51 protein-coding genes, 1 tRNA gene and 2 rRNA genes (2 of these 54 cut by a window edge) are annotated in these 55843 nt (G+C 63.1%); 29 read left to right on the top strand and 25 right to left on the bottom strand.

The window, feature by feature from the left end; translation table 11 throughout:
* The 3 genes from AC1Z3V_RS15460 to AC1Z3V_RS15450 form a co-directional block, all read left to right on the top strand.
* A 23S ribosomal RNA gene (locus tag AC1Z3V_RS15460) occupies nucleotides 1-727 on the top strand (it extends 2070 nt beyond the left edge of the window).
* 230 nt (nucleotides 728-957) lie between these two features.
* A 5S ribosomal RNA gene (gene rrf / locus AC1Z3V_RS15455) occupies nucleotides 958-1072 on the top strand.
* Between the two features lie 297 nt (nucleotides 1073-1369).
* A tRNA-Met gene (locus AC1Z3V_RS15450) sits at nucleotides 1370-1446 on the top strand.
* On the opposite strand, the gene AC1Z3V_RS15445 is transcribed toward AC1Z3V_RS15450, so the two are convergent.
* The 4 genes from AC1Z3V_RS15445 to AC1Z3V_RS15430 form a co-directional block, all read right to left on the bottom strand.
* The gene (locus tag AC1Z3V_RS15445) at nucleotides 1425-1742 is read right to left on the bottom strand and encodes a hypothetical protein (RefSeq protein WP_483500200.1); all 318 of its coding nucleotides are present in this window, start codon (nucleotides 1740-1742) and stop codon (nucleotides 1425-1427) included. The two genes, AC1Z3V_RS15450 and AC1Z3V_RS15445, sit on opposite strands and share 22 nt — an antisense overlap.
* Before the next feature lie 55 nt (nucleotides 1743-1797).
* Nucleotides 1798-1941 carry a hypothetical protein gene (locus tag AC1Z3V_RS15440; RefSeq protein ID WP_483500198.1) on the bottom strand — a complete coding sequence of 48 codons (144 nt, stop codon included), beginning with the start codon at nucleotides 1939-1941 and terminating at the stop codon, nucleotides 1798-1800.
* 232 nt (nucleotides 1942-2173) lie between these two features.
* Nucleotides 2174-3148: a DUF2950 domain-containing protein gene (locus AC1Z3V_RS15435; RefSeq protein WP_483500196.1), complete on the bottom strand. Its 975-nt coding sequence runs from the start codon at nucleotides 3146-3148 to the stop codon at nucleotides 2174-2176.
* A gap of 21 nt (nucleotides 3149-3169) precedes the next feature.
* Nucleotides 3170-4483, bottom strand: a complete 1314-nt coding sequence (locus AC1Z3V_RS15430) for a DUF3300 domain-containing protein (protein ID WP_483504092.1) — start codon at nucleotides 4481-4483, stop codon at nucleotides 3170-3172.
* A 426-nt stretch (nucleotides 4484-4909) separates the two neighbouring features.
* On the opposite strand from AC1Z3V_RS15430, the gene AC1Z3V_RS15425 reads away from it, so the two are divergent.
* A complete protein-coding gene (locus tag AC1Z3V_RS15425; protein ID WP_483500194.1) occupies nucleotides 4910-6046 on the top strand; it encodes an AI-2E family transporter in 1137 nt (378 codons plus the stop codon).
* 11 nt (nucleotides 6047-6057) lie between these two features.
* Here AC1Z3V_RS15425 and AC1Z3V_RS15420 read toward each other — a convergent pair whose 3' ends face one another.
* A complete protein-coding gene (locus AC1Z3V_RS15420) occupies nucleotides 6058-7821 on the bottom strand; it encodes a hypothetical protein (protein ID WP_483500193.1) in 1764 nt (587 codons plus the stop codon).
* Nucleotides 7822-7979: 158 nt separating this feature from the next.
* Complete coding sequence (locus tag AC1Z3V_RS15415; protein WP_483500192.1) at nucleotides 7980-9977, bottom strand: putative bifunctional diguanylate cyclase/phosphodiesterase; 1998 nt, start codon at nucleotides 9975-9977, stop codon at nucleotides 7980-7982.
* A gap of 312 nt (nucleotides 9978-10289) precedes the next feature.
* On the opposite strand from AC1Z3V_RS15415, the gene AC1Z3V_RS15410 reads away from it, so the two are divergent.
* Entirely contained in the window at nucleotides 10290-11333 is a 1044-nt protein-coding gene (locus tag AC1Z3V_RS15410; protein ID WP_483500190.1) for a class I SAM-dependent methyltransferase, read from the top strand.
* A 101-nt stretch (nucleotides 11334-11434) separates the two neighbouring features.
* Here AC1Z3V_RS15410 and AC1Z3V_RS15405 read toward each other — a convergent pair whose 3' ends face one another.
* Nucleotides 11435-12034, bottom strand: coding sequence for a TetR/AcrR family transcriptional regulator (locus tag AC1Z3V_RS15405; protein ID WP_483500188.1), 600 nt, complete (start codon nucleotides 12032-12034; stop codon nucleotides 11435-11437).
* A gap of 277 nt (nucleotides 12035-12311) precedes the next feature.
* On the opposite strand from AC1Z3V_RS15405, the gene AC1Z3V_RS15400 reads away from it, so the two are divergent.
* The 9 genes from AC1Z3V_RS15400 (at nucleotide 12312) to AC1Z3V_RS15360 (ending at nucleotide 24726) form a co-directional block, all read left to right on the top strand.
* Nucleotides 12312-13475 (top strand): efflux RND transporter periplasmic adaptor subunit, encoded by a 1164-nt coding sequence (locus tag AC1Z3V_RS15400; RefSeq protein WP_483500186.1) that lies wholly within the window; start codon nucleotides 12312-12314, stop codon nucleotides 13473-13475.
* Nucleotides 13472-16570 carry an efflux RND transporter permease subunit gene (locus AC1Z3V_RS15395; protein WP_483500184.1) on the top strand — a complete coding sequence of 1033 codons (3099 nt, stop codon included), beginning with the start codon at nucleotides 13472-13474 and terminating at the stop codon, nucleotides 16568-16570. The genes AC1Z3V_RS15400 and AC1Z3V_RS15395 overlap by 4 nt, the downstream gene beginning before the upstream one ends.
* Nucleotides 16548-16769 carry a hypothetical protein gene (locus tag AC1Z3V_RS15390; RefSeq protein ID WP_483500182.1) on the top strand — a complete coding sequence of 74 codons (222 nt, stop codon included), beginning with the start codon at nucleotides 16548-16550 and terminating at the stop codon, nucleotides 16767-16769. Before AC1Z3V_RS15395 ends, AC1Z3V_RS15390 begins: the two co-directional genes overlap by 23 nt.
* A gap of 1049 nt (nucleotides 16770-17818) precedes the next feature.
* Complete coding sequence (locus tag AC1Z3V_RS15385) at nucleotides 17819-18613, top strand: helix-turn-helix transcriptional regulator (protein WP_483500181.1); 795 nt, start codon at nucleotides 17819-17821, stop codon at nucleotides 18611-18613.
* 547 nt (nucleotides 18614-19160) lie between these two features.
* On the top strand, nucleotides 19161-20201 hold the full coding sequence (locus AC1Z3V_RS15380) for a UDP-glucuronic acid decarboxylase family protein (RefSeq protein WP_483500179.1): 1041 nt from the start codon (nucleotides 19161-19163) through the stop codon (nucleotides 20199-20201).
* Between the two features lies 1 nt (nucleotide 20202).
* The gene (galE, locus tag AC1Z3V_RS15375; protein ID WP_483500177.1) at nucleotides 20203-21183 is read left to right on the top strand and encodes a UDP-glucose 4-epimerase GalE; all 981 of its coding nucleotides are present in this window, start codon (nucleotides 20203-20205) and stop codon (nucleotides 21181-21183) included.
* Nucleotides 21183-23183, top strand: a complete 2001-nt coding sequence (locus AC1Z3V_RS15370; RefSeq protein ID WP_483500175.1) for a glycosyltransferase — start codon at nucleotides 21183-21185, stop codon at nucleotides 23181-23183. The genes galE and AC1Z3V_RS15370 overlap by 1 nt, the downstream gene beginning before the upstream one ends.
* 49 nt (nucleotides 23184-23232) lie before the next feature.
* Nucleotides 23233-23748, top strand: a complete 516-nt coding sequence (locus AC1Z3V_RS15365) for a DUF995 domain-containing protein (RefSeq protein ID WP_483500173.1) — start codon at nucleotides 23233-23235, stop codon at nucleotides 23746-23748.
* An 18-nt stretch (nucleotides 23749-23766) separates the two neighbouring features.
* Nucleotides 23767-24726, top strand: coding sequence for a glycoside hydrolase family 26 protein (locus tag AC1Z3V_RS15360; RefSeq protein WP_483500171.1), 960 nt, complete (start codon nucleotides 23767-23769; stop codon nucleotides 24724-24726).
* Nucleotides 24727-24883: 157 nt separating this feature from the next.
* Here AC1Z3V_RS15360 and hppD read toward each other — a convergent pair whose 3' ends face one another.
* Nucleotides 24884-25996 carry a 4-hydroxyphenylpyruvate dioxygenase gene (hppD, locus tag AC1Z3V_RS15355; protein WP_483500169.1) on the bottom strand — a complete coding sequence of 371 codons (1113 nt, stop codon included), beginning with the start codon at nucleotides 25994-25996 and terminating at the stop codon, nucleotides 24884-24886.
* 131 nt (nucleotides 25997-26127) lie between these two features.
* Between hppD and AC1Z3V_RS15350 the strand changes: the two genes are divergently transcribed.
* The gene (locus AC1Z3V_RS15350; protein WP_065375464.1) at nucleotides 26128-26607 is read left to right on the top strand and encodes an Lrp/AsnC family transcriptional regulator; all 480 of its coding nucleotides are present in this window, start codon (nucleotides 26128-26130) and stop codon (nucleotides 26605-26607) included.
* A gap of 2 nt (nucleotides 26608-26609) precedes the next feature.
* Here AC1Z3V_RS15350 and AC1Z3V_RS15345 read toward each other — a convergent pair whose 3' ends face one another.
* The gene (locus tag AC1Z3V_RS15345) at nucleotides 26610-27080 is read right to left on the bottom strand and encodes a MarR family winged helix-turn-helix transcriptional regulator (RefSeq protein ID WP_483500167.1); all 471 of its coding nucleotides are present in this window, start codon (nucleotides 27078-27080) and stop codon (nucleotides 26610-26612) included.
* 174 nt (nucleotides 27081-27254) lie between these two features.
* Here AC1Z3V_RS15345 and hmgA point away from each other — a divergent pair, with 174 nt between their 5' ends.
* From hmgA to purU, 5 genes are all read left to right on the top strand, one after another.
* The gene (gene hmgA, locus AC1Z3V_RS15340) at nucleotides 27255-28622 is read left to right on the top strand and encodes a homogentisate 1,2-dioxygenase (RefSeq protein ID WP_483500165.1); all 1368 of its coding nucleotides are present in this window, start codon (nucleotides 27255-27257) and stop codon (nucleotides 28620-28622) included.
* Nucleotides 28619-29506, top strand: a complete 888-nt coding sequence (locus AC1Z3V_RS15335) for an MBL fold metallo-hydrolase (RefSeq protein WP_483500163.1) — start codon at nucleotides 28619-28621, stop codon at nucleotides 29504-29506. Before hmgA ends, AC1Z3V_RS15335 begins: the two co-directional genes overlap by 4 nt.
* A 112-nt stretch (nucleotides 29507-29618) precedes the next feature.
* Nucleotides 29619-30635 (top strand): fumarylacetoacetate hydrolase family protein, encoded by a 1017-nt coding sequence (locus AC1Z3V_RS15330; RefSeq protein WP_483500161.1) that lies wholly within the window; start codon nucleotides 29619-29621, stop codon nucleotides 30633-30635.
* A 29-nt stretch (nucleotides 30636-30664) separates the two neighbouring features.
* Nucleotides 30665-31303, top strand: coding sequence for a maleylacetoacetate isomerase (gene maiA / locus AC1Z3V_RS15325; protein WP_483500159.1), 639 nt, complete (start codon nucleotides 30665-30667; stop codon nucleotides 31301-31303).
* A gap of 198 nt (nucleotides 31304-31501) precedes the next feature.
* On the top strand, nucleotides 31502-32386 hold the full coding sequence (gene purU, locus AC1Z3V_RS15320) for a formyltetrahydrofolate deformylase (protein ID WP_429812977.1): 885 nt from the start codon (nucleotides 31502-31504) through the stop codon (nucleotides 32384-32386).
* Nucleotides 32387-32644: 258 nt separating this feature from the next.
* On the opposite strand, the gene AC1Z3V_RS15315 is transcribed toward purU, so the two are convergent.
* The 6 genes from AC1Z3V_RS15315 to AC1Z3V_RS15290 form a co-directional block, all read right to left on the bottom strand.
* Entirely contained in the window at nucleotides 32645-33826 is a 1182-nt protein-coding gene (locus tag AC1Z3V_RS15315; protein ID WP_483500157.1) for an acetyl-CoA C-acyltransferase, read from the bottom strand.
* Nucleotides 33827-33951: 125 nt separating this feature from the next.
* Complete coding sequence (gene lpdA, locus AC1Z3V_RS15310; protein ID WP_483500155.1) at nucleotides 33952-35346, bottom strand: dihydrolipoyl dehydrogenase; 1395 nt, start codon at nucleotides 35344-35346, stop codon at nucleotides 33952-33954.
* Nucleotides 35347-35353: 7 nt separating this feature from the next.
* Entirely contained in the window at nucleotides 35354-36637 is a 1284-nt protein-coding gene (locus AC1Z3V_RS15305; RefSeq protein WP_483500153.1) for a dihydrolipoamide acetyltransferase family protein, read from the bottom strand.
* Between the two features lies 1 nt (nucleotide 36638).
* Nucleotides 36639-37652, bottom strand: a complete 1014-nt coding sequence (locus AC1Z3V_RS15300) for an alpha-ketoacid dehydrogenase subunit beta (protein ID WP_429812986.1) — start codon at nucleotides 37650-37652, stop codon at nucleotides 36639-36641.
* Nucleotide 37653: 1 nt separating this feature from the next.
* On the bottom strand, nucleotides 37654-38886 hold the full coding sequence (locus AC1Z3V_RS15295; RefSeq protein ID WP_483500152.1) for a thiamine pyrophosphate-dependent enzyme: 1233 nt from the start codon (nucleotides 38884-38886) through the stop codon (nucleotides 37654-37656).
* Nucleotides 38887-39308: 422 nt separating this feature from the next.
* On the bottom strand, nucleotides 39309-40640 hold the full coding sequence (locus tag AC1Z3V_RS15290) for an NAD(P)/FAD-dependent oxidoreductase (RefSeq protein ID WP_483500151.1): 1332 nt from the start codon (nucleotides 40638-40640) through the stop codon (nucleotides 39309-39311).
* Nucleotides 40641-40827: 187 nt separating this feature from the next.
* Here AC1Z3V_RS15290 and AC1Z3V_RS15285 point away from each other — a divergent pair, with 187 nt between their 5' ends.
* The gene (locus AC1Z3V_RS15285; protein WP_429812991.1) at nucleotides 40828-41226 is read left to right on the top strand and encodes a winged helix-turn-helix domain-containing protein; all 399 of its coding nucleotides are present in this window, start codon (nucleotides 40828-40830) and stop codon (nucleotides 41224-41226) included.
* Here the strand turns inward: AC1Z3V_RS15285 and modC are convergent.
* From modC to modA, 3 genes are all read right to left on the bottom strand, one after another.
* The gene (gene modC / locus AC1Z3V_RS15280) at nucleotides 41223-42293 is read right to left on the bottom strand and encodes a molybdenum ABC transporter ATP-binding protein (protein ID WP_483500149.1); all 1071 of its coding nucleotides are present in this window, start codon (nucleotides 42291-42293) and stop codon (nucleotides 41223-41225) included. The genes AC1Z3V_RS15285 and modC overlap by 4 nt on opposite strands.
* Nucleotides 42290-42991, bottom strand: a complete 702-nt coding sequence (modB, locus tag AC1Z3V_RS15275) for a molybdate ABC transporter permease subunit (RefSeq protein ID WP_483500147.1) — start codon at nucleotides 42989-42991, stop codon at nucleotides 42290-42292. The genes modC and modB overlap by 4 nt, the downstream gene beginning before the upstream one ends.
* A 166-nt stretch (nucleotides 42992-43157) precedes the next feature.
* On the bottom strand, nucleotides 43158-43949 hold the full coding sequence (modA, locus tag AC1Z3V_RS15270) for a molybdate ABC transporter substrate-binding protein (protein WP_483500145.1): 792 nt from the start codon (nucleotides 43947-43949) through the stop codon (nucleotides 43158-43160).
* A 234-nt stretch (nucleotides 43950-44183) separates the two neighbouring features.
* On the opposite strand from modA, the gene ung reads away from it, so the two are divergent.
* From ung to AC1Z3V_RS15240, 6 genes are all read left to right on the top strand, one after another.
* Nucleotides 44184-44891, top strand: coding sequence for a uracil-DNA glycosylase (ung, locus tag AC1Z3V_RS15265; RefSeq protein WP_483500143.1), 708 nt, complete (start codon nucleotides 44184-44186; stop codon nucleotides 44889-44891).
* Nucleotides 44892-44998: 107 nt separating this feature from the next.
* The gene (gene cobF / locus AC1Z3V_RS15260; RefSeq protein WP_483500141.1) at nucleotides 44999-45769 is read left to right on the top strand and encodes a precorrin-6A synthase (deacetylating); all 771 of its coding nucleotides are present in this window, start codon (nucleotides 44999-45001) and stop codon (nucleotides 45767-45769) included.
* A 171-nt stretch (nucleotides 45770-45940) separates the two neighbouring features.
* The gene (gene cobG / locus AC1Z3V_RS15255; protein WP_483504091.1) at nucleotides 45941-47308 is read left to right on the top strand and encodes a precorrin-3B synthase; all 1368 of its coding nucleotides are present in this window, start codon (nucleotides 45941-45943) and stop codon (nucleotides 47306-47308) included.
* Between the two features lie 2 nt (nucleotides 47309-47310).
* Nucleotides 47311-47943, top strand: coding sequence for a precorrin-8X methylmutase (locus AC1Z3V_RS15250; RefSeq protein WP_173520268.1), 633 nt, complete (start codon nucleotides 47311-47313; stop codon nucleotides 47941-47943).
* Entirely contained in the window at nucleotides 47940-48677 is a 738-nt protein-coding gene (locus AC1Z3V_RS15245) for a precorrin-2 C(20)-methyltransferase (protein WP_483500139.1), read from the top strand. The genes AC1Z3V_RS15250 and AC1Z3V_RS15245 overlap by 4 nt, the downstream gene beginning before the upstream one ends.
* A complete protein-coding gene (locus AC1Z3V_RS15240) occupies nucleotides 48674-49438 on the top strand; it encodes a precorrin-3B C(17)-methyltransferase (protein ID WP_483500137.1) in 765 nt (254 codons plus the stop codon). Before AC1Z3V_RS15245 ends, AC1Z3V_RS15240 begins: the two co-directional genes overlap by 4 nt.
* Here the strand turns inward: AC1Z3V_RS15240 and AC1Z3V_RS15235 are convergent.
* The gene (locus AC1Z3V_RS15235; RefSeq protein ID WP_483504090.1) at nucleotides 49417-50172 is read right to left on the bottom strand and encodes a cobalt-precorrin-6A reductase; all 756 of its coding nucleotides are present in this window, start codon (nucleotides 50170-50172) and stop codon (nucleotides 49417-49419) included. The two genes, AC1Z3V_RS15240 and AC1Z3V_RS15235, sit on opposite strands and share 22 nt — an antisense overlap.
* Here AC1Z3V_RS15235 and cbiE point away from each other — a divergent pair.
* Nucleotides 50171-51412 (top strand): precorrin-6y C5,15-methyltransferase (decarboxylating) subunit CbiE, encoded by a 1242-nt coding sequence (cbiE, locus tag AC1Z3V_RS15230; protein ID WP_483500135.1) that lies wholly within the window; start codon nucleotides 50171-50173, stop codon nucleotides 51410-51412. The genes AC1Z3V_RS15235 and cbiE overlap by 2 nt on opposite strands.
* 126 nt (nucleotides 51413-51538) lie before the next feature.
* On the top strand, nucleotides 51539-52300 hold the full coding sequence (gene cobM, locus AC1Z3V_RS15225) for a precorrin-4 C(11)-methyltransferase (protein ID WP_483500133.1): 762 nt from the start codon (nucleotides 51539-51541) through the stop codon (nucleotides 52298-52300).
* Nucleotides 52301-52354: 54 nt separating this feature from the next.
* On the opposite strand, the gene mnhG is transcribed toward cobM, so the two are convergent.
* The 6 genes in view from mnhG to AC1Z3V_RS15195 are tightly spaced (at most 3 nt apart) and all read right to left on the bottom strand, a layout consistent with a single transcriptional unit that may run on beyond the window.
* On the bottom strand, nucleotides 52355-52729 hold the full coding sequence (gene mnhG, locus AC1Z3V_RS15220; protein ID WP_429813012.1) for a monovalent cation/H(+) antiporter subunit G: 375 nt from the start codon (nucleotides 52727-52729) through the stop codon (nucleotides 52355-52357).
* Nucleotides 52726-53007, bottom strand: coding sequence for a K+/H+ antiporter subunit F (locus AC1Z3V_RS15215; RefSeq protein WP_429813015.1), 282 nt, complete (start codon nucleotides 53005-53007; stop codon nucleotides 52726-52728). Before AC1Z3V_RS15215 ends, mnhG begins: the two co-directional genes overlap by 4 nt.
* Complete coding sequence (locus AC1Z3V_RS15210) at nucleotides 53004-53489, bottom strand: Na+/H+ antiporter subunit E (protein ID WP_483500130.1); 486 nt, start codon at nucleotides 53487-53489, stop codon at nucleotides 53004-53006. The genes AC1Z3V_RS15215 and AC1Z3V_RS15210 overlap by 4 nt, the downstream gene beginning before the upstream one ends.
* Before the next feature lie 3 nt (nucleotides 53490-53492).
* Nucleotides 53493-55109, bottom strand: a complete 1617-nt coding sequence (locus AC1Z3V_RS15205) for a monovalent cation/H+ antiporter subunit D (RefSeq protein ID WP_483500129.1) — start codon at nucleotides 55107-55109, stop codon at nucleotides 53493-53495.
* Nucleotides 55102-55449: a Na+/H+ antiporter subunit C gene (locus tag AC1Z3V_RS15200; RefSeq protein ID WP_034787081.1), complete on the bottom strand. Its 348-nt coding sequence runs from the start codon at nucleotides 55447-55449 to the stop codon at nucleotides 55102-55104. Before AC1Z3V_RS15200 ends, AC1Z3V_RS15205 begins: the two co-directional genes overlap by 8 nt.
* On the bottom strand, nucleotides 55449-55843 hold the 3' end of the coding sequence (locus AC1Z3V_RS15195) for a monovalent cation/H+ antiporter subunit A (RefSeq protein WP_483500127.1). It continues 2512 nt past the right edge of the window; 395 of the gene's 2907 nt are visible here — the last part of the coding sequence; its start codon lies off the right edge, out of view — the gene reads right to left on this strand; its stop codon occupies nucleotides 55449-55451. The genes AC1Z3V_RS15200 and AC1Z3V_RS15195 overlap by 1 nt, the downstream gene beginning before the upstream one ends.

Raw genomic sequence — 55843 nt, 5'->3', positions numbered from 1 at the left:
CATCCTTGAAATACCACCCTTATCGTCATGGATGTCTAACCGCGGTCCGTCATCCGGATCCGGGACAGTGTATGGTGGGTAGTTTGACTGGGGCGGTCGCCTCCGAAAGAGTAACGGAGGCGCGCGATGGTGGGCTCAGACCGGTCGGAAATCGGTCGTCGAGTGCAATGGCATAAGCCCGCCTGACTGCGAGACTGACAAGTCGAGCAGAGACGAAAGTCGGTCATAGTGATCCGGTGGTCCCGCGTGGAAGGGCCATCGCTCAACGGATAAAAGGTACGCCGGGGATAACAGGCTGATGACCCCCAAGAGTCCATATCGACGGGGTTGTTTGGCACCTCGATGTCGGCTCATCGCATCCTGGGGCTGGAGCAGGTCCCAAGGGTTTGGCTGTTCGCCAATTAAAGCGGTACGTGAGCTGGGTTCAGAACGTCGTGAGACAGTTCGGTCCCTATCTGCCGTGGGTGTAGGAATATTGACAGGATCTGTCCCTAGTACGAGAGGACCGGGATGGACATATCTCTGGTGGACCTGTTGTCCTGCCAAGGGCATAGCAGGGTAGCTATATATGGAATGGATAACCGCTGAAGGCATCTAAGCGGGAAACCAACCTGAAAACGAGTATTCCCTTGAGAACCGTGGAAGACGACCACGTTGATAGGCTGGGTGTGGAAGTGCGGCAACGCATGAAGCTTACCAGTACTAATCGTTCGATCGGCTTGATCGTTCCCATTGCTTGTGTTCATCAAACAAGTTTGATGATGCTATAGACGTCCTCACGCTGTCGGCCTTCGGCCTTCGCTGCGGACGGCGCGCCAGACGACTGGCGGCTCGGCTTTGCCGGCTGCTGGAGTTGTCCGGATAAGACGCAAAGACGTGTTCAAAACAAATGAAGTGAAAACTTCAACCAGCTTCTCATTCCGGTTTGCCCGCAAGGCAAATCTTGCGCTTTGCCGACCTGGTGGTTCTGGCGGGGTGGCTGCACCCGTTCCCATTCCGAACACGGCCGTGAAACGCCCCAGCGCCGATGGTACTTCGTCTTAAGACGCGGGAGAGTAGGTCGCTGCCAGGTCTGCAAAACGCAAGATAAAAACCGGAAACGCCGCTCCCCTTCGAGGCAAAGCCGAGAAGGACAAGGCAGCGGCAAAACAAAGATCTCCTTCTCGACACTCACTTCGGCCCCGCCGAAACCAAGGGCCGCCAACAAGCGGCCTTTTTGATTCGATACGATCAGAAAACAAACGGGATTTTGCTGCGCAAAACCCGGACCGGACAAAAGCATAAACCGCAAAGCGGTTTACGCTACCGCGACAAATCCCATAGGGATTTGCGCTGATCGGATAAACCGCAAAGCGGTTTACCTGGATGACGCGGGGTGGAGCAGCCCGGTAGCTCGTCAGGCTCATAACCTGAAGGCCGCAGGTTCAAATCCTGCCCCCGCAACCAAATCTCCTAAAGACACCCGCCGTCATGGCGGGTTTTTTGTTGCCAACAAAGCAAAACAGAAACAAGGCCCGCAAGGTGAAAACCTGCGGGCTTTTCCGCGTTTTAGGGATCAAACGCCAGCGGATATCATCCACGCGAAATTCTTCGAGGTTCAGCTCGATCCGATGCGCGAATTGCGGCTCGCCGACGAAATGGCTTTGCAGAAAGAGTACCTCGACATCGAGAAAGAACGGTTTTCGGATCGAATGATCGTTCGTATCGATATTCCTCCCGAACTCGAGGGGCCATGGTCCCAAGTCTGATCCTGTGCAGCCCTTGGTCGAGAACGCGGTGAAGCAGGGCGTCGGCCGTTCAGCCGGTGAGGTTGAAATTCACATCCATGCGGCCCGGGTCGGAGAGACGCTCAATCTGTCGGTTGAAAACGATGTTGCCGCGTCGACCGCCTCCGGCAGGACAGGCCAGGGCCTCGGCATCGGCCTTGCCAATGTCGCCCATCGGGTGAGGACGCATTTTCCGGAGGGGGCATCCTTGACGGCCGGCCATGTCCAGCCGACGCGCTATCGCGCGTCCCTGCAGATGCCTCTGAGAATCGGACAAGCCGCGGCCTAAGCAGCCGAAACGTCCTGTGCAACAGCCGGCACCGGACACCCCTGCGATCGCCGCGGCGCTCGCCCCGCAGCGCGGCGGCAAATCCGGCCTCGGAAGTCAGCGTCAGCGGAACCGCCGCTCAATCGGGTACGACGTCCCATTTGTCGTCGGGATTGAAACGATCGATGAAGGGCACGATCTCTTCGGTGCTGGGCCCGAGATCGCGTTCGTAGACGATGCCCTGCTGGTTGACGACGAAGGTCTTGACGCCGGTTTCGGCATAGCTGACCGGCCAGGCGATCAACGCGAAACCGCCGATCATGTTGCCGTTGATGACATAGTCATAGCGGCCGCCGGCAATGTTGTCGCCCTGCGATGTCAGAATGCGGAAACGGTAGCCGAAATAGCCCTGGCCGGCCTTCGCCTTTTCCAACGCCGCTTCGCTGATCGCGTCGCCGACCGGGCTTTCGCCGTCGCCCTGATCGGCCGGCCAGTAGAGCCCGTCGGTCTGGCCCGGCGTGCTGATCAGTTTCTGCGCATATTCGAGGACGCCGTCGGCGTCGCGATCCCGCGAGGCATATTCCTGCTGGGCGTCGACATAGGCCTGTACCGTATCGATCGCCTCGAGCTCGTTCTCGCCGACGCGGCGATTGAGGATCTCCTCGAGCCCGACATAGGTGTCGAAGGCCCATTTGCCGTCCTCGCCCTTGGTGAGCGGGAAGGGCAAGGGCCACAGCCGGTCGCCGATCTGGATGATCTTGCGTCCCTCGAGGTCGCGTACGACGACGTTGCGGGCGGCACCTTCGCGAATGAGCGCGAAGGTATCCATCGCCCCTTCACCGGCCTTCAGCTTCTCGGCATTGAGCCCCAGTAGTTTTGCCAGACCGGCGAAGTCATTGGCGGCGAGCTTCGCCTTGAATTCGTCGACCGCCTTGGCGGGATCATCGAAGACCGGTGGATCCTCGTCGGCCGCATAGGCATCGAGGCCGGCCGCCATCTGATCGGTTGGTGCCTGCTCCGCTGGCGCCTTTGTCTGCGCCAAGGAAGCGTTGAACGGCACGGTGGCCAACGCCAGAACCGATGCCAGGAGAAGCGGATTGAAGAGCTTGGTCATGGTCGTTCTCCTGTGATCCGGTCAACGCCTGCGGCCGCCGCCGCGCCCGCCGCCACCGCCACGGTGCATCGGCGGCCTGCCGCCGCCGCGGCTCATCTGCGGCCTCCCGCCGCCGCGCTGGCCGCCGCCCATGCTCTGGCCACCGCGGCGTGACGAGTTGATTTCCCTCCGCCCGGGATTGACGTTGCCGAGGCCGGACGGCTTGTTCGGCCGGTTCTGCGCCTTGGCGGCCATCTTCTTCTTGCCGCCCTGACGGCTCACCTGAGAAGGCTTGTTACCGGGACGGTTGAGGCTCGGCTGACCGCCGCCGGGCCGCGCTTTCGCCGCTGCCTGTCCGCCTCCCGGCCGCGCCGCCGGCCTCTGCTGCGCCTTCAGCCCTTCGAGCGTGCTCTTGCGCACGTCCTTGATCTGGCCGCCGCCACCGCCGCCCGGACGCGCGTTCGGTCGATCGCGATTGATCTCGTTGGCGCGGTTGCGCAGGTTGTTGTTGCCGTCGGCCTTGATGTTGTTCTTGATGCTGTTTCGGTCGAAATGCTGAAGCTGGTCGCGGTCGAACTTGATCTTGCTGCGATCGACATTTTTCCAGTCGACGTCGTTCCACTTCACCTTGCCGTTGATATTGTTGAAGCAATTGTTGCAGTCGATGTCGACGTCGCCGCCGTTCCAGCGCCCGCCCCAGACACCCCAATCGTCCCAGTCGACGATCGCCGCGAAGGCGGCACCCGTCACTGCACCGGCGAAGAAGGCTGCTCCCGGGTACCAATAGGCGGGATAGGGTTCGTCGTAGTAGCTGATCGGCGCCGGCGCGTAGTTGGGTTCATACAGCATCTCCGGCGGATACTGCGGCACGTAGATCGTTTCCGGGTTGGCTGCCTGGATGACGACGTTGTCGCCTTCCTGGACCACCTTCACCTTGTCGTCGCTCTTGATGATATTCTTGGCGACGGCCTCGTCGCGCAGTTGCTGTATGGCGATCAGCACGTCTTTCTGCTGATTGGCAATCGCCTCGCCGAAAGACTGCGTCCACTCGAGGTCTTCGCTCATCATCTTGACGATCTGGGGGTAGTTGAGCAGCGAAATGACGCTGCCGTCCCAATCGTCCTTCGGCTTCATGTCGGGCTTCTTCTGGCGTGCCTCCAGGAACCGCTCCGCCTCGACGATCTGCAGCGGATAGAGCGCGGCAGCGGAAATGAGCGCCACCAGCTCGTCCGGATAGAGCGCGATGCGGGCGACCAAAATCTCGAGCTCGTCGTCGCTGAGTGGTTCCGGCGCTGTCTGCTGTTCAGCGGCCGGCGCGCTCGCCGTCTGCTGCGCCATGACAGACGTAATGGGCATTGAAACCAGTATCGTCACTGCGCTACCGAGCGCGATGATCGTTTTCCGGATCATCTATCCAGCCTCCCTTTGTTGGCTGAGGCGCGCGAGCGCTTGAACATGCGCGCGTGACAGCCCCTGTCGACGCTGTTTCTGCTGCAACCAGAACTTGATCGTGTCGCAGCTTCCGTTCTTGCTGCCGTCTTTCACTGGTATCTCTAGAGGAGGCTTGCAGATGAGGAAGCCCGAATGACGTATGCTACTGTATGTTACTGCCGATCGGTGCTCGCCGGCCTAGGATCCGCATGACTGTTGCACGAGGGGAGCTATGCTGGCGATCTGGGTTGCAGGGGCAGCGCCCAGTTCTATTGGTTTCCGCAGGACGCGGGGCCGTCGAGAAGCTGCAGCGAAGCGGTGAATAGCCGCATGAAGCGGTGAGGGGTAAGAATGGCTGATGATTCCTCCCGAACGGGCGTGGTTCGCGATGGGCCAACCGGTCCCCGGTCCTTCGAGGCGAAAATTACGGATATCGCCAGGATCGGCATTGTCGGCCTTTTTGCCTATTGGTCCCTGACGCTGATCGCGCCATTCGCGATCATTCTCATATGGGCGGCAATCCTCGCCGTCGCGCTCTATCCTGCTTATGCCCGGCTTGGCCGCCTTCTCGGTTCGCGGCGGCTGGCATCATTTCTCATTACGCTGGCCTGTCTGGCCGTCATCGTCGCGCCATTGGCCGCGATTGCGGTCAGCTTTGCCGAAGGGCTCCAGGCGCTGCTTGCAAAACTTGCCGACGGTTCTCTGACCGTACCGATACCGCCGGAATATGTTCGCGACTGGCCGATCGTCGGCGAACGGGTTCATGCGGTCTGGAGCATGGCATCGGACAATCTCGAAGCCCTCTTGCGCAAGCTCGAACCTTCGCTGATGCAGGCGGGCAGCAAGGCGCTTGGCAAGATTGCGAGCATCGGCGCCGAGGTGCTGAGCTTCGTGGTGTCCGTCCTCGTGGCTGGCTTTCTCTTCGGCTCCGGGGAACGGCTGGCGGAGATGGCACAACGCTTCTCCGGCAGGATCGGTGGCGACAGGGGTATCGGCTTCCTGCGTCTGGCGGCTGCGACGATCCGAAACGTCGCACGGGGCGTCATCGGCGTCGCGTTGTTGCAGGCGTTTCTCTGTGCCTTGGTGCTCGGGCTGTTTCAGGTTCCGGCGCCCGGTGCGATCGCCTTCGTCGTGCTTGTTCTCTGCATCATCCAGATCGGCCCTGCGCTGGTTCTGCTGCCAGTGATCATCTGGGCCTGGGTGACGATGGATTTCGGTCCGGCGCTGCTCATGACAATTCTACTGGTCCCGCTCTTCGTCATCGACAATGTGATGAAGCCGATCCTGGTGGCCCGCGGGCTTTCGACGCCGACGCTGGTCATTCTGCTGGGGGTACTTGGCGGGACGCTTTCCTACGGGTTGATCGGCCTCTTCCTGGGGCCGATCGTTCTCAGTGTCGTCCACGATCTGCTGATGGTCTGGATGCAGGGGGAGACGGTGCGGGAAAAACCGCAACCCGACGCATCGCAATCGCCGCGGCCGGTCTGATCGCAGGTCGGTCAGTGGATCGAGCTGTCGGTGCGCGCCTGCTCGAATTCGGATTCGGGAATCGGTACGCCCGCCTTGCGCAAACCGTCAAGAAGCTGTTGCCGGTCCTGCGGACGGCGCAGCCTCAGAGCAGCCTCCTGGGGGACAACCTCAAGCAGGCCCGGCAGGTTGGTTTCGATCCATTTCCGTTCTTCCTGGGCCTCAGCGCCTTTGCCAAGCTTGCCCAGGGTGGCCAGAAGCGTGATGCGGGAGAATGGATGGGTGCGAAGATCCGCCATACGTGCCCATCGCTCGGCAGCGACATAGTCGCCCCCGAAGTAGGAGCAGGCCGAGAGCGCCGCTTCGAAATAGCCGGCGGGGCCAGAGTTGCGGGCGACGGTTTCCGACAGAAGCTTGCAGCCGGAATCCCATTGGCCCGACAGCGCCAGCCGGAACCCGTATTCGCCGGCGAGTTCAGCGTCGTTGGGATTGATCGCAAGCGCGCGCGCGCCAACGGCCAAGGCAGCATCGACGTTACCACGGAAGAACAGGGTAAGCATCCGCGCCTCAAGGGCCCGCACGTCCTGGGGATCCAAGTCCACGGCGCGGACTGCCGTTTCGGTTGCCCGCTCCAGCGTCGCCGATGAGGAACCATCGAAGCGCACCTGGAAGGCGTCGATATAGGTCATCGACAGCAGCGCCCAGGCCGTCGCGTAGGTCGGGACCTGCCGGGTCGCCTGTTGCAGGCACCCCTGAACGGTGGCCAGGCTTTGCGCACTGACGTCGCCGCGGTGGTCGTAGTAGCTCAAGGTGCAGGCATAGGCTTGCCAACCATCGGGAACCGACTGCTTGAATGCGCTGGCACTCGCCTGGAAAATGGCGCCATAGGGTTGTGCCACCGCACCGGCTACAGCCGCTGCGGTCCTTGCCTGCAGGTCGATGGCTTTGCCGGCTTCCATCCGTTCGTCGTAGGTATTCGCCCACACCACCGATCCATCGGATCGATGGACGAGTCTCGCCACAAGCCGAAGTCTTTCGCCGTCGAACCGGACCCCGCCCACCAGGGCAAAGGCCGGCCCCGCCTGCGGCGAGGCGCCGGCCTCATCACGGGTCGCGACGGTGATTTCCTTGAACTTGGCCAAGTTGCCGACGACCTCGTCCGTGAGCCCGCGCGTCATCATCGCCGACTGAGAGGTGCCTGAGAGATCATCGAAGGGCATGACGACGAGCCTCGGGATCGCCGGCCGCATGCCGATAACGGCATCGTCTTCCTTCTGAAGGAGGAATGCACCGGCTGTCAGGCCGCCGCCGATGCAGACAATGGCCGCTGCGAGCCAGGTTCCTCGCCTGGAGGATAGTGCGGAAGGATCCTGTCCAACGCTTTCGTCGGCGCTCCTACGGGACGGGAGCCACGCATCGAGGCGTCGTTCGAAGGTCGGGACGTAGGCGCCCTTGGGAATGCTGATGATGATCGGGTCGGTTCGCCCGGCGACGAGGTAGTAGCGTTCCAGCGCCCGGCGAATGCGGCCTGCTTCGATCCGCACCGCCGGATCCGTCTGCGGGTCGAAAGAGGAATCTCGGCCGAAGACCTCGGTTGCAATCGAATAGGCCTTGATGCGATCTCCCCGGCCCGCGAGCGTTTCCTCGATGACATAGGTCAGGAATTTGCGGTCACGCTCCGGGGCGTCGAACTCGGCGCTGCGGCGAATTCGATCAAGTTGCGCCAGAATTTCCGCATCGGTGGCTGGGGCAGTTGCCGGCTCGACCCGGCCGTCCTGCCGATTTTCCATGGCCATGTGCGCCCCCATGGTCAATGTGAGATTGTATCCGGCGGTAAGGTAAGTTTCTGTATCCTACGTCTCCACCCGGCCAAAGCGCAACATGTATTGGCGGGCTGTATTAAAGTTGTGCCTCGATTGTATCCAGCGCGCGCACCGTGGTGCAGCCGCCTACTCTAGGATCGCGCGCCGTTTCGGAGCGGTATGCGCGGCTTGTCCGGCGGCGTGCGGAAGGTCTCTGCCGGTGCGGGGCGACCGACGTGAAAACCTTGGACCTGGTCGATCCGGAAGCGCCGCATCAGCGCCAGTTGCTCGTCGGTCTCGACGCCTTCGATCAGGATCTTGTGGCCGCGGTTTCTTACCAGGCCGATGATGTCCTGCAGCATGGCGCGACCCTTCGGCGCGTTGCAATCATGCAGGAACGACCGGTCGATCTTCACGGTATCGAAATCGATCAGGCGCAGCCAGGAAAGGCCGGCAAAGCCCGTGCCGAAGTCATCCAGCCATATCCGGATGCCGAGGGTCTCGAGGTCGCTGATGCAGCGCAGGATGCCCGAGTGCATCTCCATCTCCAGCCCTTCGGTGATTTCGAAGGCAAGGCGGCTGCCGGCCACGCCGGTCTCGCCGAGGATCGCGGCGACCGAAGTTGCAAAGCCCGGGGTCTTCAGCTGGATCGGCGAGACGTTGACGCTGACCAGTGGAACGTGGTTGTCGACGAGGAGCTCGCGGCAGACGGTCTTGATCGCCCAGCGGCCGAGGTCGAGAATGGCGCCGGTCCGCTCGGCAACCGGAATGAAAAGGCTCGGCGGAACCGACGTGCCGTCCAGCATCGTCAGGCGCATCAGCGCCTCGACGGCCTCGACTTCACCGGTCATCACGTTCCTGATCGGCTGGTAAACGAGCGATACCAGATTCTGATCGACCGCGATCTTCAGAAGCGCGGCAATGTTCTCGCTTTCGTCGCTGCTTTGCGGATCGTTCGGGTCGAACAGCTTGGCGCAGTTTCGGCCGCTCGCCTTGGCGGCATAAAGCGCACGGTCGGCCTCGTGGATGATCTTCTCAAGCTTGGCGCCGGTCTGGTTGCGAGTGAAGGCAGCGCCGACGCTGACGGTCACGATCGAGACCCCGTCGCGCCGCTGCTCATGCACCAGCCGCATGTTCTCGACGGTGCGGCAGATAACCTCGGCCAGCTCGGCTGCCTGTTCCAGGGTGTCCAGGCGGGCAAGGACGATGAATTCTTCGCCGCCGTAGCGGCCGATCGAACCGTTATAGTCCTTGATCGCCTCGCCGAGCGCATTGGCCACCAGAACCAGGCAGCGATCGCCCTCCTGATGACCGTAGCAGTCATTGTATTTCTTGAAGAAATCCACGTCGATCAGCATGGCGGCGAAGCTCTTTCCGAGCTTCTGCCAATCGTTCCAATAATCGCGCAGTTGCTGGTCGATGGCGCGGCGGTTATCCAGGCCGGTCAGGGGGTCGGTGTTGGATAGCCGTAGGAGCGCCATGCCGCGTTCCGACGCCTCGTTCTGCTGGATCTTCGCCTCGAAGGCGTTCAGGAAAACCTTGTAGCGCTCGCGGTTGAGCTTCCAGTTTACGTAGGAGGTGAAGACGAAACAGGAAACATAGAAGGTCCCGAACGCGATCAGATAGGCAGGATCGTGTTCGGAGAAGAACGACAGGGCGACGAAGAACGTCGTGAGCACGATTCCGGAGGCGACGACCGAGAGGCGGAATCGGAAGCTGAAGAAGAGATTGGCGCCCATCATGAAGATCGCGCCGAAGATCATGTAGTAGGACATGCTGGCCGTGTCCGCCGTCGTCATCGCGGGGACGAGCCAGCCGATATAACCGAAAACTAGGGCCGCGGCGCAGGTGCCGTCGAGCCACTTGGTTCGCGCCTTGATGCGATAGAGGATCTCGAAACACAGGAGCGCGCTGATGCCGACGACGAGGCGTGCGAGGATCGTATAGAACGCGACATCGGGGACCAGCAGGATGTCGATCGCGAAAAACAACAGGTAGACGGCAACCGCGACCCACAGGCCCTGCCTGGTTGCCGCGCGCCGGCCAGCCTCGCCCTCCATTCGATAGAGTGTCTGAAGCTCAGCCAATTGCGGCCTGTGCGGCTGCTTGTGCAGGTCGATGTCAACTACGTCGGCCAACGTGTGCTTCATGCACTGATCCATCGAGTTGCGTCACGGTCAACGGAAACGGTCGTCGCTTTTCCATCAATGGACGTTGTTTCGGACACTCCATGCTTGCCACCTGCTTCAGGCCTGCAACAGAAGCGGGTGGTGCGGGGTGGGATGATAGGAGGTGTCCATTAAGTTTTGTTAAATTAAGGGGCCGGAACACCCAGGATTAGGCGCGACCCAAAGGGAGGAAACACGAGAATTTACCTTATTATATACAAAAACTTGCAAACCGAGCCGTAATGCGCGCATCTTCGCGACCATTGTTAACAAAGCATTAACGGATGGTCTTGCGTGCGCCAATTTCAAACGGTTTTCGACGGTCAAAGCCTGATTACTCCCAAGGCGATGGCCGATGAGTTCGTTTCGCCCAGGAGCGAGCGGCACGACGAACAGCTCTCGCTCGGTAGGGCCGAGCTCGCAGTGATTCTCAGGATTGCGCAGGAGCAGTTCCTGCAGGGAACGGAGCCGGCGAAGATTATCGACCGGCTTGCCGCCGCTCTTCATGAAACCCGGGCCAAGTTCCACCCGAACGTTTGGCAGGAACTGATCCCAATCGCCCAGGCGCACCCGGTATCGGAGTACTTCCTCCAGGACCCGTTCACCCGGTGGTCCTTCGAAAAGCCCCGGGGCTACTCGGGCGACGCACAATTGCTCGACTTCATCTATGGCCATGCGAGTGTCGCCAACGAGATCGAGCGGGCATCACCCATCGGACGAGCGCTCTATGATTACACCAAGGACGCGTCTTCTTCGGTCGCGGTGCGCGAGCGTCGCGACCTGCTGACCCGTCACGTCGACGAGATCGCGGCCAGCCGCGGTACCCAGGCGGAAATTCTGACGATTGCCGCCGGACATCTGCGCGAAGCCAATCGCTCAGTGGCGCTTGAGGAGCGCCGGATCAAGCGCTGGGTGGCGCTCGACCAGGATCCGCTCAGCGTCGGTTCGATCAGCCGCGACTTCGGCGGCACCTGCATCGAAGCCGTGGATGGCTCCGTTCGCAGCCTGCTCGGCCGCGATCAGAAGCTCGGCAAGTTCGACTTCATCTATGCTGCCGGACTCTACGATTACCTTGCCGACAAGGTGGCCATCAAGCTTACCCATCGCTGCCTGCAGATGCTGAAGCCGAACGGTGTCTTCCTGTTTGCCAATTTCGCCCAGGATATTGGCGTCGACGGCTACATGGAGACCTTCATGAACTGGGCGCTGTTGCTGCGTTCGGAGGCGGACATGTGGAACATCATCCGTAAGAGTGCGGGCAAGGCGGCCGTCGACGCGCGCGTCCAGTTCGGCGCCAACCGGAACATCGTCTACGGCCTCATCCAGAAGCATTCCTGACTTGCTTCCGTCTTGACGGGCCCTCCGGCGAAAGCCGGCGGGCCTGAATCAAATGACTAGGGCAAGCGAATGCTTGCTTCGCCCATTCCGTTCGCAAGCCATCAGCCCTGCGGGCGGAGAAACCGGGTCAGGAGAAGCCGCAGCATCGCGCCTTCGTCCTTCGGCTTGAAGCCGGGATCGACAGCGACCCGGCTGAAGATGCCGTCGATGATCGCGGCGATCCATCGGGCGGCGCCGGCGGCGTCCACAGTCCGATCGATCTGATTTCTGCTGGCCGCGCCGCGAAGCAGCGCCGCAAGGGCTCCCTGAAACTCGGCGTCATTGGCGGCCGCGAGCACACCGATCCGCTCGTCGCGCATCGCTTCAGCGGCGATTTCGAGCGCCAGGCTCGAGTAGGTTGGGTCGCCCGCGAGCTCGAGAACGGTGTCCATGAAACCGAGCAGCGCGGCGAACAGGTCTTCGGCTTCGCCCAATTTACGGAAGATCTCCGCCGTTTCTTGACGTTCCTCCTCCACGATCGCCGCGATAATGGTGTGCTTGGTCGGAAAATAATGGAAAAGATTGCCCGGGCTCATGCCTGCCTCGGCACAGATTTCGGCGGTCGACGTGCCGTGAAAACCCTTTCGCGCAAAACAGGCGATTGCTGCATCGAGGATCAGTCGACGTTTGGCGGCGTGTTTCTCGGGGTCGACCTTGCGCATCGCCAATTCTCCTTGCTTGCCGGTCTCTTTATTAGACCGAACACTCTAATTTCGTGGGGTGGCGTGCCGCTGTCAAGGTCGCTCGCTGACAGCAATTCCGCCATCTTCCCGCAATGCTAGTGTGTGATCTGCCTTACAATTGTCGCGTTTGATGGATCAGATAATTAGATCGATTGATCTAATTATTATACGACGCACTTTGCCCGATCTCGAGGCCGAGAACTCGGACCGCCCGTGTTTCCGATCCAACCGGCCTTGCCAATAGAAAGCCAATGAAATGAGACGCACAGTTGAGTTGAACGTCGTCCTTGCTGCGCTCCTCGCGCTCGCCATGACGCATGGTGCGGCGCACGCCTCCGGGGAGGCCGCGGCCTCCGTTCCCGTCGACAGTGCCGCAATTGCCCGCACGGTATCGACATTCGTCGCCGACAGCCGTCCCCAGGAATGGACACGCTCCTTCGCCGGCATCTTCGTCGCTCGCGAGGAGATTGCCGTCGGCACGACCTTGACCGATCAGCGTATCGCCAAAGTCGAAGTCGAGATCGGCGACCGGGTGGCAGTCGGGCAGGTGATTGCCCGATTGGAGACCGACATGCTGGAAAACCTCCTGCGCGAGGCGGAGGGCCGGGTGGCACGTGCCGGCGCAACGATGGCGCGGGAGGCGGAAACGGTCACGCAGGAGCAGAGGAAGATCGCCCGTGCCCGGCAATTGCGCCACCTTCAGGCCGAGACCATTCTCGAGGAACGAGTCTCGGCGCTCGCGATCGCCGAGCAGGCGGTAAAGGTGGCGCGGGCCGACTACGAGCAGGCGGAAGCGCTCGCGGCCGAGGCACGCCGCAAGCTCGAACGCGCCGTGATCCTGGCGCCAGCCGCGGGCGTTGTCTCCGAGCGGCTCGCCCGCGCCGGTGCGCTTGCGGGCTCGGATCCGCTGGTCAAGCTGATCCGCGACGGCGAGATCGAGTTCGCCGCAGAAGTCCCCGAAACCGAACTGCCGCTGCTCGCCGTCGGCCAGATCGTCAGGGTCAGGCTCTCCGGTCGCAGTGACTGGATCGAAGGGACGGTACGGGTGATCAATCCGAAGATCGATCGCGAAACCCGGCTCGGCACCGCTCAGGTCACGCTGAATACGAGCAAGCCGCCCTTTGCCGGCACCTTCGGCCGGGCGGAGATCGTCGTGGCCGAGCGCAAGGCGATCATGGTCGACGATTCCGCGCTGCTTTACGGGGCACCCGACGGCACGGTTTCGGTCTTTGTCGTCGATGCCGGCAAGGTGACCCGCAAGACGGTTCAGCCGGGCATGCGCCAGGGTGGCAAGGTCGAAATCGTCTCCGGGCTCGCGACCGGCGACCGGGTTGTTCTCAAGGCCGGGGTTTCGCTGCGCGAGGGTGAGGCGGTCCTGGCGAGAGATGTCCAGCCGGCACAGGCGGGCGAGCCGCAATGACCGGCAACATCTCTGCCTGGGCAATCCGGAAGCCCGTTCCGACGATCGTTCTCTTCGTCGTCCTCACATTGATGGGCATCGCCTCGTTCCTGCGGTTGCCTGTCAACGCCAATCCGAGCGTGTCGTTCCCGGTTGTGACGGTTGTGATCACGCAGCCGAGCGCCCAGCCGGCCGAAATGGAAACGCAGGTGACGCGCCGCGTCGAAGGCGTGGCCGCCGGCCTTGTCGGGGTCAGCCATATGCGCTCGACCATCACCAATGGCGTGTCGACGACCACGGTCGAGTTCAAGATCGGCACCGATCCGGACCGCGCCGCCAACGACGTGCGCGAGGCCGTGGCGCAGATCCGCTCCGACCTGCCGCAGTCGATCCAGGAACCCATCGTCTCGCGCGTCGATGTCGATGGCAGCGCCATCGTCTATTACGCGGTGCGCGCGCCAGACATGTCGCCGGTGGAACTCTCCTGGTTCGTGGACGATACGATCAACAGCGAACTGCTGACGCTGCCCGGCGTGCAGAAGGTACAGCGTCTCGGCGGCGTCAATCGCGAGGTCCGCGTGTCGCTCAACCCCGAGCGTCTGCTGGCGGTTGGGGTGACCGCCGACCAGGTGAATACGGCACTGCGCGAGATCAACACCAACATCCCCAGCGGACGCGGTGAGATCGGTGGCCGCGAGCAGTCGATCCGCACGGTCGGCAGCGCCGGCTCGGTCGAGGAATTGTCGCGGCTGTCAATCCCGCTATCGGGCGGCCGCTGGGTGCAGCTTTCCGATATCGCGACGGTCGAGGACACCTCCTCCGAACCGCGCAACTTCGCAGGTGTCGACGGCGAGCCGGTCGTCAGCTTCTCGGTTTCGCGCAGCAAGGGGTCAAGCGATACCGTCGTTGCCGACGCCGTTGCCGCGCGACTGAAGGAAATCCGCCAGCGTATGCCGGGCGTCGAATTCACGGAGCTGATCTCGCTTGTCGAATACACGCAGGAAAGCTACGACGCGGCCGTCACGGCCCTGATCGAAGGCGCGATCCTGACCGTCGTCGTCGTTTTCGCCTTCCTGCGCAACTGGCGGGCGACGCTGATCTCCGCGCTTGCCATGCCGCTCTCCATCCTGCCGACCTTCGCGGTGATGGACCTGCTCGGCTTCACGCTCAACGGCATCAGCCTGCTGGCGCTGACGCTCGTCATCGGCATTCTCGTCGACGATGCGATCGTCGAGATCGAGAACATCGAACGCCATGTCGACATGGGCAAGCGCCCATTCATCGCAGCGATCGACGCGGCCGACGCGATCGGTCTTGCCATCGTCGCCACGACCTTGACGATCGTCGCGGTCTTTGCGCCGGTCAGCTTCATCGGCGGCGCAGTGGGCCAGTATTTCAAGCAGTTCGGCCTGACGGTTGCGATCGCCGTGCTGTTTTCGCTGGCGGTGGCACGCCTGCTGACACCGCTGATGGCGGCCTACCTGCTGCGGCCAAGGGGCGGCCATGGCCATTCCGGCAAGCCATCGCGCATTGCCGACGGCTATCGCCGCTTGCTCGGGTGGACGCTCGCTCATCGCAAGACGGCCTTGTCGCTGGTCGCCCTGATCTTCATCGGCTCGATCGGGCTGCTGACGATGCTGCCGACCGGTTTCCTGCCGACAAGCGACAGCAACGTGTCGCAGCTCAAGATCACCCTGCCGCCGGGCACGCGTCTTGAAGAAACGGCCCGCATCTCCGACGATCTGGTCGGTCAGATCAAGGCAAAGCCTGAGGTCGAAAGCGTTCTGGCGACGGCGGAAAACCTCAACGAGGTGTCTCTCCGCATCAAGCTCAAGCCACGCGAGGAACGCGGGCTCGATCGCAAGTCCTTCGAGTTGTCGCTGCGCCCGCTGTTGGCGGCAACGCCTGATATCCAGGCCACGTTCTCGTCCGTCGAGGGGGCCAAGGATCTCTCGATCTATCTGACGAGCGACGATCCGGCGGCGCTGACGGCTTCGGTGCGCCGTCTCGAAAAGGAGATGCGTGCGCTTCCCGGACTGGTCAACGTCCAGTCCACCGAGCCGCTCCTTTCGCCGGAGCTGCTGGTCAAGCCGCGCTTCGACGAGGCGGCAAGGCTAGGCGTCTCGGTGACTTCGATCGGTACCGTCGCGCGCATCGCCACGATGGGGGACAGCGAAAGCAATTCGGCACGTTTCAACCTCGGCAACCGCCAGGTGCCCATCCGCGTCATGCTCGACCAGTCGGCCAGGGGGGACGTCGATACGCTCCGCAATCTAAGGGTCGGCACGAATGCCGGAACAGTGGTGCCGTTGACATCGGTCGCCGATATCTCCTTCGGCGCGGAGGAAAGCAGCGTCGAACGCCTGGATCGCAAACGCCTGATCGCCGTCGAGGCCAACCTCAACGGCATCACGCTTGGGACCGCGTTCGAGGCGATCTCGGCGCTGCCGGCCATGACCGAACTGCCCTTGGGCGTGTCGCAGGCCAACTACGGCGAAGCAGAGTACATGTCGGAGATGTTCCGCAACTTCGCGCTGGCGTTGCTTGCGGGGATCCTGATGGTCGCGGCGGTTCTGGTGCTCTTGTTCAAGGATTTCCTGCAGCCGATCACCATCCTGGTGGCCTTGCCGCTGTCGATCGGCGGGGCGGCGCTCGCCTTGCTGCTCTTCGGCGCTTCGCTCGATCTCTCGTCGACGATCGGCATCCTCATGCTGATGGGCATCGTCTGCAAGAACTCGATCCTGCTCGTCGACCATGCGATCGAGTGCCGCAACGGGGGTGCCGATCGGCGGACGGCCTTGCTGATGGCGGGCGTCACCCGCGCGCGGCCGATCATCATGACGACCATCGCCATGGTGGCGGGCATGGTTCCCGCCGCGATCGGCATCGGCGCCGATGCCGCTTTCCGGGCACCGATGGCAATCGCCGTGATCGGGGGCCTGATCACCTCGACGATGCTCAGCCTCGTCTTCGTCCCCGTCATGTTCACCGTGATGGACGACATCAATGCGAAGCTCGGTCGCAGGCTGAAGCGGTTCTCTTCGGTGACGGACGAGGACAGGGCAACGGATGCGGCCCGGATCGGCAAGCAGGGTGCGCGCGGCGTCGCTGGGTAGCGAGAGCGCGCAAGCGCAGGCTCCATCGATCGAGGCGCGTTGCACGGGATTTGCGTGCGGCGCGCTTAGAGCATCCGCCTGTTCGAAGGATGGCCATGTCGTCTATCTTTACTTCGCCAAGCTCTATCTGACCGCCTCCGGCCTGAAGTCGCAGCAGGATATCGTCGACCAGCTGACGCAGGCGCTCGAGAAGAAGTAGGTTCGCGGGGACTCATTGTCTGCCTCGTCTTTCGAGAAGGCGCTCGACCGGAGCGAGCGCAAAGACCGAGGGGTTACTCCCTGGTCGAGAGCGACGAAGCGGCGTTTGGGTTAAAAAGGAGCCAACACCAAATACCCTTAAATCTTACGGTATTTTTGCTGGGGTTGGCTCCGTTTTGAGGAAGAAACAATATTCCAATCCGATTTGTATTGCTTTATTAAAATACAATTCTATTTTTATGCTTTTTTTAAATGACATAGCGGATCGAGATCCGCAATCGATCAATGTATACTTTACACTTACTCGGGATTTACGCTTACGCCACACGCTGGGTTGATGGAAATGAGCGGAATAGCGTTCCGCCGAAACCCAAGCTGCATACTCAAAAACGAAATGCCAATGTGACTCCAAATGCGGGCGCGCGGAAGATACCTATTCTAGTTAGTGGGTTGTAATTATTGGCTCTTTTTGGCGTAATCCGCAGCCTGCAAGCCGTTGTTATAGCATTTGAATTTGCTCACGCCAGTGTGGCTGTCGGCGCCAACCATGCGGTTGTGCTCCCGCTTCTTCGCGCGATCGGTCGATCCGCTTCGCCCAGGCCGCCAGCACACTAGCTCCAAGGAAGTATTTTTAGGTATATCGGCCCGAGGGATGGGTAGGCGGCGCGGCGAATACCTGGGCAGCTAATCCTTCTTTTCGTCTCGGAATGGGCTGCCTTTCGCGGAAATGGGTGGGGCGCCGTGTCCGGTGGAAGAGCGGTCGCTGCCATCGGGATGGCATTTTTCGAGCGTCAATGCGTGAGGCAGTCGCCGTGTAACCCAAAGATGGTTCGATTTATAACGATTTAAGGACACTTTCGGGGCGCCAATAATCCTTTTGGGTTGTTTCGTAATGAAGATCTTTACGTTACATTAGCTATCGCGAATTTTCCCCGGGGTGGGAAGTCGCCGTGACGCATAGTGGTTCCGAATAAATTTTCTGAAAGTGTGGTGCGCTGCGGGAAAAACGTGCACCCATAAAAATAAATGGAAAAATCCTAGGAGGGCGTAATGTATCCGGGAAGCTCCAGCGTTGATGATTTTGAAGAAAACAACAAGGCTTTGTCGCAGAAGAAAAAGATCGTCATGCTCGCCAAGATTGATCTGTTTGCCGAGTGCCTGATGCAGGCGGTCGGTTCGCGGTTTCAGGGGCACGACATCGTCTGCTTTTCCGATCCGGACAATCTGTTGGACGGCAGTCTCGTCGACGTGACGCTGATCATGCTCTACCGCATGCCGGCCAAGTCCTTTCCAGCGATCTTGCGGACCATACACGAGTTTCACCCCAAGACCTCGATCGGTCTGGTGGTGGAGAATGCCGAGGAACTCGATCCGTCGATCGCCGGCTTCGTTGAAGAACGGCTGATCCACGGCGTTCTGCCGTTGAACCTGAACCTGGACGTCTGCCTTGCAGCCATCGATTTGCTGATGAAGGGGGGCGAGCACTTCCCCGCCGCCTTGCTGCGACGGCTTTCGCCCGAGCCCTTCGCTGCGAGCAGTCTCTATGGTCGGCGGTCAGAGCTGTCCGGAGCGAGCGCAGGCGCAGGTCGGCGCAAGCGCGATGCCGGGCCCGACGGATTGACGACCCGCGAAGTTCAGATCCTCGATCTGATCTGCAAGGGAACGCAAAACAAGATCATCGCCGATCGTCTTGGATTGTCGGAGAATACCGTCAAGGTTCATGTCCGCAACATCTACAAGAAGATGAACGTCCGCAACCGCACGGAAGCGGCGTCGCGTTACTTCACCAACGATGCGGCCGCCGAACGCGGTGGCGAGACGCTTTCGTCGCGCTGGAAGAACTAAACTCGGAAGCATCGACCAGGCATTTCATTGCTGTGCCTCGACACCGTCGAGTGCGCAGTTAATTGCGTTTTGGCTGCTGATCAGGGCTTGCATGCCAGCTTCCCGTGACCTCGCTTGGGGCGAAGGATGGTGCCCACGGCGGAACACCCGACCGACATCGCCCGCCGGACTACTCCCCCCGAAAAAGCAGGATTTCAAGAGTGATCGGTAGCCCGTAATAGCTATAATATGATTAATAAAGTATTAAATGATTACTTTGTCTGGATTATAGTGTAGCAATCTGCGGCTATTTCCCGGGTAACTCTATTCTTATTTCATATTATATTATATAAGTCCTTATCGTTTTAGTTGACGCGTCGGTAGTTATTTGATAATTAGCTAATATTGAAATTTAAGATAAGAAGATATTGGGATGGATCGTAGAATTCTTGTTCTGTCGGGTTGTGCGTGAAATTGTAATAAAGAAACAATTCCTTATTATATTTCCTATGGGCAGCCCGTCTCCAATCACCATGAGGAATGGTGTGTAGAATAATTGGAGGTGCGCATGCGAAAGGTCGTTCCAGGCCCGTTGTCTGTCGTCGGGCAACGCGAGTTTCTAAAGAAGATTGCAGGAATACCGAGAAGAATACTAGTAACAGGCGGAGGCGGTTTTCTTGGTTCGCATATTTGCGAAAGACTTCTTTCTCTAGGTCATACGGTCATTTGTCTCGACAATTTTTCGACGGGACGGCGCGAAAATCTCTTTCATTTGGTGCAGAACCCGCATTTCCACGTCATCGATCATGACGTTCGCAAACCCTATCTGATCGATGCTGACGTCATCTTCAATTTTGCTTCTCCGGCATCACCGCCCGACTATCAGGCCGATCCGGTCGGCACTCTCATGACCAACGTCCTTGGCGCGCTGCATGCACTTGAGAATGCGCGCGCCACCGGCGCCACGGTCATCCAGTCCTCGACCTCGGAAGTCTATGGCGATCCGCTCTTCAGCCCGCAACGCGAGGTCTATTTCGGCAACGTCAACCCGATCGGCCCGCGTGCCTGCTACGATGAAGGAAAACGGTCGGCCGAAACCCTGTTCTTCGACTACCACCGATCCCATCGGGTCAAGATCAAGGTCGCGCGCATCTTCAATACCTACGGCCCGCGCATGCGGGCGGACGACGGCCGGGTGATCTCCAATTTCGTCGTCCAGGCCCTGCTCGGCAAGGACCTGACGATCTATGGCGATGGGCAGCAGACCCGGTCCTTCTGCTATGTCGACGACCTGATCGACGGTTTTCTCCGGCTTTCGGTCTCGGCCGGTGATTGCATCGGGCCGATCAACCTCGGCAATCCCGGCGAATTCACGGTTCTCGAACTTGCGGAAATGGTGCGGTCGCTGACCGGCTCACGCTCGCGCATCGTTCACCAAGCGGCGGCCGTCGACGATCCGCGTCAGCGCCGTCCCGATATATCGCACGCGCTTACGGAGCTCGCCTGGGAGCCGAAGGTCATGCTGCGCGACGGGCTCGAGCGCACCATCGCTTACTTCGAGGAGCGCCTCAGCGCAGCCGATCGCGCAACGGCGGGAGAGGCGGTATGAGATGTCCCGCGTCATACTCGTCACCGGCGGTGCCGGTTTCATAGGAAGCCACACCTGCAAGCGCCTTGCTGAGCAAGATTTCGTTCCCGTCGTCTATGACAATCTTTCGACGGGGCATAGGACCAACGTAGGCTGGGGTCCCCTCGTTGAAGGCGAGCTTGAGGACACGGAACGGCTGGCGACGGCGATCCGGACGTTTCTGCCCGAATGCGTGATCCACTTCGCGGCTTCCGCCTATGTCGGGGAATCCGTCGAAGACCCGGGAAAATACTATCGCAACAATGTTGCAGGCAGCATCGCGCTGCTCGAGGCCTGCCGTGTCACCGGGCTTAAACACATCGTATTTTCCAGCTCCTGCGCCACCTACGGCGTGCCGCCGCGGCTTCCGATCACCGAGGACACGGAGCAATTTCCGATAAACCCCTATGGGCGTACGAAACTGATGATCGAGCTGATGCTCGGCGACTACGCGCGCGCCTATGATCTTCGTTCCGTCGCCTTGCGCTACTTCAACGCCGCGGGCGCCGATCCGGAAGGACAGCTCACGGAACGGCACGATCCGGAAACGCATCTCATACCGCGCGCCCTGATGGCGGCGGCCGGCGGGATCGAAAAACTCGACGTCTTCGGCGACGATTATCCGACGCCGGACGGAACCTGCATTCGCGACTACATTCACGTGACCGACCTCGCCGATGCGCATGTCGCGGCCGTCAACTATCTGCGTGAAGGCGGCGAAGTGCTGCGCGCCAATCTCGGCTCCGGACACGGAACGTCGATCCGGCAGGTTCTCGAGGCCATCGATCGCGTCACCGGGCGACAGGTTCCCGTGCAGATGTTGCCGCGTCGCCCCGGCGATCCGCCCGTGCTCTATGCCGACACGAGCCGGGCGCGGCAGCGGCTGGGCTTCCGCCCGGCGCTCTCGGACATCGACACCATCATCCGCACGGCGGCGCCGGGTTTCGGCCTGGAGGTGCGGTGATGAGCTGGGCCGCCGCATTCGACGGATTTCGGCACTATGCCGATCTCGCGCGTGCGCGGCAAGTGCGACATGTCAGGCCTCGTCTGACGGTGCTGTTTTCCGGACGCCTGCAGATGCTAAACATGTTGGGCGTTACCGCATGGTTCGCGGCCTTCGTGTATTTCTGGCGGTGGTGGTTCGATCCGGTCCACGTCATGGACTGGCCATGCTACATCCTCATCACCGTCGTCGTCGGATGGATCATCCTGCTGCCGGTCTATTTCATCATGATCTTTTCCGGCGCGAAGGTGGCCACCGTGGACACGGGTCCGGTGCCCCGAGGGCGGATCGCGATGGTCGTCACCAAGGCGCCGTCCGAGCCGTTTGCCGTTGTGCGCAAGACGCTGCAGGCAATGCTGGACCAGACCGGCTGCGACTTCGATGTCTGGCTGGCGGACGAGGACCCGTCGCCGGAAACGGTTTCCTGGTGTGCGGCCCACGGGGTTTTCATCTCAACGCGAAAGGGTGTCGCCGAATATCATCGCGCCACCTGGCCACGCCGCACGCGCTGCAAGGAAGGAAACCTCGCCTATTTCTACGATCACTACGCCTATGAGCGCTACGATTTCGTGGCGCAGTTCGACGCCGATCACGTGCCCGAAGCCACCTATCTCGTCGAGGTGCTGCGTCCCTTCAACGACCCGTCGGTCGGCTACGTCTCGGCGCCGAGCATATGCGACGCGAATGCCGCCACAAGCTGGGCGGCACGCGGGCGGCTCTATGCGGAGGCAAGCCTGCACGGCTCCCTGCAGGTCGGCTACAACAACGGCTGGGCGCCGCTGTGCATCGGTTCGCATTACGCCGTGCGGACAAAGGCGCTGAAGCAGATCGGCGGGCTGGGTCCGGAACTCGCCGAAGATCATTCGACGACGCTGATGATGAATGCCCATGGCTGGCGCGGCGTGCATGCCCTGAACGCCATCGCCCATGGCGACGGGCCGGCGAACTTTGCCGATCTCGTGGTTCAGGAATTCCAATGGTCGCGCAGCCTGGTGGCGATCCTGTTGAAGTACTCGCCCGTATACGTGCCGAAGCTGCCGCCGCGGCTGCAGTTCCAGTTCCTCTTTTCGCAGTTCTGGTACCCGCTGTTTTCGTGCTTCATGGCGCTGATGTTCGTGATGCCGATCGCGGCGCTGCTCATGGGACGGGTCTTCGTCGCGGTCGAATATCCCGATTTCCTGCTGCATTTCGTGCCTTTGTCGCTGGTTCTGGTCGTGCTCGCCTATTTCTGGCGTTCGACCGGCACCTTCCGCCCGCATGACGCGCGGGTGCTGAGTTGGGAGACGATCCTGTTCCTGTTCGCGCGGTGGCCCTGGTCGCTGCTTGGCTGCCTGGCGGCGGTGCGCGATCATCTGAGCGGCTCGTTCGTCGATTTTCACATCACGCCGAAAGGCGGCGGCGCAGCAGCTCCCCTGCCGCTTCGTGTGCTGACGCCCTATCTCCTGCTTTCTCTGATGTCGGCGCTCGCCGTCTGGCTGATTGCCGATGCGGGAGCGGCGCGCGGCTTCTACGTCTTCGCCGCGATCAACGCTCTCATCTATGCCGGGCTCGCGGTGGTGATCCATGTTCGGCACGCGCGCGAGAACGGGCTGCCTCTCGTGCCGCGTTCGACGGTGACCGCGATGACGGCCGGCTCTCTGGTGCTGGTCTCGGTGCTGTCTGCCCAATCGGCCGTGCGCCACGGTGCCGAGGCAACGGAGGCGCTGTCGCACGGCCTGGGCTTCGTGACCTTCACCGACGCGAAATTCGCAGTTGCCGGCGCCGGCCTCGGCACGAAGCTCAGGATCGTTCGTTTCCATTTGCAATGGAAAGGCTTTTCGCCGCCGCCTGAGAGCGGGGCGCGGACCGAGGCTGCCTTGTCACGGGCCACCGCTAAGAGCGTCGAAGGACGTGTCAGCGAAACGGAATACCGGGAAACGACGACGACAAAGAAGGTCGGCCGATACGACATGCCGTCATGACGGCGGCGAGAAATCGAGTGTGTAAATCTCCAAGACGAGGAGAAAGGCGATGAAAGGGTCGATAAAAGTCATGATTCTGCCGCTGTCGCTGCCGTTTGCAGCCGCCGCGGTCTACTTGGGCGCCGAGCCGGTCAAGGCGAAGATGGAGATCAAGCCGACGCCGCTCAGCGCTTACGAAGTCTATTCGCTCTACCGCAACAAGACCTGGCAATGGTCGACCGGCGGCGCACGCTTCACCGCGCATGACCGAAAGCTCGTTGCCTTTGTCGACAAGGGCAACGGTGACCGCTCCTTCGCCGAAGGCAACTGGTACGTCAGCGACCTCGGCATGATGTGCATGCAGGCCATATGGACGACCGCGGTCGATGCGGGCGACGCTCGGACCTGTTTCGGCCACGCCAAGATCGGCGACACGATCTATCAGCGGAAAGTGCCAAACGGCGAGTGGTATGTCTTCAAGCACGCAAAGCCCAAGCCCAATGACGCTTACTACAGCCTCGTCGCCCAGGACGACATCACAGCAAAGGCATTGCGTCTCAAGGAACAGTTCCTGGCCAAGAAATAGACGCAGCAGGAGGATGAAATGAAACGCAAATTGGCATTCGCCCTATGCACTGCCCTGGCCCTGCAGCTGGACTTCGGCAGCATGGTGTCCGCGTTGGCGCAGGAGCAAGCCAATCCCGCGGGTAATGCCGGACAGACCGAGATGATGATCGACAAACGTCCCGTCATGCACCCTGGCGGAACGAAATTCGGCGCTTACGATCCGCATGGCGATTTCGGCGCCCAAGGCGACGTGACGACCGAGGCTCTGTTCCTGCCGTGGGAAGATGTCGATCTCGCATCCTTGCGCACCGCTGACGAGTATGCGCTTCAGCGCAAGCGCAATCTGCTGATCACCATCGAGCCCTGGTCCTGGTCGCTCGACTGGAAACTGACGCCGACGCAACTCCGCGACCGGATGCTCAGGGGCGAATATGATCCCAACATGGAAGCGATCGCCAACGCGATTGCCGAACTGAAAAGCCCGGTCGTCGTGCGCTGGGGGCAGGAAATGGAAGACACCTCCGGCCGCTTCTCCTGGGCCGGTTGGGAACCCCAGGATTGGATCAAGGCCTACAGGCATGCCATGGACATCGTGCGCGAGAAGGCGCCGAAAGCGCAGATCATGTGGTCGCCGAAAGGACTGCCGAACCTCGAAGCCTACTATCCGGGTGACGACTATGTCGATCTCGTCGGGCTGTCCGTCTTCGGGCTCGAGCCCTTCGACAAGATCGAGTACGGCGGACCGAAGACCTTCGCCGAGGCGCTGAAGCCCGGCTACGACCTGGTGGCCAAGTACAACAAGCCGATCTGGGTGGCCGAACTCGGATGGGAAGGCAGCCAGGCCTATATGCAGCCGTGGATGAACGCCGCGACACAGCCGGATCCGCAGTTCCCGAAACTGGCTGAAGTCGTCTACTTCAACGACCGTGACGTGATCGAATGGCCGCATGACCTCGGCCGCCCGAACTGGCGCGTCGTCAACGATGCCACGAACTGAGATCGACGATTGCGATATCTGTTCGATCGGGCACGCGGACGCGATCACGTTGTGAGATGTCGGCTCCATAGAAAAGCCCCTCGCTTGAGGCGAGAGGCTCCTAAGCTTCGAGAGGCCGGCCCTGCCGTCCGGCCAAGATTTTCCGGGCCAGGCCTGTTTACTCGGCCGCCTGCGGTCCCAGTTCGCCGCGACGGATCTGGTCGGCTTCGATCGATTCGAACAGGGCGCGGAAATTGCCCTCGCCAAAGCCTTCGTCGCCCTTGCGCTGAATGAACTCGAAGAAGATCGGGCCGATCACGGTCTTCGAGAAGATCTGCAGCAGGATCTTCGTCATGCCGCCATTCACCACGCCTTCGCCGTCGATGAGGATGCCGTGCTTCTTCATGCGCTCGATCGGCTCGTCATGGCCGTGCACACGCTCGTGTGACATCTCGTAATAGGTTTCCGGCGGGCCGGGCATGAACTTCAGTCCATTGTCGGCGAGCTTGTCGGTGGCGTCGTAGATCGCTTCGGTGCCGACGGCGATGTGCTGGATGCCTTCACCCTTGTACTTGCGCAGATATTCCTCGATCTGGCTCGTATCGTCCTTGGACTCGTTCAAGGGAATGCGGATCTTGCCGCAGGGCGAGGTGATCGCGCGGCTGACGAGGCCGGTAATGCGGCCGTCGATGTCGAAGAAGTGGATCTGCGTGAAGTTGAAGAGTTCACGGTAGAAGGCCCACCACTTGTCCATGTTGCCGCGATAGACGTTGTGGGTGAGGTGATCGAGATAATAGAAGCCGACGCCTTCGGGCTTCGGGTTGCGCTCGCCGGTCCATTCGAATTCGGCTTCATAGGCCGAGCCCTTGGCGCCGTAGGTTTCGACGAAATAGAGCAGCGAACCGCCGATGCCGACGATGGCCGGAACGTCGAGACACTTGTCGTTGCCTTCGTAAGGGATCGCGCCCTTCGAGACCGCATGGTCGAAGGCGTGCTTGGCGTCGACGACGCGCCAGGCCATGGACGGCGCGCAGGGGCCATGCTGATCGACGAAGCGCATGGCATGGGAACCCGGCTCGGCATTCAGGATGTAGTTGATATCGCCCTGCCGCCAGACGGTGATGTTCTTGGATTTGTGCTTGGCGACCGGGCTGTAGCCCATGCGGGTAAAGAGCTCGGCCAGCTTCTCCGGTTCCGGATGGGCGAATTCGACAAATTCGAAGCCGTCGGTGCCGGCGGGGTTGTCAGCGGTAATGGTTGCCGGCGGGGCGTCATGCGGGAAGGGGCCCATCGGAAGTCTCCTCTTGTTCTTCCAAACTTTGCTGGAGTATGACGCAATTCCCATGCATGATGCTTGTATTCTTGCGCTGTTTGGACAAAATGGTGCACGAAACATGCAAAATATTGTATTAGGGCGCACGAATGGAGCAGCTTGACGGCTTCGATCTCAAGATCCTCAGTGAATTGCAGCGCGACGGGCATCTGACCAACAACGAACTGTCCGAACGCATCGCGCTTTCGCCGTCGCAATGCTCCCGGCGGCGCACCCGGCTCGAAGCGGAAGGCTATATCACCGGCTATCAGGCCCAGATCGACCGGCAGAAGCTCGGCCTTGATCTGATGGTGGTGATCTCGGTGACGCTCGCCACCCACAATCGCGACAATGCCAAGCGGTTCGGCAAGCTCGTCTCCAGCCTGCCCGAAGTTCTGGAGGCCTATGCCCTGACGGGCGAGATGGACTATCATCTGAGAGTAGTGACGCCGGATCTCGCCGGGCTTTCGCGCTTCGTCAACGACGTGCTGCTGCCTCACGACAGCGTGCAGCATGTGAAGACCTCGATCGTGCTCGAAACGCTGAAAAGCTTCGAAGGCGTGCCGATCCCGGAACGGATGAAAGGCTGAGCTCAGCCGCGGGCGTTGTCGGGTTTTTCGATCCTGACGATGGCGCGTTCCACTGCTTCCAGGCCGACAGCCAGCGCCTGCATCTCGGCCGGACCGATCAGCGCGTTCAATTCCGCCTGATAGTGGGCAGCAAGCTCGGTCAATTCGCCATAGGCCCGAATGCCTGTCTTCGTCAGTTCCAGATGCTCGACGCGGCGGTCGTCCTCATGTTCACGCCGCGTCAGCCAGCGGCGTTTTTCGAGGGCCGCGACGGCGCGGCTGACTTTGGTCTTGTGCATGGCCGAGTGGGCGCCGACCTCGGTCGCCGTCATCGGACGGCCGGTGCTGCCGAGGGCTGCGAGCGTGCGCCATTCCGGGCGGGTGAGCTGGTAGCGTGCCTTGTATTGGGCCGCGAAGCGCAGGGCGACGAATTCGGCTGCTCGGTTCAAGCGGTAGGGCAGAAAGGCATTGAGCTCGAAGCCATCGGTGGCCATCGCGGTGTCCTTGATAGTTACAAAATCGATAGTTACGATTGCAACTAATATGCCGAAAGCGCCGCTCACGTCCACGAGGATCAGCCGTCGCCGTGGCACCGGAAGTATGCCGGCCCCTGTTTAAAGGGGCGCTCCCCTGCTGGAGCCAGGCGCTTGGAGGAGGAGGATCGAACCATGCTCGAGAAGGCAGGACAACAGGCCGATGCGCAGGCCAAGGCAGCCGAGGCGCTCGGCTACATGCCGGGCTTCGGCAACGATTTCGAGACCGAAAGTTTGCCCGGCGCTCTGCCGCAGGGGCAGAACAGCCCGCAGAAATGCGCCTACGGGCTTTATGCCGAGCAGCTTTCCGGCTCGCCCTTCACCGCGCCGCGCGGCACCAACGAGCGTTCCTGGCTCTACCGTATCCGGCCGAGTGTCCGCCACACAGGGCGCTTCAGCAGGATCGACTATCCACACTGGAAGACGGCGCCGCATATGGCCGAACATTCGCTGGCACTCGGCCAGTTGCGCTGGAACCCGCTGCCGACGCCATCGGAGAAGCTCAATTTCCTTGAGGGCATCCGCACGATGACGACGGCGGGCGACGCACCGACGCAGACCGGGATGGCGGCGCATGCCTATGCCTTCAACGCCGACATGGTGGACGACTATTTCTTCAACGCCGACGGCGAGCTCCTGATCGTTCCAGAGACCGGCGCGATCCAGGTCTTCACCGAACTCGGCAAGATGGACGTGCAACCCTCGGAGATCTGCCTCGTGCCGCGCGGTACCATGTTCAAGGTCACGCGGCTTGGCGACGAGAAGGTCTGGCGCGGTTACATCTGCGAAAACTACGGCGCCAAGTTCACGCTGCCGGATCGCGGCCCGATCGGCGCAAACTGCCTCGCCAACCCGCGCGATTTCAAGACGCCGGTCGCCGCCTTCGAGGAGAAGGAGACTCCCTGCCGCGTGCATGTGAAGTGGTGCGGCGGCTTCCACGTGACCGAGATCGGCCACTCGCCGCTCGATGTCGTCGCCTGGCACGGCAACTACGCGCCCTATAAATACGACCTCAAGACCTTCTCGCCCGTCGGCGCAATCCTCTTCGACCACCCGGATCCGTCGATCTTCACGGTCCTGACGGCACCTTCCGGCGAAGAGGGGACGGCGAATGTCGATTTCGTGATCTTCCCGCCGCGCTGGCTGGTCGCCGAACACACCTTCCGGCCGCCCTGGTACCACCGCAACATCATGAGCGAGTTCATGGGGCTGATCTACGGCCGTTATGACGCGAAGGAAGAGGGTTTCGTGCCCGGCGGCATGAGCCTGCACAACATGATGCTGGCGCACGGGCCTGACGCGTCTGGCTACGACAAGGCGACAAACAGCGAGTTGAAACCGGTGAAGCTCGACCATACGATGGCCTTCATGTTCGAGACCCGCTTCCCGCAGCAGCTGACCCGCTACGCCGCCGAACTGGAGACGTTGCAGGACAACTACATCGATTGCTGGAGCGATCTCAAGAAGCGGTTTAACGGGACGCCGGAAGGCGATTGGTCTTGAGTTCACGCCTCGTTTTGCTCGGCAGCAAGGGCGGTCCGGCGATCCGGCCGGGCGGCCCGTGGCCGACCTCGTCGCTCCTCGAAATCGGCGGTCGCAGGGTCGTCGTCGATTGCGGCCTCGGCGTCACCCGCGGGGTGACGGATGCCGGCGTAGCGCTGAAAGCGCTCGATCTCATCGTCATCACCCATCTGCATTCGGACCATGTGCTCGAACTTGGACCGCTGATCCACACCGCCTGGACCGCCGGACTCGCGCATCCCGTGCGCGTCTTCGGTCCTGTCGGGACACTTGCCTGTTGGCAGGGCTTCCTGCAGTCGCTGGCGTTCGACATCGACATCCGCATCGTCGATGAAGGGCGGCCGGACCTGCGTGCGCTGGTCGAGGTCATCGAATATTCCGAGGGCAAAATCTTCTCGGAGAACGGCCTGACGTTGTCGGCGCTGCGCGTCGACCATCCGCCGGTCACCGACTGTTTTGCGCTCCGCTTCGACCATGCGGAAGGCTCAGTCGTATTCTCGTCCGACACGGCCTATTTCCCGCCGCTTGCCGATTTCGCCAGAGGCGCCGACATTCTCGTGCATGAGGCGATGCTTGCCGAAGGCGTCGACCGGCTAGTGGCGCGCACCGGCAATGGCGCGCGGCTGAAGGAGCATCTGCTTGCGAGCCACAGCTTCGCCGAACAGGCGGCCGCGATCGCGACGGCCGCCGGCGTCGGCCGGCTGGTGCTGCACCATCTGATCCCCGCCGATGATCCGGACATAACCGAAAACCACTGGATTGCGGCGGCCCGCAAAAACTGGGCGGGCGCCTTGACGATCGCTGCCGACGGCCTTGTTGTGAAGCTTACGGACGATTCGTCCGTTTACAGCGCCGCGCGTCTTTGAAGACGCGCTAAGGCCGCTGTAACACTTTAAGCTGCCGCATAATTCCTATGCGGCAGGCGCGGTTTCCTCCGAAACCGCGTGAAACAATGAAAAGGTTGAGAGGGAGGACTGCATGAAACTGGCGACACTCAAGGACGGTTCGCGCGATGGAAAGCTCGTGGTCGTCTCCCATGATCTTACCCGCTGCTCCGAGGTCGGGCATATCGCCCGCACGCTGCAGGCAGCGCTTGACGATTGGGCGCATGCCGGTCCTCGGCTGGCGCGCGTGGCCGAGGGGATCGAGACCGGCTCGCAGCCGACGATCCGGTTCCATGAACACGATGCGCTCTCGCCGTTGCCGCGCGCTTACCAATGGGCCGACGGTTCGGCCTACGTCAATCACGTCGAGCTGGTCCGCAAGGCCCGCAATGCCGAGATGCCGTCGAGCTTCTGGACGGATCCGCTGATGTATCAAGGCGGCTCCGACAGTTTCATCGCGCCGCGTGATCCGATCCCGCTTGTCGACGAAAGCTGGGGCGTCGACATGGAGGGCGAAGTTGCCGTCATCGTCGACGACGTGCCGATGGCGGCGACGATCGAAGAGGCGCGGACGGCGATCCGCCTCATCATGCTGGTCAACGACGTGTCGCTGCGCGGACTCATCCCGGCAGAGCTCGCGAAGGGCTTCGGCTTCTTCCAGTCGAAGCCGTCTTCCGCCTTCTCGCCGGTCGCCGTTTCTCCGGATGAATTGGGCGACGCTTGGGACGGTGGCAAGCTGCATCTGCCGCTCTGCGTCGACCTCAACGGCAAGCCCTTCGGTCGCGCCAACGCCGGCATCGATATGACTTTCGACTTTGCCCAGTTGGTTGCCCATGCCGCCAAGACCCGGCCGCTCGCTGCAGGCACGATCATCGGTTCGGGAACGGTCTCCAACAAGCTCGACGGCGGACCGGGCAAGCCGGTCGCCGAGGGCGGTGCCGGTTATTCCTGCATTGCAGAACTGCGGATGATCGAGACGATCGTCGGCGGCGCGGCGAAGACTCAGTTCCTGAGGGTCGGCGACGTCGTGCGCATCGAGATGAAGGACAAGGCGGGTCATTCGATCTTTGGCGCGATCGAGCAGACCGTCGAAGCCTACAACAAGGCCTGATACGGCCGAGCGACAGAACGGGCAAAGGCATGAGCGAGACCGTCCTTTACGACTACTGGCGTTCGTCGGCGAGCTACCGGGTGCGTATCGCGCTCAATAGCCTCGGCGAAAGCTATCGTTCGGTGCCGGTCGACCTGCTCGCCAAGGCGCACAAGCAGCCGGAGCATCTGGCGCGCAATCCGCAAGGCCTCGTGCCCGTTCTCGACATCGATGGCGAGCGCTTCACGCAATCGCTCGCCATCATCGAGTATCTCGCCGAGACGCGTGCCAATAGCGGCTTCCTGCCGGATGATGCGGTCGCGCGCCAACGGGTGCGCACGCTGTCCTATGCGATCGCCATGGACATCCACCCTGTGTGCAATCTCGGCGTGATCTCCCATGTCATGGCCAATGCCACGGATGGCGAAGCGGCGCGGCGCGACTGGATGCGCAAGTTCATCGGCGAGGGGCTTGCCGCCTTTGAACGGTTGCTCGACCATACCGCAACGGGCCGGTTCTGCCATGGCGACCGCCCGACGATGGCGGATTTCTGCCTGGTGCCGCAGGTCTACAACGCTCGCCGCTGGGAGGTGGATCTCGGCGCTTGCCCGCGGCTTGTCGCCATCGATCAGCATTGTGCGGAGATCGAGGCTTTCGCCCGCGCGCATCCGGATCGCACGCCGCGCTGAGGCGAGTGCGACTTTCTGCCCGACCTCTCTCCAGGCACCATCAGGCTGAAGCTGTATTGTGCTGACCGGCTCGTCTGGCCGGTTCCGTCAAGCGAATGTCGCGAATGGATCGTCGGCGGCGAAAAGGCCGCGCTAGTTTTTGCGTGACTGGCCGTATATGGGGGGGCCGGAAAAACCTCTGGAGCGAGAGACCTACCGATGAAAAGCTATGTGCTGAACGTCAGCTGCAAGACCACCCGCGGCATCGTCGCCGCCATCACCGGCTATCTCGCCGAAAAGGGCTGTTACATTTCAGACAGTTCGCAGTTCGACGACCTCGAGACCGGCCTGTTCTTCATGCGGCTGACCTTCATCAGCCAGGAAGGCGTCAAGCTCGATGAGCTCAAGGAGGGCTTCGAGCCGGTCGTCAAGCGCTTCAATATGGCGGCCGAAATCCGTGACAGCGAAGAGCGCATGAAGGTGCTGCTGATGGTGTCGCGTTTCGGCCATTGCCTCAACGACCTGCTCTACCGCTGGAAGATCGGCGCGCTGCCGATCGACATCGTCGGCGTCGTCTCCAACCACTTCGATTATCAGAAGGTGATCGTCAACCACGACATTCCCTTCCATCACATCAAGGTGACGAAGGAGAACAAGCCGAAGGCGGAAGCGCAGCTCCTGGAGATCGTCGAGCAGACCGGCGCCGAGCTGATCGTGCTTGCCCGCTACATGCAGGTCCTGTCGGATGCGCTCTGCAAGAAGATGTCGGGCCGGATCATCAACATCCACCACTCCTTCCTGCCGTCGTTCAAGGGGGCCAACCCCTACAAGCAGGCCTATGAGCGCGGCGTGAAGCTGATCGGCGCGACGGCGCATTATGTCACCGCCGACCTCGACGAAGGCCCGATCATCGAGCAGGACATCGCCCGCATCACCCACGCCCAGAGCGCGGAAGACTATGTCTCGATCGGCCGCGATGTCGAAAGCCAGGTGCTGGCGCGTGCGGTGCACGCGCACATCCATCACCGCTGCTTCATCAACGGCAACCGCGTCGTCGTCTTCCCGCCGAGCCCGGGCTCCTACGCTTCCGAGCGCATGGGCTAAAGAGCGGCCGATCTGACCCTCTCACCGTCAGGGGGAGAGGGACGAGAGGCAAATCGCCGCTGAAAACGACAAGCGTCGCCCGTTCGATCGGCGGCGCTTCTCATAAGTTGGCGCGGGATGCGGGCCGAAAACCGCGCGCACTTTTCCTCATTCCGCTACAGCGCCGCGCGTCTTATCAGACGCGCAAAGGTCGCTGTAGCGCTTTGATTTGCTGCGTCCTTTAACCGGCTGCGATCAAAGGAGACATGCAGTCGTATCCTACTGCAACAGTTCCAGCCCCACTGCCGTCGCCTCGCCGCCACCGATGCAGAGCGAGGCAATTCCGCGTTTGACGCCCTTGGCGCGCATGGCGTGAAGCAGCGTCACGATGATGCGGGCACCGGACGCGCCGATCGGATGGCCGAGCGCGCAGGCGCCGCCGTTGATGTTGACGATATCGTCTGAGAGCCCGAGATCACGGATCGCCGCCATCGCCACCACGGCGAAGGCCTCGTTGATCTCGTAGAGGCCGACGCTGCCCTTCTCCCAGGCAAGCTTGGCCATCAGCTTGTCGATCGCGCCGATCGGTGCGGTCGTGAACCAGGCCGGTTCCTGTGCGTGGCCGGCGTGGCCAGCGACGATCGCAAGCGGCGTCAGCCCCCGCTTTTCCGCCTCGCTTGCCCGCATCAAAATCAGTGCCGCTGCACCGTCGGAGATCGACGACGAATTGGCCGCGGTCACGCTGCCGCCGTCGCGGAAGGCGGGTTTCAGCTTCGGGATCTTTGCCGGATCCGATTTGGTCGGCTGCTCGTCGCGGTCGAGATTGGCGGTCTGCCGCTTTCCGGCGCCGCTGACCGCCACCGTCTCCTCGGCAAAGGAACCATCTTCAGCCGCGCGGGTTGCGCGCTCCAGCGAGCGAAGCGCGAAGGCGTCCTGATCGGTGCGCGAGAACTGGTAGTGTTCGGCCGTGTCCTCGGCATAGGTGCCCATCAGCCGGCCGGAATAGGCGTCTTCGAGGCCGTCGAGGAACATATGGTCCTTGACCTCACCATGCCCGAGGCGGAAGCCGCCGCGCGCCTTCGGCAACAAATAGGGGGCGTTGGTCATCGACTCCATGCCGCCGACGGCAAGCACAGCGGCGCTGCCGGACAGCAACGCATCATGGCCGAGCATCAGCGCCTTCATGCCGGAGCCGCAGACCTTGGAGACGGTCGTCGACGGCGTCTCCTTGCCGAGGCCTGCGCCAAGGGCTGCCTGGCGCGCCGGGTTCTGGCCGATACCGGCCGGCAGCACATTGCCCATCAGCACCTCGTCGACAGCATCAAGGCCGGCGCGATCGAGTGCTGCCTTCAGCGCGATGGCGCCGATTTCCGGCGCGGTCAGATCCTTGAGGCTGCCCTGAAAGGCGCCCATCGGGGTGCGTGTCGCCGAAACGATGACGATCGGATCAATTCTGCTCATATCTTTCTCCCGTGCGACAAAAGGCAATGGTTGGAGCGGGTGGGCGCCGCATGTGTCCTTCTCCCCGCGTGGCGGGAAGAAAGTGGCCGGCAGGCCGGATGAGGAGCCATTTTACAACGTGTCGATCAGATATGCAGCGCGTGCCCCAGCGCCTTCAACGCCGACTCCTGGAAGGCCTCGGACTGTGTCGGGTGGGCATGGATCGTGCCGGCGATGTCTTCGAGGCGCGCGCCCATTTCGATCGCAAGGCTGAAGCTTGCCGAGAGTTCCGAGACCCCGTGACCGACCGCCTGGATGCCGAGCACCAGGTGGTTATCGGCGCGGGCGACGACGCGGACGAAGCCGTCTTCCGAGAGCGTCGTCATGGCGCGGCCATTCGCCTGGAAGGGGAACTGGCCGATCTTGATCTCGATGCCGTTGGCGCGCGCTTCGTCGGGCGAGAGCCCGGCGGTGACGATTTCCGGATCGGTGAAGCAGACGGCCGGGATGCAGCGCTTGTCCCAGCTTCGCTTGTGGCCGGCGACGATCTCGGCCACCATTTCGCCCTGCGCCATGGCGCGGTGCGCCAGCATCGGCTCGCCGGTGACGTCGCCAATCGCGTAGATGCCGCGCATCGAGGTGCGGCACTGGTCGTCGACGCGGATGAAGCGGCCGGTGCGATCAAGGTCGATCTCCTCCAGGCCGAAGCCTTCGGTCACCGGCCGGCGGCCGACGGTGACCAGCACTTTTTCGGCGGCGACGTCGACGGCGCGGCCGTTGTGCTCGGCATGCAGGCTATTGGTCTCGGTGGAGTAGCTCTTGGCGACCGTCTGGGTGAAGACTTCGATGCCGAGTTCGCCGAGGCGCTTGCCGATCGGTTTCGTCAGGTCGGCATCATATTGCGGCAGGATGCGCGTCAGGGCCTCGACGACGGTGACGTGGCTGCCGAGCTTGGCGAAGGCCGTGCCGAGTTCGAGGCCGATATAGCCGCCGCCGATGACGGCGAGGCTCTTCGGCACGCTCTTCAGCGACAGGGCTTCGGTCGATGAAATGATCGGCCCGCCGAAGGGCAGGTCCGGAAGCTCGACGGGCGCCGAGCCGGTGGCGATCACGATCGCGTCGGCGCGGATACGCTGCAGCCCGGTTTCGGTTTCGACGTCGACAGTCTTGCCATCGACGAAGCGAGCCGCCCCGATCACTGCCTTGACGCCGGCCTTCTTCAAGAGCCCGATCACCCCGCTGTTCAGCCGGCCGACGATGCCGTCCTTCCAGGCGACGGTGTGGGCAAGATCGATCGAGGGGCTGGCAAGTGAGAGGCCGAGCGGACTGCGGCCGGACGCCGCCGCGCGCAGCTTGTGGAACTCTTCGGCCGCGTGGATCAAAGCCTTGGAGGGAATGCAGCCGACGTTGAGGCAGGTGCCGCCGGCCTTGGCCTTTTCGACGATCACGGTGTCGATACCGAGCTGGCCGGCGCGGATGGCTGCAATGTAGCCGCCGGGGCCGGCGCCGATGACCAGTAGCTTGCAGGAAATTTCCTTCATGATCGCCTCAGGCCTCCACGAAAATAAGCGCCGGCGTTTCGAGCAGGGTCTTCAGCCGCTGCACGAAGACGGCCGCATCCCAGCCGTCGATGACGCGGTGATCGAAGCTCGAGGACAGGTTCATGATCTTGCGCGGTACGAACTGCGTGCCGTCCCAGACCGGACGGATCGCCAGCTTGTTGACGCCGACGATCGCCACTTCCGGGTGGTTGATGACTGGGGTGGAGACGATGCCGCCGAGCGCGCCGAGCGACGAGATGGTGATCGTCGATCCGGTGAGTTCATCACGGGTGGCGGTCCCGGTGCGGGCTGCCTCGGCAAGACGGTTGAGCTCGTTGGCGCAGTCCCAGATGCCACGCGCTTCGGCATGGCGCACCACCGGCACGGTGAGGCCCGCCGGCGTCTGGGTGGCAATGCCGATATGCACGGCATGATGGCGATGGATGATGCCGGGGCCGTCGTCGAAGATCGCGTTGACGGCTGGCTGCTCGGCAACGGTGCGAACGAGCGCCCGCATCAGATAGGGCAGGATCGTCAGCTTTGGCTGGTCCGCCTTGCGGTCGCGGTTCATGGTGGTGCGCAGGTCCTCGAGCGCCGTCATGTCGACCTCTTCGACATAGGTGATGTGGGGAATGCGCGAGGTCGAAAGCGACATCTTCTCGGCGATGCGGCGGCGCAGCCCCGTCACCTTGATTTCATCGACCGCGGTCTTGCGCTGAAGGCCGGCGGGCGCCAGCGCCGGCTGGGCGCCGCGGGCGATGAACTGGTCGAGGTCATCATGAGTGATCCGCCCGGCCGGACCGGTGCCGGTCACCTGGCGGAGATCGACGCCGCTTTCCTTGGCGCGCAGGCGCACGGCCGGTGACGCCAGCGCCTTTTCCAGCCGTTCGCCCGTCGCGTGGACGCCATTGGCGGCCGGCGCCTTGGCCTCGACCTTGGCGGGCTGGACGGGCCTGGCGACGGGCGCCGGTGCCTCGACCTTCACTTCGGGCTTCTCTTCAGCCTTCGCGGCCGGCTTTTCGTCGAGAGGTGCGGTGGTTACGCCTTCGCCGGCAATCTCGATGCGCACGAGCGGCGATTTCACTGCGACCGTGTCGCCCACTTCGGCGCCGAGCCAGAGCACGGTGCCGGTCACGGGCGATGGGATTTCGACGGTTGCCTTGTCGGTCATGACGGCGGCGAGCACCATGTCCTCGCGCACGGGATCGCCGGGCTTCACATGCCATTCGACGAGTTCCGCCTCGGCCACGCCTTCGCCGACATCGGGCATCTTGATTACGAATTCGCCCATGTCAGGCCTCCATCACTTCGACGAGCGCGCGTCCGACGCGCGCGGGGCCGGGGAAATAGTCCCATTCCTGGGCGTGCGGGTAGGGCGTGTCCCAGCCGGCAACGCGCACGACGGGCGCTTCGAGATGGTAGAAGCAATGTTCCTGCACGAGGGCGGCGACTTCGCCGCCGAAGCCCGATGTGAGCGTTGCCTCGTGCACGACGACACAGCGGCCGGTCTTCTCGACGGATTTCACGATCGTGTCGAGGTCGAGCGGCAGCAGGCTGCGCAGGTCGATCACTTCGGCGTCGATGCCGGTCTCCTCGGCCGCGGCAAGCGCCACATGCACCATGGTGCCGTAGGCGACGACAGTGACGGCGGAGCCCAGGCGGCGGACTTCCGCCTTGCCGATCGGGATCGTGTAGTGTCCCTCCGGCACCTCGCCGAGATCATGCTTCGACCAGGGGATGACCGGTCGGTCGTGATGGCCGTCGAACGGACCGTTGTAGAGCCGCTTCGGCTCGAGGAACATCACGGGATCGGGATCTTCGATCGAAGCGATCAGCAGGCCCTTGGCGTCATAGGGATTCGAAGGCACCACGACCTTGAGGCCGCAGACATGGGTGAAAAGCGCTTCCGGGCTCTGGCTGTGCGTCTGGCCGCCGAAGATGCCGCCGCCGGTCGGCATGCGCAGCACGATCGGGCAGGTGAAATCGCCGTTGGAGCGGTAGCGGATGCGGGCCGCTTCCTGGGTGATCTGGTCGTAGGCCGGATACATGTAGTCGGCAAACTGGATCTCGACGCAGGGCTTCAGGCCGTAGGCCGCCATGCCGATTGCCGTTCCGACGATGCCGCTCTCGCTGATCGGCGCGTCGAAGCAGCGGGTCTTGCCGTATTTCGCCTGAAGCCCCTGCGTGCAGCGGAAAACGCCGCCGAAATAGCCGACATCCTCGCCGAAGACGACGACATTGTCGTCGCGCTCCATGGAGACATCCATGGCGCTGCGCACGGCTTCGATCATTGTCATTCTGGCCATATCAGTATCCTGCCTTCTGCCGCTGGCGGCGAATGTGCGGCGGCATCTCGGCGTAGACGCCCTCGAAGATATCGCGCACCGAGGGTTTGCCGCCGGCATGCAGCGTGCCGTGGCCTTCGGCCTGTTTCTGCGCCTGGATCACTTCGTCCAGGATCTCGGCCTCGGCCTGGGCGTGGCGTTCCTCCGACCAGGCGCCGCGCAGGATGAGGTGCTTCTTCAGCCTCAGGACCGGGTCGCCGAGCGGCCAGGCCTCCGATTCCGTCTTGGGGCGATAGGCGCTCGGATCGTCGGAGGTCGAATGGGCGCCGACCCGGTAGGTGACGTATTCGATCAGCGTCGGGCCGAGGTTGCGTCTTGCCCGCTCGGCCGCCCATTTGGCGACGGCGTAGACGGCAAGATAGTCGTTGCCGTCGACGCGCAGCGCCGGGATGCCGAAGCCAAGGCCGCGGGCGGCGAAGGTGCCGGAACCGCCGCGGGCAATGCCCTGGAAGGTCGAGATCGCCCACTGATTGTTGACGATATTGAGGATGACGGGCGCCTTGTAGGTGGAGGCGAAGACGAGCGCCGAGTGGAAGTCCGATTCCGCCGTCGAACCATCACCGATCCAGGCGGCGGCGATCCTGGTGTCTCGCTTGATTGCGGACGCCATCGCCCAGCCGACCGCCTGCACATACTGGGTGGCGAGGTTGCCGGAGATGGTGAAGAATCCGTGCTCCTTGGAGGAATACATGATCGGCAATTGCCGGCCGCGCAGCGGATCGCTTTCATTCGAGAAGATCTGGTTCATCATCTCGACCATCGGGTAGCCGTCGGCGATCAATAGGCCCGCCTGGCGATAGGTCGGGAAGTTCATGTCGCCTTTGTTCAGCGCCTTACGGAAGGCGCAGCTGACGGCTTCTTCACCCAGATGCTGCATGTAGAAGGAGGTCTTGCCCTGGCGCTGGGCCATCAGCATGCGCGCATCGAAGGCGCGCAGCGTCATCATGTGGCGGAGACCGGCGAGAAGTTCGTCATCCGAGAGCAGCCCGGCCCAGGGGCCGACCGCCTCACCATCGCGGTTAAGCACGCGGATGATCGAATAGGCGAGGTCGCGGATCTCCTCGGGCGCGACGTCTACCTCCGGGCGCGGCACCGAGCCGGCTTTCGGGATCTTGACGTTGGAGAAATCCGGCTCACCACCGGGCCGAACCGCCGGTTCGGGGACATGCAGACTAAGTCGATCGAGATCGCTCATGCGGTTTCCGGCCTCCTCCGGAGTGCGCAGCGCACCAATTCAAGAGCGGTTCCAGTCGAATCGCTCTTCATCTCTGTTCTCACGCATTTCCGGGCGCAAAACCGCTCAGCACTCTTGCTGGAAATGCTTTTGCTTCGGAAGAACCGTAGGCCTGAGGTGTACGAGGACGTGCAATGTTACCCGCAAGGCTCCTCCGCCCGAGGTCTGCACAGACTCCTCCTAAAAGCCCCCGTTCTCCCGACGGGAATGCTCACAGACTGCCATGAGTTCCGGGGCTTATGAAGGTCTTTCCGTCGTGTGGGGCGGGGGCAGGCAAAGAAAGATAGAATCCTGCCGGGAGTGCGCCCACGCGTTGTGTTGCGCATATCGCTGCCGGTCGCTGCTTGTAATTTTCTTTCGTGGCCAGCCGCCGGCGACGACGGTCAAACCGGAGGAGCAAGCGTGATGGGCGTTCCATCGAAGAAGCGCGAGAGCCGGAATGGCGTCGGATCGACGATCGGTTTCTTGCCGGTCACGAGATCGGCGACGAGATGGCCGGCACCGGGGCCGATGCCGAAACCGTGGCCCGAAAATCCCGTCGCGATGACGAGGCCCGGAACGGCGTCGGCTGGCGAGATGACGGGCACGGCATCGGGCGTCACGTCGATCAGGCCCGCCCAGATCTGCTGCACCTTGGTTTCGCGCAGGAAAGGGAAAGCCTTGCCGGCGGCGTCCAGGGCCTTCAGCGCCCGGCGCGAATCCGGGTTGGGATCGAGCACGCGGTGCCGCTCGAACGCGCCGGGCCGGTCGAGCGGCACGGAGCCGATTTCGAACAGTTCGTTCCAGCTCTGGGCGCTGATACCCACCTGGACAGCCTCGCCCTCGGCCTTTCGCGCCAGCTGGAAATCGCGGAAGAAGGCGAAGCTGTCGGGTACGATCGCATGCAGGTTGGCGGCACCGTCGGCAATCGTATAGCCGCCGTCGAGCCGCTTGCGATAGGCATAGGTCGCCGTTGCGCCGGCACCGTCGGGGCCGCCGGAAACGGCCCCGATTCTCAGCACCGTATTGCGGACCTTCAGTTGCGGGAGGCGGATGCCAAGGCCTTTGAGGAACAGCCGGGACCAGGCGCCGCCGGCGACGATGACCGTCGATGTCTCGATACGCCCCCTCTCGGTGACGACGGCGGAGATCCGCCCGGCGGCCTTCTCGACGCCGCGCACGGCACAGCCGGTCAAGATGCGGGCACCGGCGCGACGGGCGCCGGTAACGAGCGCCGGCACTGCCTTCTGCGGTTCGGCCCGACCATCGCTCGGCGTGAAGAGCGCGCCTTCATAACGGATTGCGGCACCGGGCATCATGGCCTCGGTGGCGTCGGGGCCGAGTTGTTCACTATCGACGCCGTAGGGCTTTGCCATGGCGAGCCAGGCGTCGCGATTGGCGACGTCGCGCTCGTTCTCGGAGATGTAGAGAATACCGCTGCGGCGAAAGCCGGTCTCGCCGCCAATGCGGGCGTCGAGCGTATCCCAGATCTTCAGCGCCTCGATCGCCAGCGGGATCTCGCGCTCGTCGCGGCCCATGACCCGCACCCAGCCCCAGTTGCGGCTCGACTGCTCCGCTCCGGGCATGCCCTTCTCACAGAGAACGACGTCGACACCGCGTTCGGCGAGGAAGAGAGCGGTGCTGACGCCGATGATGCCGCCACCGACGATGACGACGTCGGCCTTGGCGGGCAAGGCAGTATCGGTTGCGATGGGATCGAGCGTCGGACCGGGCATGGAGAAGGTACTTTCGGGCAGGACTTGTCGGGATCATCGGTGCATGTCGAAGGCGCGAGATCAAGACCCGCTATCTGGCCATTGATCGAAAGCTGGGGTTTGCCGGCTCGCTTTGTTTGGGAAAGCTGGTCCGGCTCGTCACCCGGCGGACTTCCGGTTTGCTCGGCGAGCTTCTATGCTCGCCCGCATGAGTGACAACCGCCCCGATCTTCGCACCGTCCTGCGCATCGATTTTCCGCCTGCCGGCCGGCTCGGTCGCGGCAAGATCATGCTGCTCGAACTGATCCGCGAGACCGGTTCCATCTCCGCTGCCGGGCGGGCGATGGACATGTCCTATCGCCGCGCCTGGCTGCTGGTCGATGCCTTGAACCGGATGTTCAGCGAGCCATCGGTCGATACGCAGCGCGGCGGCAAGCAAGGCGGGGGAGCATTGGTGACGCCGTTCGGCGAAGAGCTGATCCGACGCTACAGGCAGATGGAAGAAAGGGCGCAAGCCGCGATTGCCGAGGATCTCGCCTGGCTCGAGTCCGTTCGCGGCAGCGATGCACCGTCCGATACTGGCGACGTCGTTTCCAAGAAGGCCTAGTGATCGATCGCCACGGACTTGATGATGGCATAGACCGTCTTGCCGGGAGCGAGCTGCAGCGCGTCGCGTGAAAAGCGGGTAATGCGGGCGGCAATTGTCGCATCGCCACAATTCACCCTGACGTCGATGCTGCCGTCTTCCTCGGTCGCGATCGCAAGGATTCGCCCTTCGAGCACGTTGAGCGCACTGATCTCCACCGGTCTTGATGTCGCCAGCATGACGTCGCGCGCGGCGATGTGCAGGCGAAGCCTGCTGCCGGGTGTGGCACTGACACCCGCAATGCGCAGCCGTTCCCGTCCGACCCGGACGGTCGTCAACTCGCGGGACGGATCGGTTCCCGCGACCTCGCCCTCCAGCAGCACGCCGGCCTCGCGCCGGCCGGTGGCGAGCGTGGCGGCGGGGGCGCTCAACACCTCAGCGGCCGCGCCCGATGCCGTGACCCGACCATTTTCGAGCACCACGACGCGCCGCGCCAACCGGGCGACTTCGCTGACGGAATGGCTGACATAGACGATCGGAATGCCGGCATCGTCACGCAGCCGTTCGAGATAGGGCAGAATCTCCGCCTTGCGCGCCTCGTCGAGGGCGGCAAGCGGTTCGTCCATCAGCAGCAGGCGCGGTGCCGCCAGCAGGGCGCGGCCGATCGCGACGCGCTGCCGTTCGCCGCCGGAAAGGGCTGAAGGATTACGGTCGAGCAGATGGGCGATGCCGAGCATGTCGACAATGCGTGTGAAATCGCTGCCGCCACCCTTGCCGGCGAACCAGCGGCCATAGGCGAGGTTGTGGCCTACGCTCAGATGCGGAAAGAGCCGCGCTTCCTGGAAGACGTAGCCGAAGCGGCGGCGATGCACGGGGGTAAAGATCCGGCGCTCGCTGTCGGCGATGACGTCGCCGTCGAGCACAACGCGGCCGCTTTGCGGCTTCAGCAGCCCGGCGATAATGTTGATGAGCGAGGTCTTGCCGGAGCCGGAGCGGCCGAACAGTGCGGTCACGCCGCCGTCGGACGTAAAGGCGGCATCGAGGGCGAAATGGCCGAGCTGGTGGCGGGCTTCGACGATGAGGTTCATGGGGCCGCCACCCGTCTGGCGGCAAATGCCGCCAGCAGTTCGGAAAAGATCAGGGCGGCCATGGAGATGATGATCGAAATGATCGTCAGCCGCATGGCGCCGGCATCGCCGCCCGGCACCTGGGTGAAGGTGTAGATGGCGGAGGAAAGCGTCTGCGTCTCGCCGGGAATGTTGGAGACGAAGGTGATCGTCGCACCGAACTCGCCCATTGCCTTGGCGAAGGCGATGATCATGCCGGCGATGATGCCGGGGATGATCAGCGGCAGGGTGACGGTGACGAAGACCCAGGGCGGGCTGGCGCCAAGCGTGGTCGCCGCGTCTTCCAGCTTGCGGTCGACCGCCTCGATCGACAGGCGGATGCTACGCACCATCAGCGGAAAGGCCATGACAGCGCAGGCAAGTGCCGCGCCCGTCCAGCGGAAGGAAAAGACCAGGCCGAAGTAATCGGCGAAGAAGGCGCCGAGCGGTCCGCGGCGGCCGAAGAGCAAGAGAAGGAGGAAGCCGGTGACGACGGGCGGCAGGATCAGCGGCAAGTGAACGAGGCCGTTCAGCAGCGTCTTGCCCCAGAAGCGGCCGCGGGCGAGCAGCATGGCGACAGCGAGCGCGAAGGGCAGGCTGCAGAGCATTGCGACGGTTGCGACGCGCAGGCTCAGCATGATCGCCGTCCATTCGGCATCGCTCACTGCAAGCCAGTCCAATGGATATCGCTCCCGATACGTGGCCGGTGGGATGTGGCTATCCGCCTGCGTCCGCCCCTGCCTCTGACCCATGATTGCGTCGCCCGCGTTTGGGCGCGGGCGACGCGTGACGATAGATGCTTCGCCTGCCTCTGGACAGCCGAGATCCAACGTCGTTTCAGGCCGATTACTTGAGAACCGTGAAGCCCTGCTTTTCGAAGAGGGCGGCTGCCTTGTCCGACTTGACGAAGTCGACATAGGCGGCGGCATCCGGGTTCTTGCTTTCGGCGGTGATCGCGATCGGATAGACGATCGGCGGATGGCTGTCTTCGGGGAAGGTACCGACGACCTTCACGCCCGGATCGGCCGCGGCGTCGGTCTGGTAGACGACGCCGTAAGGCGCTTCGCCGCGGGAGACGAGGAGGAGGGCGGCGCGAACGCTTTCGGCTCCGGCGACCCTGGGTTCGACAGCCTTCCAGGCGTCGAGCTTTTCGAGTGCGGCCTTGCCGTATTTGCCGGCGGGAACGGAATCAACTGCACCCATGGCGAGGCGACCGTCGCCGAGCATGCCCGCGAGATCGAAGCCCTGCTTGATCTCGACCGGTGCCGCGTCCTGCTTGCCGGAGACGAGCACGATGCGGTTGCCGAGCAGGTTCGACCGGGTGTCATCCTTGATCAGCTTCTTGTCGGCGAGATAGTCCATCCAGGCAAGATCGGCAGAAATGAAGACATCGGCCGGGGCGCCCTGTTCCACTTGCTTGGCGAGCGCGGAGCTTGCAGCGTAGGAGACGGTTGTTTGCTTGTCGCTTTCCTTCTGCCACTCGGCATTGATCGCATCGAGCGCGTTCTTCAGGCTCGCGGCGGCAAAGACCGTCACCTTCTCTTCAGCCCGCGCGGCTGCCGGCATCACGGTGCTGCCGGCCCAGGCGAGGCCGAGTGTCAGCACCAGGCCCCTCAGCCAGTCTCTTCTCTTGATCATCAAATTCCCTCCCAGCGTGATATCTCTCAGGATACAACGGTGTCGCTTTCTGATTACCGATGTATTCTTTGAAATACAATGCTCTTGAGCGAGGTTAGTGATCCGCACGAAGGCGCGCCGATAGATCGGGCAAAACCCGTGCAACATCCGACGGACGCGGGCGATAGTCCTTGCGATGACGGTCGGGCGGCCTAAATTGCTGGCTTCGAAGCCGAAAGATGGACCGGAGGTGTGATGGAAACGGCGGTGAAGCTCGAAGAGAGCTGGAAGGCAGCGCTGGCGCCGGAGTTTTCCAGCGCCTATATGGCCGACCTCAAGCAGTTCCTCGTTGCACAGAAGAGCGCAGGCCGGCAGATTTTTCCGCGCGGCGCCGAATATTTTCGCGCCCTCGACCTGACGCCGCTCGACAAGGTGCGCGTCGTCATCCTCGGCCAGGATCCCTATCACGGCGACGGCCAGGCGCACGGGCTCTGCTTCAGTGTTCGCCCCGGCGTGCGGACGCCGCCCTCGCTCGTCAACATCTACAAGGAACTGAACACCGATCTCGGCATTCCACCGGCGCGGCACGGCTTTCTCGAAAGCTGGGCGAAGCAGGGCGTGCTCCTGTTGAACAGCGTGCTGACGGTGGAGCGCGGGCTGGCCGCCTCGCACCAGGGACGCGGTTGGGAACGTTTTACCGACGCGATCATTCGTGCGGTCAACGAAGCCGATCATCCGGTCGTCTTCATGCTCTGGGGTTCCTACGCGCAGAAGAAGGCGGCTTTCGTCGACCGCTCGCGCCATCTGGTGTTGCGAGCCCCGCATCCCTCGCCCCTGTCCGCCCATTCCGGTTTTCTCGGTTGCCGACATTTCTCCCAGGCCAATGCCTTCCTGGAATCGAAGGGCTTCGACCCGATCGACTGGCGCCTGCCCGACAATCCAGTTGCGGCCGAGATCAATTGAGGTCGGTCTCGGCCTGACGCGGATGGCGGTCTCGCTGTCGCGCGAAGAGCTTGCGTCGGCAGCAGCGATGCGCCTAAGACGCCTGGACAGGAATGGTGGAGGCGGACATGCGCAAAATTCTGATCATCGGCATCGGTTCCGGCAATCCGGAGCACATGACGGTGCAGGCGATCAATGCGCTGAACCAGGCGGACGTGCTCTTCATCCCGACCAAAGGGGCGAAGAAGACCGAGCTTGCCGAAGTGCGCCGCGACATCTGCGCCCGATACGTGACGCGCAGCGACAGCCGCATCGTCGAATTCGCGGTGCCGGTACGCCGCACCGAGGGCGTCAGCTACGATGGCAGCGTCGACGACTGGCATCAACAGATCGCTGCGATCTACGAAAGGCTGCTTGCCGACGAGTTGGGCGAGGAGGGAACCGGTGCGTTCCTCGTCTGGGGCGATCCGATGCTCTACGACAGCACCATCCGCATCGTCGAGCGGGTCAAGGCGCGCGGGCAGGTTGCCTTCGATTATGACGTCATCCCGGGGATCACCAGCCTGCAGGCGCTCTGCGCCAGCCATCGGATTCCGCTCAACCTCGTCGGCAAGCCGGTGGAAATCACCACCGGGCGCCGGTTGCACGAGAGTTTTCCCGAGAGGAGTCAGACCTCCGCCGTCATGCTCGACGGCGAACAGGCGTTCCAGCGGATCGACGATCCGGATGCGGAGATTTTCTGGGGTGCCTATCTCGGCACGCCGGATGAGATCGTCATTTCCGGCCGCCTTGCCGCGGTGAAAGAACGGATCCTCGAAACCCGAGCGGCGGCGCGTGAGAAGATGGGATGGATCATGGATATTTATCTGCTTCGCAAGGGCGCCGATTTCGAGGAGTGACGAGGCGAGCGGATCGCGTCGTGTTTGATCTCACTCAAGGTTTGCCGCCGTGTTATAGGGTCTTAGGGTGGGATGAGGAAAAGTGTTTGCGGTTTTCCGCCCGCACCCCGCTCTCGCTTTTTTGAACAGAGGTTTCTTCAGGGAGGAGGGCCTCGAGCGATGACGAATTTGATGACCAGTTGCGCCCTCTCGTCGACAGTCGAAGCCGGTGCGGATGCCTCGATGCGGCGCGGCGCCTGTCCGTCGCTCGCCGCGCCGATGCAGACCGGCGATGGCCTGCTCGTGCGGCTCAGGCCCGATGACGACAGTCTGACTATCCCCAAGGTCCTGGCGCTGGCAGCCGCGGCTGAAACCTTCGGCAACGGCATCATCGAGATCACCGCGCGCGGAAACCTGCAGCTGCGCGGCCTGAGCGATGCGACGGTGCCGGCGCTGGCACAGGCGATCGGCGATGCGGAGATCACGATCGCCGAAGGACTGGCGATCGAGGTGCCGCCACTTGCCGGTATCGACCCCGCAGAGATTGCCGATCCCCGTCCGATCGCGGCGGCTCTTCGCGGGGCTTTGCAGGTGCACCGGCCGTCCTTGAAATTCGCACCCAAATTGTCCGTCGTCATCGACGGTGGCGGCCGCTTCGGGCTCGATGCCGTCGTGGCCGATATTCGCCTTCAGGCACTTTCGACGCCGGATGGTGTCGTCTGGCTGCTGTCGCTTGGCGGAACTGCTGCGAGGGGAAGCATCGTCGGCGTGCTGAACGGCGACGCGATAGTGCCGGCGCTGATCGCCATCCTGGAGATGCTTTCCGGCCTTGGCACGGCCGCGCGCGGGCGCGATCTCGATTCCGGCGAAGTTCGCGCCCTTTGTCGTTGCGAGGGGCATTCCGAGCGCCCAGCCGTCCAAGGCTCGGCCGCGATACCCGGCATTCACGAGCTGGGGGACTCCGAAGCGGTTCTTGGACTCGGCCTCGCATTTGCACAGGTCGAGGCATCAGCGCTCGTCTCCTTTCTTCACCGGGCCGAGGCGCTCGGCGCCACTGCGATCCGGCTCGCGCCGGGGCATGCCTTCTTCGTGCTCGGTCTGGCGTGCGAGGCCGCAGCCGCGGCCCAGGGCTTGGCAGCCGCACTCGGCTTTCGCATCGCTGCCGAGGACCCGCGCAATGCGATCGCAACCTGCGCCGGCAGCAAGGGCTGTGCCTCCGCGCGGATGGAAACCAAGGCGATGGCGCAGCGCCTCGTCGAGGCGGCGCCCGACTTGCTCGATGGCTCGCTCACCGTCCATCTTTCCGGCTGCGCCAAGGGGTGTGCCCGGCCGAAACCGTCGGAATTGACGCTGGTCGGTGCGCCATCAGGATACGGGCTTGTCGTAAATGGGGCTGCCAACGGCTTGCCAAGCGCCTACACCGATGAGAATGGAGTGAAATCCGCGCTTGCCCGGCTCAGCCGGCTGGTGCGGCAAAACAAAGACGCTGGCGAATCGGCGCAGTCCTGTCTTACACGGCTCGGAGCTGCGCGCGTCTCGGCAGCGTTCGAACAGGGATAGACATGCCTGAGTATGATTACATTCGCGATGGCAACGCCATCTACGAGCGTTCCTTCGCCATCATCCGCGCCGAGGCCGATCTCTCGGGCTTCTCCGACGAGGAAGCGGATCTTGCGGTGCGCATGGTGCATGCCTGCGGCTCCGTCGAAGCGACCAAGCAGTTCGTCTTCTCTCCCGATTTCGTGACCTCGGCTCGCGCAGCACTGAAGGCCGGCGCGCCGATCCTCTGCGACGCCGAAATGGTCGCTCACGGTGTCACTCGCGCGCGGCTGCCGGCCGGTAACGAGGTGATCTGCACGCTGCGCGATCCGCGCACGCCTGAGATTGCCGCGGAGATCGGCAACACGCGGTCCGCGGCGGCGTTGAAGCTTTGGAGCGAGCGCCTGGCCGGCTCGGTCGTGGCGATCGGCAACGCGCCGACGGCCTTGTTCTTCCTGCTCGAAATGCTGCGCGACGGCGCGCCGAAGCCGGCGGCGATCCTCGGCATGCCCGTCGGTTTCGTCGGTGCGGCGGAATCGAAGGATGCGCTGGCCGAAAATTCCTATGGCGTTCCCTTCGCGATCGTCCGCGGCCGCCTCGGCGGCAGCGCCATGACGGCGGCGGCGCTGAATTCGCTCGCGAGGCCGGGCCTGTGAGCGGCGCCGGCGTGGGGCGCCTGATTGGCGTTGGAACCGGCCCGGGCGATCCGGAGCTATTGACGGTCAAGGCGGTGAAGGCGCTCGGCGAAGCCGACGTGCTTGCCTATTTTGCCAAGGCCGGGCGCAGCGGTAACGGTCGCGCGGTCGTCGAGGGCCTGCTGAAGCCGGATCTCGTCGAGCTGCCGCTCTACTATCCGGTGACGACCGAAATCGACAAGGATGACGGCGCCTACAAGAGCCAGATCACCGATTTCTACAATGCATCCGCCGAAGCCGTGGCGGCGCATCTTGCCGCCGGACGCACGGTCGCGGTGCTCAGCGAAGGCGATCCGCTGTTCTACGGATCCTACATGCATCTGCACGTGCGGTTGGCCAATCGCTTTCCGGTCGAGGTGATCCCCGGCATTACCGCCATGTCCGGCTGCTGGTCGCTCGCCGGCCTGCCGCTGGTTCAGGGCGACGACGTGCTTTCCGTGCTTCCGGGCACGATGGCCGAGGCCGAGCTTGGCCGGCGGCTCAAGGATACCGAAGCGGCCGTGATCATGAAGGTCGGGCGCAACCTGCCGAAGATCCGCCGGGCGCTTTCCGCCTCCGGCCGTCTCGATCAGGCCGTCTATGTCGAGCGCGGCACCATGAAGAACGCGGCGATGACGGCGCTTGCGGAAAAAGCCGACGACGAGGCGCCCTATTTCTCGCTGGTGCTCGTTCCCGGCTGGAAGGACCGGCCATGACCGGTACGCTCTATGTGGTCGGCACCGGACCGGGCAGCCCGAGGCAGATGACGCCGGAAACGGCCGAGGCGGTTGCGGCGGCTGAAGAATTCTACGGCTACTTTCCCTATCTCGACCGGCTGAACCTGCGCCCCGACCAGGTGCGCGTCGCCTCCGACAATCGCGAGGAGCTCGACCGGGCGCAGGTGGCACTGACGCGGGCCGCTGCCGGGGTGAAGGTCTGCATGGTTTCCGGCGGTGATCCGGGCGTCTTTGCCATGGCGGCCGCCGTGTGCGAGGCGATCGACAAGGGGCCAGAGGAATGGAAGTCGGTCGAACTGGTGATCACGCCCGGTGTGACCGCCATGCTCGCGGTTGCCGCCCGTATCGGCGCGCCGCTCGGCCACGATTTCTGCGCGATCTCGCTTTCCGACAACCTGAAGCCCTGGGAGGTCATCACCCGGCGGCTCAAGCTGGCGGCGGAGGCAGGGCTCGTGATCGCCCTCTACAATCCGATCAGCAAGGCGCGCCCGTGGCAGCTCGGCGAAGCCTTCGAGATCCTGCGCGGCGTTCTGCCAGCAACCGTTCCGGTGATCTTCGGGCGCGCCGCCGGACGGCCGGACGAGCGGATCGCGGTGATGCCGCTCGGCGAAGCCGATGCCAACCGCGCCGACATGGCGACCTGCGTCATCATCGGTTCGCCGGAAACGCGCATCGTCGAGCGTGAAGGGCAGCCGGATCTCGTCTACACGCCGCGTTTCTATGCGGGAGCAAGCCAGTGAGCGATGCGGTCGAGCGCCTCGTCGCAACTGCCCGCGGTCGGCACGTCCGCGGGCTTGCGCCGCTCGACCATGATCACCTCGATGCCAAGCCGGCGCGCCGCGGCGATCTTGCCATAGGTGGCGCTGCCACCACTGTTCTTGGCAACGATCACGTCGATGTGCCGGCTTTTGAGCAGCGTGGCTTCATCGCCCTCCGCGAAGGGGCCGGTCGCCAGGATCGCCTCCTGGTCCGGCAGTTTCAGCGGTGGGATCACCGGGTCGACGCTGCGGATGACATAGCTGTGCTGTGGCGCGGCTTCAAAGTGGAAGGCCTCCTGCCGGCCGATGGCGAGGAAGACACGGCGCGGGCGAGCGCCCAGCGCGCTCACTGCTTCGACGACGCTGCCGACCGAATTCCAGCGGTCGCCGGGCAAGGACTGCCATTCCGGTCGCCGGAGGGCCAGGAGCGGAACTCCGGTTCTTTGCGCCGCCTCAGCGGCATTGTGCGAAATGCGCGCGGCAAAGGGGTGCGTCGCATCGACCAGCAGCGCGATGTTCTCTTCGCGCAGGAAATGGGCCAGCCCGTCGGCGCCACCGAAGCCGCCGATGCGCGTCTTCACCGGCTGCGGCTTCGGGTCGGCGGTGCGACCGGCCAGCGAGATTGCGGTGTCGTAACGGACGTCTTCGGCCAACCGGCGCGCGAGCTCGCGCGCTTCGGTGGTGCCGCCCAAGATCAGGATGCGAGGTTTTTCCATGGCTGACGTGTCGAACGGCGATCCCGTCATCGTCTCCCCCTGGCTGACCGTCATCGGTATCGGTGAAGATGGTGTAGCGGGTCTCGGCGACGAGGCCAAGCGGCTGATCGCCGAGGCGCCCGTCGTCTATGGCGGCCATCGCCATCTGGAGCTTGCCGCGCCGCTGATCAAGGGCGAGGCCCACAATTGGCAGAGCCCGCTCGAACGCTCGGTCGTGGAGATCGTCGCGCGCCGCGGTACGCCCGTCGTGGTGCTCGCCTCGGGCGACCCGTTCTTCTTCGGCGTCGGCGTGACGCTGGCGCGCCGGATCGCCTCGGCCGAAATCCGTACGCTGCCGGCACCCTCGTCGATCAGCCTTGCAGCCTCGCGCCTCGGCTGGGCACTGCAGGAGGCGACACTCGTCTCGGTGCACGGGCGCCCGCTCGATCTCGTGCGGCCGCACCTGCATCCGGGTGCACGCGTGCTGACGCTGACGTCGGACGGAGCCGGCCCCAGGGATCTTGCCGAGCTTCTGGTCGCCAGCGGCTTCGGTCAGTCGCGGCTGACCGTGCTCGAGGCGCTCGGCGGCGCCGGCGAACGGGTGACGACGCAGATCGCATCGCGTTTCATGCTCGGCCTCGTCCATCCTCTCAATGTCTGTGCCATCGAGGTGACCGCCGAGGAGGGCGCGCGCATCCTGCCGCTCGCGGCCGGTCGCGACGACGCACTGTTCGAACATGACGGGCAGATCACCAAGCGGGAGGTGCGGGCACTGACGCTCTCGGCTCTCGCGCCGCGCAAGGGCGAATTGCTCTGGGATATCGGCGGTGGCTCAGGCTCGATCGGCATCGAATGGATGCTGGCCGACCCGACCATGCAGGCGATCTCCATCGAGGTGTCGCCGGAGCGGGCCGCACGTATCGGCCGCAACGCGACGATGTTCGGCGTGCCCGGGCTGACGGTGGTCGAAGGCGAGGCGCCGGCAGCGCTTGCGGGCCTGCCGCAGCCGGATGCGATCTTCATCGGCGGTGGCGGCAGCGAAGACGGCGTGATGGCGGCGGCGATCGCAGCGCTTGGCCCCGGCGGGCGCCTGGTTGCCAATGCGGTGACGACGGATATGGAGGCGGTTTTGCTCGATCATCACGCCAGGCTCGGCGGAACGCTGATCCGCATCGATATCGCCAGAGCCGGGCCCGTCGGCGCAATGACCGGCTGGCGGCCGGCCATGCCGGTGACCCAATGGTCGTGGATTAAGAGCTAGAGCAATACCAGCAAAAGTGCGAAGCGGTTTTGCGTCCGGGATTGCGCAAGAGCAAGAGAGCAATACCAGCAAAAGTGCGAAGCGGTTTTGCGTCCGGGATTGCGGGAATTAAAGAAAGAGCGACACATGACGGTACATTTCATAGGCGCCGGCCCGGGGGCTGCGGATCTGATCACGGTGCGCGGGCGCGACCTGATCGGGCGTTGCCCGGTCTGCCTCTATGCCGGCTCGATCGTTTCGCCGGAACTCCTGCAATATTGCCCGCCCGGCGCCCGCATCGTCGATACGGCGCCGATGTCGCTCGACGAGATCGAGGCAGAGTATGTGAAGGCGGCAGCCGACGGCCTGGACGTGGCACGGCTGCATTCCGGCGATCTTTCGGTGTGGAGTGCTGTGGCTGAACAGATCCGCCGGCTGGAAAAGCATGGCATCGCCTATACGATGACGCCGGGCGTGCCGTCCTTCGCCGCTGCGGCAGCAGCGCTCGGGCGCGAATTGACCATTCCAGCGGTTGCCCAGAGCCTGGTGCTGACCCGCGTCTCCGGCCGTGCCTCACCCATGCCGAACAGCGAAACGCTTTCCGCCTTCGGTGCCACCGGCGCGACGCTGGCGATCCATCTCGCCATCCATGCCCTTCAACAGGTGGTCGAGGAACTGGCGCCGCTCTATGGCGCCGATTGCCCCGTCGCGATCGTGGTCAAGGCTTCCTGGCCGGACGAGCGGGTGGTGCGCGGCACGCTCCGCGACATTGCCGACAAGGTGGCAGAAGAGCCGATCGAGCGTACGGCGCTGATCTTCGTTGGCCCCGGGCTCGCAGCTTCCGATTTCCGCGAGAGTTCGCTCTACGACCCGGCCTATCAGCGGCGGTTCAGAGGGCGCGGCGAGTAGGCCAGATAACTTCAAAGCTGTCATCGGCCTTCCGGGTCGCTCCGCGGCTTGAAACTACTCTGCCGATTCTTCTTCTCTCGGCGGTCGCTGCTTGCGCGGGACGCCGCTTTTTTCCGCGACGCGATCGCGATAGAGGGCTGCCTGGCCGAGCAGCATCAGCGTCATCGGCGTGGTGACGAGGACGAAGACGACGATCAGGATCTCGTGGAACACCCAGCGGCTCTGCAGCACCGCGAAGCAGATGATCGAGGCGGTGCAGATCAGGAGTACGCCGCCACTCGTCGCCAATGTCGGCGCATGGAGGCGCTCGTAGAAGCTGGTAAACCGCAGAAGGCCGACCGAGCCGACCAGGGCGATTGCGGCGCCCAGAACTGTCAGTCCGCAGACGAGGATGGCCGCCCATAGAGGAAGATCGGTGAGGTGGCTCATTCGATGATCTCCCCGCGCATCAGGAACTTGCCGAAGGCAATCGACGAAACGAAGCCGATAAGCGCGACGATCAACGCCGATTCGAAATAGATCGAGTTGGCGGTGCGGATGCCGAAGGTGAGCAGCATCAGCATGGCGTTGATATAGAGCGTGTCGAGGCCAAGGATGCGGTCCTGGGCGCGTGGGCCCCTCACCATGCGGTAGAAGGCGAAAGCCATCGCCAGGCCGAGCATGATCTGGGCAATCAGGATCGACCAGATGATTGAAAGTTCCATCATCCAAATATCTCCTTCAAGGCAGCCTCGTAGCGCTTGACCGTATCGATCCAAACGCGCTCGTTCTGCATGTCGAGCACATGGAAGAGCAGGGACTTGCGGCGGCGGTCGTATTCGAGCCAGGCTGTTCCGGGCGTCGCGGTCATCACGCAGGCAAGCAGGGCCAATGCGTTCTCGTCATCGAGATCGAGGTCGACAGTGAGAAACCCTGAGCTCGGCGGTCGGCGTCGGCCGCGCAAAATGACGGCAATGACGGCAAGGTTGGAGCGGATAACGTCGAGTGCAACAGTAAAGCCGAAGCGTAGCATCAGGAGGATTCGGCGCGGATGGGAGTGGGCGGGGCTGAGTTTCAGCGTCACCCAGCCGAGGCCGGTCGCCAGGATCGTGCCCATGACGAAAGTGCCGGGGGCGACCGATTGATTGAGCAGCAACCAGATGAGGAGCAGGGCAATCGACAGCAGCGGATAGGGGAGCCAGGTGCGCATCGGCTATTGCCCTCCCGCCCGGGGTGCCGTGAGCACCCGTTCGGTGTAGCCCGCCGGATCGACCAGCGAATCCGCCGTCGCCTGCATGTAACGCATCGCCGGACCGGCCTGTATGCTGAGGAATATGCAGGTGGCGAGCAACACGACGACGGGTGTGATCTCGATGACGACCACCCGTGGCACGGTGTTTTCGATCGACGCCCAGAAGGTGCGGATGCCGACGCGATTCATGGCGATCATCGCTGCCAGGCCGGAGACGATCAGCAGCGTGACATAGATCCAGTCGGCCGTGGAAATCGCCGGGGCGGCTTCGGTTCCCGACAGGCCGAAGAGACCGCCGAGGATCGCGAATTTGGCAACGAAGCCCGAGAGCGGCGGTAGCCCGGCCAGCAGCAGGGCGCAGAGGCAGAAGCAGAGGCCGAGGATCGCCATGGTTCCGGGTATTGCCGCGCCGACCTCTTCTTCCTCCTCGTCCTCGTCGGCGTCGCCATAGGCTTCCATCGTCACCGCGAGAACGTCAGCGCCGGCGTCGCGGCCGCGTTCGACCAGCTCGATCAAGAGGAAGAAGGCGGCGATGGTGAGTGTCGAACTGACGAGATAGAAGAGTGCGCCTGCGATCATGCCGGGATGGCCGAGGCCGATCGCAGCGAGCAAGGTGCCGGAGGAAACGAGCACCGAATAGGCGGCAAGCCGGCCCATGGCCTGCGAAGCGAGCACGCCGATGGCGCCGAAGGCGATCGTCAGCAGCCCGCCTGCAAGCAGGATCGGCTGGCCGAAGCCTGCGGATGCGCCGGCGCTCGCGCCGAAGACCAGCAGCGAAAGCCTGAGGATGACGTAGATGCCGACCTTGGTCAGGATCGCAAAGACGGCGGCGACCGGCGGCGTTGCGGCGGAATAGGCCGTCGGCAGCCAGAAGCTCAAGGGCCACATGCCGGCCTTCACCAGGAAGGCGACGCCGAGCACGCCGGCGCCGACCTCGACCATCTGGCGATCGTCCGGCGAAAGTGTCGCCAGCTTCATCGAGAGATCAGCCATGTTGAGCGTACCGGTTGCGCCATAGATCAGGCTGACGCCGATCAGAAAGAGCGACGAGGCGGCGAGGTTGATCGCGACGTATTGCAGGCCCGCCTTGACGCGCAGCGGCCCGGAGCCGTGCAACAGCAGGCCGTAGGACGCCGCCAGCATCATCTCGAAGAAGACGAAGAGATTGAAGAGGTCACCGGTGAGGAACGAACCGTTGAGACCGGCGATCAGAAGCTGGAACAGCGAATGGAAATGGTGGCCGGCCGTGTGCCAGCGCGCGATCGAATAGGCCTGGGCGGCAAGCGCCAGTCCGCTCGTCAGGCAGAGCATCAGCGCCGAAAGGCGGTCGAGCACCAGCACGATGCCGAAGGGGGCCGGCCAGTTGCCGAGCTGATAGACGCCGCCGCCGGCGGGCGCCCCGTCCACCGAAGCGATGCGCATCAGCACCATCGAGAGGATGAAGAGCGCCAGCGTCGAGACGAAGCCCATGACGCCCTTCGCCATGCGGTTGCGCTCGTCGATCGGGATCATCGCGGCGCCGACCATCAGCGGCAGCAGAATCGGCAGGATCAAGAGGTGATGCATCCAGTTAGTCATGGCGCTGCTCCCGACCGTCGACATGGTCCGTGCCGGTGAAGCCGCGCGAGGCGAGCAGCACGACGAGGAAAAGCGCCGTCATGGCGAAGCCGATGACGATCGCGGTCAAGACGAGCGCCTGCGGCACCGGATCGGTGAAGCGGCTGAGATCGCCGACGCCACCGGGTTCCAGCACCGGTGGTGCGTTCACCCGAAGACGGCCCATGCCGAAGATGAAGAGGTTGACCGCATAGGAGAGCAGCGAAAGCCCGATGATCACCTGATAGGTACGTGGACGCAGCAGCAGATAGACGCCGGACGCCGTAAGCACGCCGATGGCGGCCGAGAGAATGATCTCCATCAGCGGGCCTCCTTTCCGCTCCGCATGGCGCGGGCATGGGCCCGCGGCGCGCGGATCGACTGGTGGGCAAGCGCGATGAGGATCAGCACCGTTGCGCCGAGCACCAGCGAGAAGACGCCGAGATCAAAGAACAGGGCGCTCGCCAACGGGAACTTCCCGACGATCGGCAGCGTGACGTACTGCGCGTGCGAGGTCAGGAACGGATAGCCGAAGAGCCAGGAACCGATGCCGGTGGCCGCGGCGACCAAAAGCCCGATGCTCATCCAGCGCAAGGGATGGATGCGCAGCCGTTCCTCGACCCAGCGCGTGCCGCCGGACATGTATTGCAGGATGAAGCCGATCGACATGGCGATGCCGGCGGCAAAACCGCCACCCGGCAGATCATGGCCGCGCA

The organism is Ensifer sp. 38_S197, from assembly GCF_056924495.1.
This window is presented reverse-complemented; position numbering and strand designations above follow the sequence as displayed.

What these genes read in the sequence shown, in the direction of transcription:
- AC1Z3V_RS15400 (WP_483500186.1), top strand. Translation starts at nt 12,312, where the DNA reads ATGAGACGCACAGTTGAGTTGAACGTCGTCCTTGCTGCGCTCCTCGCG.
- AC1Z3V_RS15365 (WP_483500173.1), top strand. Translation starts at nt 23,233, where the DNA reads ATGAAAGGGTCGATAAAAGTCATGATTCTGCCGCTGTCGCTGCCGTTT.
- mnhG (WP_429813012.1), bottom strand. Translation starts at nt 52,729, where the DNA reads ATGAGCCACCTCACCGATCTTCCTCTATGGGCGGCCATCCTCGTCTGC.
- modA (WP_483500145.1), bottom strand. Translation starts at nt 43,949, where the DNA reads ATGATCAAGAGAAGAGACTGGCTGAGGGGCCTGGTGCTGACACTCGGC.
- modC (WP_483500149.1), bottom strand. Translation starts at nt 42,293, where the DNA reads ATGAACCTCATCGTCGAAGCCCGCCACCAGCTCGGCCATTTCGCCCTC.
- AC1Z3V_RS15330 (WP_483500161.1), top strand. Translation starts at nt 29,619, where the DNA reads ATGAAACTGGCGACACTCAAGGACGGTTCGCGCGATGGAAAGCTCGTG.
- galE (WP_483500177.1), top strand. Translation starts at nt 20,203, where the DNA reads ATGTCCCGCGTCATACTCGTCACCGGCGGTGCCGGTTTCATAGGAAGC.
- AC1Z3V_RS15415 (WP_483500192.1), bottom strand. Translation starts at nt 9,977, where the DNA reads ATGAAGCACACGTTGGCCGACGTAGTTGACATCGACCTGCACAAGCAG.
- cobG (WP_483504091.1), top strand. Translation starts at nt 45,941, where the DNA reads ATGACCAGTTGCGCCCTCTCGTCGACAGTCGAAGCCGGTGCGGATGCC.
- AC1Z3V_RS15430 (WP_483504092.1), bottom strand. Translation starts at nt 4,483, where the DNA reads ATGCCCATTACGTCTGTCATGGCGCAGCAGACGGCGAGCGCGCCGGCC.
- AC1Z3V_RS15205 (WP_483500129.1), bottom strand. Translation starts at nt 55,109, where the DNA reads ATGACTAACTGGATGCATCACCTCTTGATCCTGCCGATTCTGCTGCCG.
- maiA (WP_483500159.1), top strand. Translation starts at nt 30,665, where the DNA reads ATGAGCGAGACCGTCCTTTACGACTACTGGCGTTCGTCGGCGAGCTAC.
- AC1Z3V_RS15290 (WP_483500151.1), bottom strand. Translation starts at nt 40,640, where the DNA reads ATGCCCGGTCCGACGCTCGATCCCATCGCAACCGATACTGCCTTGCCC.
- AC1Z3V_RS15360 (WP_483500171.1), top strand. Translation starts at nt 23,767, where the DNA reads ATGAAACGCAAATTGGCATTCGCCCTATGCACTGCCCTGGCCCTGCAG.
- cobM (WP_483500133.1), top strand. Translation starts at nt 51,539, where the DNA reads ATGACGGTACATTTCATAGGCGCCGGCCCGGGGGCTGCGGATCTGATC.
- AC1Z3V_RS15215 (WP_429813015.1), bottom strand. Translation starts at nt 53,007, where the DNA reads ATGATGGAACTTTCAATCATCTGGTCGATCCTGATTGCCCAGATCATG.
- AC1Z3V_RS15440 (WP_483500198.1), bottom strand. Translation starts at nt 1,941, where the DNA reads ATGGGCGACATTGGCAAGGCCGATGCCGAGGCCCTGGCCTGTCCTGCC.
- AC1Z3V_RS15425 (WP_483500194.1), top strand. Translation starts at nt 4,910, where the DNA reads ATGGCTGATGATTCCTCCCGAACGGGCGTGGTTCGCGATGGGCCAACC.
- AC1Z3V_RS15305 (WP_483500153.1), bottom strand. Translation starts at nt 36,637, where the DNA reads ATGGGCGAATTCGTAATCAAGATGCCCGATGTCGGCGAAGGCGTGGCC.
- AC1Z3V_RS15285 (WP_429812991.1), top strand. Translation starts at nt 40,828, where the DNA reads ATGAGTGACAACCGCCCCGATCTTCGCACCGTCCTGCGCATCGATTTT.
- AC1Z3V_RS15345 (WP_483500167.1), bottom strand. Translation starts at nt 27,080, where the DNA reads ATGGCCACCGATGGCTTCGAGCTCAATGCCTTTCTGCCCTACCGCTTG.
- AC1Z3V_RS15200 (WP_034787081.1), bottom strand. Translation starts at nt 55,449, where the DNA reads ATGGAGATCATTCTCTCGGCCGCCATCGGCGTGCTTACGGCGTCCGGC.
- ung (WP_483500143.1), top strand. Translation starts at nt 44,184, where the DNA reads ATGGAAACGGCGGTGAAGCTCGAAGAGAGCTGGAAGGCAGCGCTGGCG.
- lpdA (WP_483500155.1), bottom strand. Translation starts at nt 35,346, where the DNA reads ATGAAGGAAATTTCCTGCAAGCTACTGGTCATCGGCGCCGGCCCCGGC.
- hppD (WP_483500169.1), bottom strand. Translation starts at nt 25,996, where the DNA reads ATGGGCCCCTTCCCGCATGACGCCCCGCCGGCAACCATTACCGCTGAC.
- AC1Z3V_RS15405 (WP_483500188.1), bottom strand. Translation starts at nt 12,034, where the DNA reads ATGCGCAAGGTCGACCCCGAGAAACACGCCGCCAAACGTCGACTGATC.
- AC1Z3V_RS15385 (WP_483500181.1), top strand. Translation starts at nt 17,819, where the DNA reads ATGTATCCGGGAAGCTCCAGCGTTGATGATTTTGAAGAAAACAACAAG.
- AC1Z3V_RS15380 (WP_483500179.1), top strand. Translation starts at nt 19,161, where the DNA reads ATGCGAAAGGTCGTTCCAGGCCCGTTGTCTGTCGTCGGGCAACGCGAG.
- AC1Z3V_RS15370 (WP_483500175.1), top strand. Translation starts at nt 21,183, where the DNA reads ATGAGCTGGGCCGCCGCATTCGACGGATTTCGGCACTATGCCGATCTC.
- AC1Z3V_RS15435 (WP_483500196.1), bottom strand. Translation starts at nt 3,148, where the DNA reads ATGACCAAGCTCTTCAATCCGCTTCTCCTGGCATCGGTTCTGGCGTTG.
- AC1Z3V_RS15295 (WP_483500152.1), bottom strand. Translation starts at nt 38,886, where the DNA reads ATGAGCGATCTCGATCGACTTAGTCTGCATGTCCCCGAACCGGCGGTT.
- purU (WP_429812977.1), top strand. Translation starts at nt 31,502, where the DNA reads ATGAAAAGCTATGTGCTGAACGTCAGCTGCAAGACCACCCGCGGCATC.
- cobF (WP_483500141.1), top strand. Translation starts at nt 44,999, where the DNA reads ATGCGCAAAATTCTGATCATCGGCATCGGTTCCGGCAATCCGGAGCAC.
- AC1Z3V_RS15350 (WP_065375464.1), top strand. Translation starts at nt 26,128, where the DNA reads ATGGAGCAGCTTGACGGCTTCGATCTCAAGATCCTCAGTGAATTGCAG.
- AC1Z3V_RS15250 (WP_173520268.1), top strand. Translation starts at nt 47,311, where the DNA reads ATGCCTGAGTATGATTACATTCGCGATGGCAACGCCATCTACGAGCGT.
- AC1Z3V_RS15210 (WP_483500130.1), bottom strand. Translation starts at nt 53,489, where the DNA reads ATGCGCACCTGGCTCCCCTATCCGCTGCTGTCGATTGCCCTGCTCCTC.
- AC1Z3V_RS15235 (WP_483504090.1), bottom strand. Translation starts at nt 50,172, where the DNA reads ATGGAAAAACCTCGCATCCTGATCTTGGGCGGCACCACCGAAGCGCGC.
- hmgA (WP_483500165.1), top strand. Translation starts at nt 27,255, where the DNA reads ATGCTCGAGAAGGCAGGACAACAGGCCGATGCGCAGGCCAAGGCAGCC.
- AC1Z3V_RS15315 (WP_483500157.1), bottom strand. Translation starts at nt 33,826, where the DNA reads ATGAGCAGAATTGATCCGATCGTCATCGTTTCGGCGACACGCACCCCG.
- cbiE (WP_483500135.1), top strand. Translation starts at nt 50,171, where the DNA reads ATGGCTGACGTGTCGAACGGCGATCCCGTCATCGTCTCCCCCTGGCTG.
- AC1Z3V_RS15420 (WP_483500193.1), bottom strand. Translation starts at nt 7,821, where the DNA reads ATGGCCATGGAAAATCGGCAGGACGGCCGGGTCGAGCCGGCAACTGCC.
- AC1Z3V_RS15395 (WP_483500184.1), top strand. Translation starts at nt 13,472, where the DNA reads ATGACCGGCAACATCTCTGCCTGGGCAATCCGGAAGCCCGTTCCGACG.
- AC1Z3V_RS15240 (WP_483500137.1), top strand. Translation starts at nt 48,674, where the DNA reads ATGACCGGTACGCTCTATGTGGTCGGCACCGGACCGGGCAGCCCGAGG.
- AC1Z3V_RS15300 (WP_429812986.1), bottom strand. Translation starts at nt 37,652, where the DNA reads ATGGCCAGAATGACAATGATCGAAGCCGTGCGCAGCGCCATGGATGTC.